Here is a 57671-nt window from a genome sequence, read left to right on the forward strand (position 1 = left end):
ATGGGCGCCAAGCGCCGCACAGAGATGAAGTGCACGGCGAACACGGCGGCCCACGCCAACCAGCCGACATTGGCAGCCGGGTGGAACCGGGCGTACAAGGCGTCGAGCAGCACGAGACCGCCCGCCGGTATCAGCGAGAGACAAAGCAAGCCCAGCGATGACCATTCAAGGCGCAACGCCAACCACGTCCACAACGCGAAGCTCGCTGCCGTGGCGGCCAGAAGCAAGCTCGCTTGCAGGTCCACCGGCGCAAACCGCAGGATTTCCAGCCCCCACGCCAAGGCCCACCAACCCGCGCCCCACACCAGCAACACCTGGGACAAACGCTGCAAGCTGAGCGAATCGAACGCCGAGGCATGGGTGCCAAGTTGCAAGCGCCAGGCGCCGATCAATGCCGCCAGACCCAAGACCAGTGGCGTCCAGAAACCGCCGTGGGCCAGGGGTCGCAGACCCTCGTTGGTCAACGCACCGAACAGCTGCGGACCCGACAGCAAAAACGCCGTGCCGCCGATCACCTGCAACAGCAGACCGAAGATAAAACTCACTCGCTGCGTCAGGTACAGGCTCAGCCAGATGATGAACAGCCCGCTGGCCGCCCACACGGCGCTCGCTGTTTGCCAAGGCAGAACGAACAGCACCGCCAGGTTGATCAGCACCAGACCCGCCAGCAACACCACCGACAAACCGCGCAACAGCCGCGGATCACTGCGCACCATTTCGTCCCTTGCCGCCAGCAACGTCCCGGCAATCAGCGCCAGGCCGATCAACGACGCGCTGAGCAAGCCGCTCCAACCGGCACTGAATACGGCGCCTGTCTCGCCACTCGAACCTTGCAGCCGCATCAGGAACAACGCACCGCCCAGCAACTGCACGGCAAATGCACTGAACAGGAAGGTGCGCGATTGCAGGCGCAGCCCGACGAACAAGGTGGCCAGACCGGCGAGCGCCCAACTGATCGTCGTGCCTTGTGTGAAGAAGAACAACGGCGCCAACAGATAGAGGAACGTCAAACCCAGGCACGCCAACACAGGCAGCCCTTTGCGTTCCCATTCCGAGGTCTGTTCCGGCGTCGCTTTGCGCAATTGGTAGAAGCTGAACAGCAGCGCCACGCCGAGCATCAATGCCCCGAGCGGTGCCCCATCGAGCAGGCTACTTTCGCCGCCGCGCAGCTCGCTGAGAAATGCCACTGCCGCGCCCAATTGCAGCAGCAAGGCAAAGGCACGAGCCAACGGTCGTTGTTGACGCAGGCCGAGCCAGAAGATGCCCGCACTTTCCACGGCCCAAGCGGCCGAGGTCCAGCGAGCGTCGAGTCCCAACGGAATTGCCAGGCTGGTAAAAATCACGCCGAGTGCCAGGCAGGTTTCCGCTAACAGCAACGCCCGACCACCACTCAGTAAACGCGCCAGCCCCATGTAGATCATGCCCAGCGCCAGAGCGCTGAACGCCGCCGCGAACTCCAGATGCTGGACCAGCGCGAACTGCAAACCGAAGCCCACCAGTGGCGGACCAAACAGCATCGTGCCGTCGACGTAATCACCCTTGCGCGCCGACCAGCGCAACAGCGCCTCGCGACTGTCGTCCTCGGGCGCGTCGCTCATCTCCAGCAGTTTGCGCCGGGCAAACAGCAAGCCGATGGCCAGGTACATCAGGAAGAACAGGACAAGAAACGGCTCGGTGCTCCACAGCAGTTCCGGCGTATAGGAGCGCAATCCCCAGGCGAAACCGATGCCGAAGGTGCCGACGAAGCCAATCAGGTTCAGCAGTCGCCAGGCCTTGAACCAGGCAATGCCGAGAATGCCGGCGTTGAGTAACGCGAAGTAGCTGAACAGGGCGACATGGTTACCTGCGCCAGTCGACGTCAGAATCGGCGCGGCGAAACCGCCGAGTGCCGCAACAGCAGCCAGGCCCAATGCATCCTGAGTGATGGCGAGGATCGCCGAGAACACCGTCACTGCCACCAGCAATCCCAATGCGGCACCAGGGTCGAGCAACGGGTGCAAGCGCATCGCGGCAAATACCGTCAGATACAACACCGCGATCCCGGTGCCTTGCAACATGAGCGCGTATTGCCTGTTGCGCGTGCGCAGCCACCAACCTAAACCCAGCAAGCCCAAGGCAGCGCCAGCTACCCCGGCATAACGCAGTTCGATCGGCACCACCATGCCTTCAGTGGCATAGCGCAGCAGAAACGCCAGCCCGAGAAACAACAGCACCACGCCAACGCGCAGCACGGTGTTGCCGCCGAACAACCAGGCTCGAGCACCGTTGATGGCGCGCTCGATGAAGTTGGGGCCGCGTGGGGCGGCAGGCTCCTGGGGTTCGCGGGAGACCGGTTCTGGCTTCCAGGCGTCCACAGGCAGGGGTCGACTGGCTTCAGTGGACGCGGCGGTGACGGGTTCGAGTTCGGGAGGTAGCTCCCAGATCAGCTCTGGAGACTCAACGGGGATTTCATCGAGAATGAATTCAGGCGCCGGTTCGCTGCGTTCAGGCGCTTTGACGCCAGACGTCTCCAGCCATGCCAGCCGCTGCTGAACCGAAGTCAACGTGGCCTGCGTTTGCTCGAGCAACAGATGCTGGGCGGCGGTTTGCGAATCCAGACGGTTGATACGGATGGCTTGACCCATACCCAGACCGAGCAACGCGCCCAGCAGCGCATCGCTGAACGACTCGTCGAGTATCCAGCCGAGCACCAGCCCTATCAGCATGAAAATCCATTGCATGGTCGATATCCCTAAGCGCATTGGCCAATCCGGGAAGATTAGCGCAGCCCGACACTAAAAGATCGCAGCCTTCGGCAGCTCCTACAAAGGCGTGGCAAGACACGATCCTGTAGAAGCTGCCGAAGGCTGCGATCTTTTCCGGCACGCCAGTATATCGAGCCAGGCGAAGACTTACTCCAGCGCCTTCCAGATTTCCGTGGCGTACTCGCGAATCGTCCGGTCGGAAGAGAACCAGCCCATCCGCGACGTGTTCAGCACTGCCGAACGCCACCATTCTTTGGAATCGTGCCAATGCGCTTCGACCCGCATCTGCGCGTCCCAGTAGGAATCGAAATCGGCGCAGACCAGGAAGCGGTCGTAGTCGATCAACGAATCAATCAAACCTGCATAACGGGACGGATCATCCGGCGAGAACACCCCGCCGCGAATCGCCTGCAGCACGTCGTTGAGTCGGTGAGACGCCGCAATGTCCGGTGTCGCATTGAACTCGTGGTTCTGTTTGCGCGCTTCCACCTGCTGGGCGCTTAGGCCGAAGATGAACATATGCTCGGCACCAATGCGCTCGCACATTTCCACGTTGGCGCCATCCAGAGTACCGATCGTCAACGCGCCGTTAAGGCCGAATTTCATGTTGCTGGTGCCCGACGCTTCGAAGCCGGCGGTGGAGATCTGCTCCGACAGATCCGCGGCCGGAATAATGCTCTCCGCCAGGCTGACGTTGTAGTTGGGCAGGAACACCACTTTGAGCAAGCCGCGCACGGTCGGGTCGTTGTTGACCACCCGGGCGATGTCGTTGGTCAATTTGATGATCAGCTTGGCCTGGTGATAACTGGCAGCCGCTTTGCCGGCGAAAATCTTCACACGCGGCACCCAGTCGATTTCCGGCTCCGCACGAATCGCCTGATAGAGCGCCACGGTGTGCAGCAGGTTGAGCAGCTGGCGTTTGTATTCGTGGATCCGTTTGACCTGCACGTCGAACATGGCGGCCGGGTTGACTGCCACTCCGAGTCGCTCATGAATGATGTACGCCAGGGCTTTTTTGCTGTGCAGGCGCTGCTCGGCGAAGGCCTTGAGGAACGCCGGCTTCTCGGAGAAAGGTTCCAGGTCGAGCAGGCGCTCTTCCGGGTTATCCAGCAAGTCGGGGCCCAATGCGTCGACCAGCATAGACGTGAGTTCCGAGTTGGCCTGGTAGAGCCAGCGGCGGAAGGTGATGCCGTTGGTCTTGTTGTTGATCCGCTCCGGGTAGAGCTTGTGCAGTTCGGAGAACACGGTTTTGCGCATCAGCTGGGTGTGCAGGCCCGACACGCCGTTGACGCTGTGTGAGCCCAGGAATGCGAGGTTGCCCATGCGTACACGGCGGCCGTTGTCTTCCTCGATCAGCGACACCGCGCGCAAGACGTCGAAGTCGTGAATGCCTTTGGCCCGAAGCGAGTCGATGTGCTGGGCGTTGATCAGGTAAATGATCTGCATGTGCCGTGGCAGCATGCGTTCCATCAGGCCGACCGGCCAGGTTTCCAGCGCTTCCGGCAGCAGCGTGTGGTTGGTGTACGAGAGCGTATCCACCGTGACTTGCCACGCCGCATCCCAGGCGACGTCATAGACGTCGACCAGTTGCCGCATCAGCTCGGCCACCGCAATCGAGGGGTGGGTATCGTTGAGCTGGATCGCCGCATGGTCGCCCAGGGTCAGCACCGAGGTGTGCATGTTGCGGTGGCGCCGCAGAAGATCCTGCAAGGACGCGGCGACGAAGAAATACTCCTGACGCAGGCGCAGCTCCTGACCGGCTTCAGTGCTGTCTGCGGGGTAGAGCACGCGGGAAATACTTTCCGCCCGGGCGACTTCGGCGACGGCGCCCAAGTGGTCACCGGCGTTGAAACGTTCCAGGTGCAAATCTTCCATGGCACGGGCACGCCACAGGCGCAGCGTGTTGACGCTCGCCCCGCGCCAGCCGACTACCGGTGTGTCGTACGCAATGGCGCGAACGGTTTCCACCGGCGTCCACACCTGCTTGGACTTGCCAGCCTCGTCGGTGACGGTCTCAACGCTGCCACCGAAGCCGATGGGGTACACCACTTCCGGCCGTTCGAACTCCCATGGGTTACCGAAATCCAGCCAGTGTTCGGTTTGCTCTTGTTGCCAGCCATCGACGATGGCCTGGCGGAACAAGCCGTGCTCGTAACGAATACCATAGCCATGTCCGGCAATGCCAAGGGTCGACATGCTTTCCATGAAGCACGCTGCCAGACGGCCCAGGCCACCGTTGCCCAGGGCTGCGTCGGGCTCCAGCAAACGAATGCGTTCAATGTCGACGCCGAGTTCGGTCATGGCTTCGCGGGCAACGTCGAGCAGGCCGAGGTTGCTCAGGCTGTCGTAGAGCAGACGGCCGATAAGAAATTCAAGGGAGAGGTAATAAACGCGCTTCTGACCTTTGCGGTAGATCTGCCGCGTGTGATCCATCCAGTGCTCGACCATGTGATCGCGCGCGGCCAGGGCAATGGCTTCGAACCAGTCGTGGTCGAAGGCGTGATCGGGGTCTTTGCCCACCGCGTAGGTGAGTTTGGTCAAGACGGCGTCGCGAAATGCGGCCACCTCTGCTTCGCGAACAAGTGGTTCTTGAGTCATCGATAGGACCTCGAGCGAGCGTGGAGTAGTTGAGCCTAGACGGTCTGACAGGTCGTTGGAACTCTGGTTCGGCAGTTTTTCCCGTTAGTGCGAGATAGGTCGACATTAAAGAGTCATGTGCTGGAAATAATGCAGGGCCCGTGCCGAAATATGGCGGTTGAGAAGCGATATGCGAAAAAATCTGGCGAAAGGTTGTTCAAAAATCCACCAGTCCCGGTATGATCGCGCGCCCTGATGCACACGCTGGTAACAACCGATGATGAAGTCCAATCTGATCGCCGCTGCTGAGATCGATCGCCTCGATACCTGGGCCAAGTACTCTGCGCCGATGTGCGGTTCGTGCATATCCAGCTGCTGCACCCTGCCGGTCGAGGTCAAGATCAAGGATCTGATCCGTATCGGCATCGTCGACGAGTTCGAGCGCGGCGAACCGGCGAAGAACATCGCCAAGCGTTTGCAGAAGGAAGGGATCGTCGAGCGCTACAACCAGAAGTCCGAGATCTTCACCCTCCAGCGCATGAGCAATAACGATTGCCTGTACCTGGATCGTAAGAGTCGTCTGTGCACTATTTATGAAAAGCGCCCGGATACTTGCCGCAATCACCCAAAAATCGGCCCGCGGCCGGGCTATTGCGCTTACAAGCCCAAAGAAGTGGCGCGTGAAACCAGCAACTCGCGCCGTACCCTCGAGAAGTTTTAAACCCTAAAAAATCGCAGCCTCGTTTCACTCGACAGCTCCTACAGGGTTATGCGCATGCCCGTAGGAGCTGTCGAGTGAAACGAGGCTGCGATCTTTTGATTTTGCTCCAGACAAACAAAAACGCCCCCGACCTTGCGGTCGGGGGCGTTTTTTTGTCAGCTAACTAAATGACTTAGTTACCGGACTTCTTGGCAGCGCGGGTACGCTCGCTTTCGCCCAGGATCTTCTTACGAAGACGGATGGACTTAGGAGTCACTTCGCACAATTCGTCTTCTTGAACGAATTCCAGAGCTTGTTCCAGGGTGAAACGGATAGGCGGAACCAGAGCGATGGTTTCGTCTTTACCCGAGGCACGCATGTTGTCGAGCTTCTTGCCTTTGGTTGGGTTAACGCCCAGGTCGTTGTCGCGGCTGTTGATGCCGACGATTTGACCTTCGTACACGTCTTCACCGTGACCCAGGAACAATTTGCCGCGAGCTTGCAGGGTTTCCAGCGAGTAAGTCAGAGCCTTACCGGTAGCAACCGAAACCAGCACGCCGTTCTGACGGCCGGACATGTCGCCGGACTTCATCACGTCGTAACGGTCGAAGATCGAGGTCAGGATGCCTGCACCGGAGGTCAGGGTCAGGAACTCGTTACGGAAACCGATCAAGCCACGAGCCGGGATGTTGTACTCAAGGCGCACACGGCCCTTGCCATCCGGAACCATGTTGGTCAGGTCGCCTTTACGGATACCGATCTGCTCCATGATCGAACCTTGCGATTCTTCTGGCAGGTCGATGGTCACGTTTTCGTACGGTTCGTGCTTGACGCCATCAACCATGCGGATGATCACTTCCGGACGACCAACACCCATTTCGAAGCCTTCGCGACGCATGGTTTCGATCAGTACCGAGAGGTGCAGCTCACCACGGCCGGAGACTTTGAACTTGTCGGCGGTGTCGCCTTCTTCAACGCGCAGGGCAACGTTGTAGAGCAGTTCTTTGTCCAGACGCTCTTTGATGTTACGGCTGGTGACGAACTTGCCTTCACGGCCGCAGAACGGCGAGTCGTTAACCTGGAAGGTCATCGAAACGGTTGGTTCGTCAACGGTCAGCGGCTTCATCGCTTCGACGTTCAGTGGGTCGCACAGAGTGTCGGAGATGAACAGCTGGTCGAAGCCGCTGATGCAGACGATATCGCCGGCAGCTGCTTCTTCAACGTCGATACGGTGCAGACCGTGGTGACCCATCAGCTTCAGGATACGACCGTTACGGCGCTTGCCGTCAGCATCGATCGCAACAACCTGGGTGTTCGGCTTGACGCGACCACGAGCGATACGGCCAACGCCGATGATGCCCAGGAAGCTGTTGTAGTCCAGTGCCGAGATTTGCATCTGGAACGGACCGTCACGGTCAACTTTCGGTGCTGGTACGTTGTCGACGATCGACTGGTACAGCGGGGTCATGTCTTCAGCCATGTCGGTGTGTTCCAGACCGGCAATGCCGTTCAGGGCCGAGGCGTAGACGACTTTGAAGTCCAGCTGTTCTTCGGTAGCACCGAGGTTGTCGAACAGGTCGAAGATCTGGTCCAGAACCCAGTCCGGACGTGCGCCTGGACGGTCAACCTTGTTGATGACCACGATTGGACGCAGGCCGGCTTCGAAAGCCTTCTTGGTCACGAAACGGGTTTGCGGCATAGGGCCGTCTTGAGCGTCAACCAGCAGCAGAACGGAGTCAACCATCGACATTACGCGTTCAACTTCGCCGCCGAAGTCGGCGTGGCCCGGGGTGTCCACGATGTTGATGTGGTAGCCGTTCCAGTTGATGGCGGTGTTTTTCGCCAGAATGGTAATACCGCGCTCTTTCTCCTGGTCGTTGGAGTCCATCACGCGCTCGTCGTTGAGCTCGTTGCGCTCCAGGGTGCCGGATTGACGCAAGAGTTTGTCTACCAGGGTGGTCTTACCATGGTCAACGTGAGCAATGATGGCGATGTTGCGTAGATTTTCGATCACTTGTGTATCTCGATCAGAGGATTCGGTGTGCTGACAAGTCTTGGCAGCGATTTACAGTAGAGTCAGGCCTTGCCGTTACAGCTTGACGGCAGAGTCGGGGGGCCGGTGACGCAGGCCACAGGCATACAGCCCCGGGCTCTTAGCTCGGTCGATAAACGCGCACATTGGCATGCCCCTCACTGAGCAAATGGTGGGCATGCAGGCGACTCATCACGCCTTTGTCGCAATACAGCAGGTACTGGCGAGTAGGGTCCAGTTCCTTGAAACGAGCGTTCAATGCATAAAACGGCATCGTCTGTACCTCAATGCCAGCAATTGCCATCGGGTCGTCTTCAGCGGCATCCGGGTGACGGATATCGATGATGATCTGGCCCGCCAGTGCTTCGCTGACTTCTTCGATCTGCAAATCCTGGCCCAATTCGTCGATTACGCGATCGATTGGTACCAGCTTGGCGTTCTCGAGCGCACGCTCAAGAACCGCCATGTCGAATTCTTTCTCTTCATGCTCCACGCGCGGACGCTTGGCGTGGGTCTTGGGGTTCACCGAGATGACCCCGCAGTATTCCGGCATGTGCTTGGCGAAATCGGCGGTACCGATTTCGTTGGCCAGATCAATGATGTCCTGCTTGTGACTGGCGATCAGCGGACGCAAGACCAGCTTGTCGGTCACACAGTCGATCACGGACAGGTTCGGCAGTGTCTGGCTCGACACCTGGGAAATCGCTTCGCCGGTAACCAGCGCCTCGATCTCCAGCCGATCAGCGATTCGGGATGCAGCGCGCAACATCATACGCTTCAAAACCACACCCATATGACTGTTATCGACTTTCCCGAGAATTTCTCCCAGTACTTCCTCGAACGGCACACTGACAAATAACACGCGTTGGGAGCTTCCGTACTTCTTCCAGATGAAGTGCGCGACTTCCATCACGCCCAGCTCATGGGCCCTTCCGCCCAGGTTGAAGAAGCAGAAATGGCTCATCAGCCCGCGGCGCATGATCTGGTACGCGGCCACGGTGGAGTCGAAGCCGCCGGACATCAGTACAAGCGTCTGCTCCAGGGCACCCAGCGGATAACCGCCGATGCTGTTGTGCTGGTTGTGGATCACGAACAACCGTTTGTCGCGAATTTCGATGCGAACTTCGATTTCCGGCTCTTTCAGCGAGATTCCGGCAGCGCCGCACTGACGACGCAGTTGGCTGCCGACGTATTTCTCGACGTCCATCGAGCTGAATTCATGCTTGCCGGCACGCTTGCAGCGCACCGAAAAAATCTTCCCTGCCAGCGCGTCACCGAAGTGCTGTTTGCACTTGGCAACGATGTCGTCGAAGTCGCCCAAAGGGTACTCGTCGACCTGCAGGAAATGCGCGATACCCGGCATGCAGCTCAGGCGCTCGGTCATCTCCTTCAGTACTTTGGGCTCGGCTACGCGGGTTTCAAGCTCGAGATTGTCCCACACACCGTTCACCACCACGGCCGGGTCCAAGTCGCGGAGCACGGTGCGGATGTTTTTGGCCAACTGGCGGATGAAACGCATCCGTACCGGGCGGCTCTTGATGGTGATCTCGGGGAAGACTTTTACGATTAGTTTCATGAAAACAGCGCGCGCTGGGCCAGCCGAAAAAGGGGGGCGCGGATTATAGCGGAAATTGCTCAAGGTTTAACCAGTTAATGTGCAGAAGGTTTTGCGCGCACCAAAACAGGTCATTTACTGAAAACAGCGCCACATTACAGGGCGATATTTTTCAGTAAACGTCTTATCAAGCCTTTATAAGCGTGAATTTGGGGCAAAAAACCCACGGTGGGGCACTGGCATGCAATTTGCTCCCTTGTGAGGCAGGTTGCCTTGGCAGAGTATTCGCGCCGGCATCACCCACATTCTAAGGGCATCCACTACTTAAGCCCGAAGCCACCCGGAGGACACTATGTCGAAGTCGGTTCAACTCATCAAAGATCATGACGTCAAGTGGATTGATCTGCGCTTCACGGACACCAAAGGCACTCAGCACCACGTGACCATGCCGGCTCGCGACGCGCTGGATGACGCTTTCTTCGAAGAAGGCAAAATGTTCGACGGTTCCTCCATCGCTGGCTGGAAAGGCATCGAAGCTTCCGACATGATCCTGCTGCCGGACGACAGCACTGCCGTTCTCGATCCGTTCACCGAAGACCCAACGCTGATCATCGTGTGCGACGTCATCGAGCCGTCGACCATGCAGGGCTACGACCGTGACCCACGTGCGATCGCCAAGCGTGCCGAGGAATACCTGAAGTCGACCGGTATCGGCGATACCGTTTTCGTTGGCCCGGAGCCAGAGTTCTTCATCTTCGACCAAGTGAAATTCAAGTCGGACATCTCCGGCTCGATGTTCAAAATCATCTCCGAACAAGGTTCGTGGATGTCTGACCAGGACGTCGAAGGCGGCAACCACGGCCACCGTCCAGGCATCAAAGGCGGCTACTTCCCGGTTCCACCGTTTGACCACGACCACGAAATCCGTACCTCCATGTGCAACGCCATGGAAGAAATGGGCCTGGTCATCGAAGTGCACCACCACGAAGTGGCAACTGCTGGCCAGAACGAAATCGGTGTGAAGTTCAACACCCTGGTCGCCAAGGCTGACGAAGTTCAGACCCTGAAGTATTGCGTACACAACGTGGCTGTTGCTTACGGCCGTACTGCTACCTTCATGCCTAAGCCTCTGTACGGCGATAACGGTTCGGGTATGCACGTTCACCTGTCCATCGCTAAAGAAGGCAAGAACACCTTCGCTGGCGAAGGCTATGCCGGCCTGTCCGACACCGCCCTGTTCTTCATCGGCGGCATCATCAAGCACGGTAAGGCACTGAACGGCTTCACCAACCCGTCGACCAACTCCTACAAGCGTCTGGTCCCAGGTTTCGAAGCGCCAGTGATGCTGGCCTACTCGGCTCGCAACCGTTCCGCTTCGATCCGTATTCCTTACGTGTCCAGCCCTCGCGCTCGCCGTATCGAAGCTCGCTTCCCGGATCCGGCAGCCAACCCGTACCTGGCCTTCGCTGCCCTGGTAATGGCTGGTCTGGACGGTATCCAGAACAAGATCCACCCTGGCGATGCAGCTGACAAAAACCTGTACGACCTGCCGCCTGAAGAGGCGAAAGAGATCCCACAAGTTTGCGGCAGCCTGAAAGAAGCCCTGGAAGAGCTGGACAAAGGTCGTGCGTTCCTGACCAAAGGCGGCGTTTTCAGCGACGACTTCATCGACGCTTACATCGCTCTGAAAAGCGAAGAAGAAATCAAGGTCCGTACCTTCGTACACCCACTGGAATACGAGCTGTACTACAGCTGCTGATCCGGTAGCGCCTGCGCAAGCGGCGTGACAAAGAGAGGCCTCCTTCGGGAGGCCTTTTTTGTGGGCAAAGTCAAAAGATCGCAGCCTTCGGCAGCTCCTACTTTGGAACGCGTACAACCTGTAGGAGCTGCCGAAGGCTGCGATCTTTTGATCTCGCTTTTATGCACCCGAATGTTAACAACTTGGGTCAACCGCCAGCCCTGACCTATGCTGCACCCCAACGCTTTCGTTTCTGGTCGATTTTATGGGTCGTGGTTTTCTATTGATGTTGCTGCTGATCGCCCTGCCTGCCGCAGCGCAGATCTATAAGTACACCGACGCCGCCGGCAATACCGCGTACAGTAATCAGCCGCCCGATGGCGTGCAGGCGCAACCTGTCGACTTGCCACCCCTGAACAGCGTCGAGCGACAGGCCCCTCCTGCACCAGCTGCCGAAGCCAGTAACCGTCAGCAGCCACTGAGCGCCTATGAGGTGCTTGAGCTGACCAACTTGCCCACCACCGAAGCCCTGCGCGCCAACAACGGCACGTTCACGGTCAATGTGCAGATCAAACCTCGCCTGCAAGGACCTCATCTGTTCAGGCTGTTGCTGGATGATCAACCTTACGGCCAGCCGAGCAACGTACCGATCCTGCAACTGGTCAACATTGATCGCGGTGAACACAGCCTCGCCGTTCAGGTCATCGATGGAGAAAGCATCATTCAGCAAAGCCCGACCATCACCTTCACTGTGCAACGGGTCCATAAACCGTGAGGGCGTGGCTGCTGCTGGCCTGCCTGATCGCGCTGCCCGTGGCGGCCGAGGTCTTCACCTATACCGACGCCCAGGGCAATCGGGTCTTTACCGATCAACCCGGCACGGGCAACGCCAAACGTGTGCCGATGGCGCCGAGCAATCGGATGTCCGCCAACCCGACCGGCGCAGTACCCGTCATTATCGGGAAGAAAACGGCAACACCACCGCCGTTTCATTACGACATGCTGAGAGTGCTGATACCGGAACCCGACGCCACGGTCCGCAGCAGCGCCGGTGAACTGATTGTCAGCGTCACCAGCGAACCGGGCCTGCAACGAGGTCACCGCTATCGCCTGCTGGTGGACGGCCAGCCCACGTCCGAACCCGGACGGAGCCCGGTGTTTGCCCTGAACAACCTCGACCGCGGCTCCCACAACCTGTCGGTGGAAATCATTGACGAGCAGGGCCGCACCGTCGAGCGCACTGCCAACCAGCCCTTCCACATGCTGCGTATTTCCCTCGCGCAAAAACGCCAGGTCAAACCCTGCGTGCTGACCGATTACGGTCAGCGACCCGAATGCCCGCTCAAAGAAAAACCCGAAGAAGAAAAAAATCCCTTCCTGCGCTTCTTTTAATTGTCACTTACGATTGCGCACTGTATTGGTGCGAATCGCGCCATCGTTCCCAACTTCCATCCCATTTTGGTTCGAAAGTACCCGTGATAGCTGGCAGAACGCCACGTAAATGAGCGTCAAACGCCCGTTTCAGGCCTTAAACGCTTCTTTTCGGAGCCTTGGTTTGGTTTTTGCATTTTCCCCGCATCAGCGCTTTATTCATGCGCGCGCCCTGCTCCAAAAGAGGTCCTGATGACCATTAGCGACGCACTGCATCGATTGCTACTCGACAACCTCACCACCGCCACCATCCTGCTCGACGCCGAACTGCGCCTCGAGTACATGAACCCGGCGGCTGAAATGCTGCTGGCCATCAGCGGCCAGCGTAGCCATGGGCAGTTCATCAGCGAGTTGTTCACCGAGTCCACCGAAGCACTGAATTCTCTGCGCCAGGCAGTCGAGCAGGCCCATCCGTTCACCAAGCGCGAAGCGATGCTTACTGCCCTCACCGGCCAGACGCTGACCGTCGACTACGCGGTGACACCGATCCTGGCCAACGGCGCCACCATGCTGCTGCTGGAAGTCCATCCCCGTGACCGCTTGCTGCGGATCACCAAGGAAGAGGCGCAGCTGTCGAAGCAGGAAACCAGCAAGATGCTGGTGCGCGGCCTCGCCCATGAAATCAAGAACCCGCTCGGCGGGATTCGTGGTGCCGCGCAATTGCTCGCCCGTGAACTGCCGGAAGAAAGCCTGCGCGATTACACCAATGTGATCATCGAAGAAGCCGATCGCCTGCGTAACCTCGTCGATCGCATGCTCGGCTCCAACAAGCTGCCGTCACTGGCCATGTGCAACATCCACGAAGTGCTGGAGCGCGTCTGCCATCTGGTCGAGGCCGAAAGCCAGGGCTGCATTACCTTGGTGCGCGATTACGACCCAAGCATTCCCGACGTCCTGATCGACCGCGAACAGATGATTCAGGCGGTGTTGAACATCGTGCGCAACGCGATGCAGGCCATCAGCAGCCAGAACGAGCTGCGCCTGGGCCGCATCAGCCTGCGTACCCGCGCCATGCGCCAGTTCACCATCGGCCATGTGCGCCATCGCCTCGTGACCAAGATCGAAATCATCGACAACGGTCCCGGCATTCCTGCGGAACTGCAGGAAACCATCTTCTTTCCCATGGTCAGCGGTCGTCCGGACGGTACCGGACTGGGCCTGGCCATTACCCAGAACATCATCAGCCAGCACCAGGGCCTGATCGAATGTGACAGCCATCCAGGCCACACAACCTTCTCGATCTTTCTGCCACTGGAACAAGGAGCCACATCGACATGAGCCGTAGTGAAACCGTGTGGATCGTCGATGACGACCGATCAATCCGTTGGGTTCTGGAAAAAGCCTTGCAGCAGGAAGGCATGACCACGCAAAGCTTCGACAGCGCCGATGGCGTGATGAGCCGCCTGGCGCGTCAGCAGCCGGACGTGATCATCTCCGACATCCGCATGCCGGGCGCCAGCGGTCTGGACCTCCTGGCGCGGATTCGCGAGCAACACCCACGGCTGCCGGTCATCATCATGACCGCGCACTCCGACCTGGACAGCGCTGTCGCGTCCTATCAGGGCGGCGCATTCGAATACCTGCCCAAGCCGTTCGACGTCGACGAAGCCGTGTCCCTGGTCAAGCGCGCCAACCAGCACGCTCAGGAACAGCAAGGCCTGGAAGTGCCGGTCGCCCTGACCCGCACCCCGGAAATCATCGGTGAAGCGCCGGCGATGCAGGAAGTGTTTCGCGCCATCGGGCGCTTGAGCCACTCCAACATCACCGTGTTGATCAATGGTGAATCCGGGACCGGCAAAGAGCTGGTGGCGCATGCCCTGCACCGCCACAGCCCTCGCGCGGCGTCGCCATTTATTGCGCTGAACATGGCGGCAATTCCGAAAGACTTGATGGAATCCGAGCTGTTCGGTCACGAGAAGGGCGCGTTTACCGGCGCAGCCAACCTTCGTCGCGGGCGTTTTGAACAGGCTGATGGCGGCACGTTGTTCCTCGACGAAATCGGCGACATGCCGGCAGATACGCAAACCCGCTTGCTGCGCGTGCTGGCGGACGGCGAGTTCTACCGCGTTGGCGGTCATACGCCGGTCAAGGTGGATGTGCGAATCATTGCCGCGACGCACCAGAACCTCGAAACCCTGGTGCACGCGGGGAAATTCCGTGAGGACTTGTTCCATCGCCTCAACGTGATCCGCATTCACATCCCGCGCCTGTCAGACCGTCGCGAAGACATCCCGACCCTCGCCAAACACTTCCTCAGCCGCGCCGCGCAAGAACTCGCGGTTGAGCCAAAGCTGCTGAAAAGTGAAACCGAGGAATACCTGAAAAACCTGCCGTGGGGCGGCAACGTGCGCCAGCTGGAGAATACCTGCCGCTGGATCACGGTGATGGCTTCCGGCCGTGAAGTGCACATCAGCGACTTGCCACCAGAGCTGCTGAACCTGCCGCAGGATTCGGCGCCGGTCACCAACTGGGAACAAGCATTGCGCCAGTGGGCAGACCAGGCGCTGGCTCGCGGTCAGTCGAGCTTGCTTGACAGCGCCGTGCCGGCCTTTGAGCGAATCATGATTGAAACCGCCCTGAAACACACCGCTGGCCGTCGCCGCGATGCTGCGGTTTTGTTGGGCTGGGGACGAAATACCCTGACTCGCAAGATCAAGGAACTGGGGATGAAAGTTGATGGTGGGGATGATGATGAAGGGGAAGAGGGCTAATTAGTCTGTAGATCTTCGCTGATCGTTAGATCCATTCGCGGGCAAGCCCGCTCCCACAGTGATCTTTGGTGCTTTCACAATTTTGTGTACACCGCTGAATACTGTGGGAGCGGGCTTGCCCGCGATGCTTTTGGGGGTTCGGTGCACCGACTGAAGGCACCGTGAACCGCAATCGCGCACAAACACTGCCTTCAAATCCCACCTTTTTTCGCAATCGAACGCCCACCGAAAAAACACGAAAGCCCCGCAATACGGGGCTTCCAGCATTCAACGACGACTTTCTGTTTCAACTTGTTAAAAGCTGGCACGCCCCCTGCAATAGTCCCTTCAGTGATTCGATTCACTACCCAGTTTCGGGGACCTTGGTACAGGCAGGCCGGGGATTCCCCTCTTTACACCGGGCTCATACCGCACTTGCGACGAGCCACGCAGTTTTGGGGCCCTTGATACAGGCAGGTCAGGGGTTCCTTCTTTACACCGGGTTCACGAGGCAACGCGTGATCCCTCCCGTTTTGGGGACCTTGGTACAGGCAGGCCGGGGATTCCCTCTTTTATTGCTCTCGGAGATGGATCTCCAGTCGCCAGCGGTCGTCGACCTCGCTACCAGCCCATTCGCCCTGAAGCGGTCGGGCCGCCACCACCGTCAGCAACAACCCCCCATCACTCAAACGTACACGCCAGTTCACGCCTTTGTCGTTGAGCTTGAGCTGACCGTTCTGCGCCTTGCCTTCGGCACTGAACAACAGCGCCACACTGCCGTCCACGATCTCGCCATGGACCTTGGGTTCGTTGTTGAACCACAGCACCAGGCCATCGCTCGTCACGTCGACCTGCTGCAAAGTGCTGGGATCCGGCGTGGTCAGGCGACCGATCATCAATCCCACCATAACCCCGACAATCGCCAGCGAACCCATCACCCGTGGGAATAGTTTCGAACGCTTGTCCGCTTGCGGCGTAGAATGCCGGTCATCTTTACCTTCGGAGCCGTGCATGTTTCACGTCATCCTTTTCCAACCAGAAATTCCGCCGAATACCGGCAACGTTATCAGGCTGTGCGCCAACAGTGGCTGCCACCTGCATTTGATCGAACCGCTGGGTTTCGAGATGGACGACAAGCGCCTGCGCAGGGCCGGCCTCGACTATCACGAATACGCCACCCTGCAACGCCACGCCGACCTTGCCAGTTGCCTGGAAAGCCTTGGCCACCCGCGCCTGTTCGCCTTTACCACCAAGGGCTCGCGGCCGTTCCACGATGCCAGCTTTGCAGAAGGCGATGCGTTCCTCTTCGGTCCGGAAAGCCGCGGCCTGCCCGCTGACGTACTGGACGCCCTGCCCGGCGAGCAACGCCTGCGGCTACCGATGCGCGAAGGCTGCCGCAGCCTGAACCTGTCGAACACCGTGGCGGTGGCCGTTTACGAAGCGTGGCGGCAAAACGGCTTCAAATAACCCGAAGATCTTTTTCGTCTGACAGAAACAATCGCGGGCAAGCCCGCTCCCACAGGTTTTGCACGATCCTGTGGGAGCGGGCTTGCCCGCGATTTTCAACAGCGCTGCTTATTGAACGGTCGGAGTTTCGCCAGTCGCCTGCATGCGTTGCAGTTCTTGTGCGTACAGCGCGTCGAAGTTCACTGGAGCCAGCATCAGAGCAGGGAACGAACCACGGGTAACCAGGCTATCCAGGGTTTCGCGAGCGTACGGGAACAGGATGTTCGGGCAGAACGCGCCCAGGGTGTGGCTCATCGAAGCGTCGTCCAGGTTCTTGATCAGGAAGATCCCGGCCTGTTGCACTTCAGCGATGAACGCCACTTCGCCGTTTTCGCCGTTCTTCACGGTCACCGACAGGGTCAGCACCACTTCGTGGAAGTCAGCTTCCAAAGCCTTTTGACGGGTATTCAGATCCAGACCAACGCTCGGTTCCCATTGCTGGCGGAAGATCGCTGGGCTTTTCGGGGCTTCGAAAGACAAGTCACGTACGTAGATGCGCTGCAAAGAGAATTGCGGCGAGGTGTCTTCTTCGCTAGCTGCTGTGTTCTGTTGGTCAGTCATCTCAGATCCTTTCTGATCTTGGGTCTTATAGGGAAGGAATTAGGCCTTGAGCATCGCATCGAGCTTGCCGGCGCGCTCCAGGGCAAACAAATCATCACAGCCACCAATGTGGCGCTCACCGATCCAGATCTGCGGCACGGACGTACGCCCGGCTTTCTGGGCCATGGCGGCACGCACCTGCGGCTTGCCATCGACCTTGATCTCTTCGAAGGCCACGCCTTTGTTCTCGAGCAGGTACTTGGCTCGCGAGCAGTAAGGGCAGTAATCGCTGGAATAGACGACGACGTTGCTCATATCACTTCACCAGCGGCAGGTTGTCGCCTTTCCAGCTGGAAATCCCGCCGGACAGCTTGGCCGCAGTGAAGCCCGATTTCATCAATTCGCGAGCGTGAGTGCCAGCGGTCTGGCCCATGGCGTCAACCAGGATGATGGTCTTGGACTTGTGCTTCTCCAACTCACCGACGCGAGCGGTCAGCTTGTCGTGAGGAATGTTCAACGCGCCAACAATGTGACCGGCGGCGAAGTCCTTGGTCGGACGAATATCGATCACCACGCCCTCGTCCTTGTTGACCAGCCCGGTCAGTTCACCGGTGCTCAGGCTACGGCCGCCGCCTTTCATCTCATGGGCGATCAGCAGAGCCAGCAGAACGGCGAAGATACCGACGAGCAGATAGTGGGTGGTGGCAAATGCAATCAGGTGATCAACCATTGAAGGAGGTTCCAGGGCGTTAAAATGTCGGCCAGTATACACAGCCCCTATGGTGGGCCAAACCCCGTCCGGCGGTGACGCAGCCGGAACTTAGCTTTAAACTCCTACTCCCTTTTCCATCGCCCTCTTTTAACTCAGCCACGAGTGGAATCCATGACTACCACGCCTAAACCTTTGGTCCTGATTATTCTCGACGGCTTCGGTCACAGCGACAGCCCTGAATCCAACGCCGTGTTCGCGGCCAAGAAGCCCGTACTGGACCGTTTGACTGCCACCGTGCCAAACGGCCTGATCTCGGGCAGCGGCATGGATGTCGGTCTGCCGGATGGCCAGATGGGCAATTCAGAAGTCGGCCACATGAACCTTGGTGCCGGCCGCGTGGTGTATCAGGATTTCACGCGCGTCACCAAATCGATCCGTGATGGCGAATTCTTCGAGAACCCGACCATTTGCGCCGCCGTGGATAAAGCAGTCGCTGCCGGCAAAGCCGTGCACTTCATGGGCCTGCTGTCCGATGGCGGCGTTCACAGCCACCAGGATCACCTGGTTGCCATGGCTGAACTGGCCTTCAAACGCGGCGCCGAAAAAATCTACCTCCACGCCTTCCTCGACGGTCGCGACACCCCGCCAAAAAGCGCTCAGTCGTCTATCGAACTGCTCGATGCAACGTTCGAGGCTCTCGGTAAAGGCCGGATCGCCAGCATTGTTGGCCGTTATTTCGCCATGGACCGCGATAATCGTTGGGACCGTGTATCGCAGGCTTACAACCTGATTGTCGACGGTAACGGTGAATTCAACGCTGCCACTGCTCAGGAAGGTCTGCAAGCAGCCTACGACCGTGGCGAGAGCGATGAATTCGTTAAAGCCACCTCCATCGGCGAGCCGGTCAAAGTCGAAGACGGCGATGCCGTCGTATTCATGAACTTCCGTGCCGACCGCGCCCGCGAACTGACTCGCGTGTTCGTCGAAGACGATTTCAAGGAATTCGAACGCGCCCGCCAGCCGAAACTGGCCGGCTTCGTAATGCTGACCCAATACGCCGCCAGCATTCCTGCCCCCTCGGCGTTTGCCGCCGGCAGCCTGGAAAACGTGTTGGGCGACTACCTGGCGAAAAACGGTAAAACCCAGCTGCGCATCGCTGAAACCGAGAAATACGCCCACGTCACCTTCTTCTTCTCCGGCGGTCGCGAAGAACCGTTCCCGGGCGAAGAACGTATCCTGATCCCGTCGCCAAAAGTCGCCACCTATGACTTGCAGCCCGAGATGAGCGCCCCGGAAGTGACCGATCGCATCGTCGACGCTATCGAAAACCAGCGTTACGACGTGATCGTGGTCAACTACGCCAACGGCGACATGGTCGGCCACAGCGGCGTGTTCGATGCGGCGGTCAAAGCCGTTGAATGCCTGGACCTGTGTGTCGGCCGTATCGTCGACGCGCTGGACAAGGTTGGCGGCGAAGCGCTGATCACGGCTGACCATGGCAACGTCGAGCAAATGGCCGACGAATCCACCGGCCAGGCTCACACCGCCCACACCACCGAGCCTGTGCCGTTCATTTATGTCGGCAAACGCGACTTCAAGGTGCGCAATGGCGGCGTGTTGGCGGATGTGGCGCCGACCATGCTGATGCTGCTGGGGATGGAAAAACCGGAAGAAATGACGGGCACTTCGATCCTCGTGTAACCCGCCGGTCAAATCACCACCAAGCCCTGTGGGAGCGGGCTCGCCAGCGATAGCAATCTGACAGCCAACATCACTGTTGAATGTTAAGACGCCATCGCGGGCAAGCCCGCTCCCACAGTGGTTTGTGGTGGTTTCAAAGATTAATCACACCCACTTGCCAGCCCGGTTATCACACAACCCCAATTGGGCGTTTTTTTTGCGGCGCTTGGCGGGCATACTAGGCCGTCCCTTTCCCTGGTGTCGCCCGCCTCTATGCTTCGCGTCCTGATAGCCCTTGCTCTGACTTGCCTGCTCCAACCGGCCTTCGCTGACGAGCGCGCGCAAACCCAACAACAGTTGGACGCCACGCGTCAGGACATTGCCGAGCTGAAGAAACTGCTGGGCAAGATTCAGGAAGAAAGGTCCGGTGTGCAAAAAGACCTGAAGGGCACCGAAACCGAGATGGGCAAACTCGAAAAGCAGGTCGATGCCCTGCAAAAAGAGTTGAAGAAAAGCGAATCCGAGCTGCAACGACTCGATGCGGAGAAAAAAAAACTCCAGAGCGCGCGCACTGAACAGCAACAACTGATCGCCATTCAGGCCCGTGCGGCCTATCAGAATGGTCGCCAGGAGTATCTGAAACTGCTGCTCAACCAGCAGAACCCGGAAAAATTCGCCCGCACCCTCACCTATTACGACTACCTGAGCCAGGCCCGCCTGGAACAGCTGAAGAACTTCAACGAAACTCTGCGCCAACTGGCCAATGTCGAAAAAGACATCGACATGCAGCAGGCGCAGTTACTCGTACAGAAAAGCAGCCTCGACAGTCAGCGTGACGAACTCGACAAGGTTCGCAAAGAGCGCCAGCAAGTCCTGGCCAAGCTCAATGAAGACGTAAAGGCTCGCGATCAAAAACTGGCGTCCCGCGAGCAGGATCAGGCAGACCTGTCTAAAGTCCTTAAAACCATTGAAGAAACCTTGGCCCGTCAGGCCCGTGAGGCAGAAGAAGCGCGGCAAAAAGCGCTGATCGCCCAGCAGGAAGCCGAAAAAAAGCGTTTACGTGAGGCCCAGGCAGCAGCAGACGCGGCCGATACGACCGACGCCCCACGCAAACCTGTCAAATCGACACCCGGCGCCCTTGTTTCAAGTTCAGGCGAGACCTTCGGTGGCGCGTTTGCTTCAACTCGGGGAAAACTTCCTTGGCCTGTTGATGGTCGACTGCTGGCGCGCTTTGGCGAATCCCGTGGCGACGACGCTCGTACCAAATGGGACGGCGTGATGATCAGTGCGTCCGCCGGCAGTCAGGTACATGCCGTTCACGGCGGCCGCGTGGTGTTTGCCGACTGGTTGCGTGGTGCCGGCCTGCTGGTGATTCTCGATCACGGCAACGGTTTCTTGAGTCTTTATGGTCACAACCAGACGCTGCTGAAGTCTGCGGGTGATGTGGTTAAAGCCGGTGAGTCCATCTCCACTGTCGGTAGCAGTGGCGGGCAGGACACACCAGCGCTGTATTTCGCAATTCGTCAGCAGGGTCACCCGAGTGATCCGGCACAATGGTGTCGCGCGCAAGGATAAGCGCCTTACCTAATTCAGGAGTTCGTTCGACATGCTGCATCTGTCCCGCCTTACCTCGCTGGCCCTGACGATCGCTCTGGTGATCGGCGCGCCTCTGGCGTTCGCCGCTCAACCTGCGCCAGCGGTTGCACCTGCGGGCACTGCTGCGACCACCAAGGCACCACTGCCTCTGGAAGAGTTGCGCACATTTGCCGAGGTCATGGACCGGATCAAAGCTGCTTATGTCGAACCGGTAGACGACAAGACCCTGCTGGAAAATGCCATCAAAGGCATGCTCAGCAACCTCGACCCGCACTCCGCCTACCTTGGCCCGGAAGATTTCGCAGAGTTGCAGGAAAGCACCAGCGGCGAGTTTGGTGGCCTGGGTATCGAAGTGGGCGCCGAAGACGGTTTCATCAAGGTGGTATCGCCAATCGATGACACCCCGGCGTCCAAGGCCGGCATTCAGGCGGGCGACTTCATCGTCAAGATCAACGGCCAACCGACTCGCGGCCAGAGCATGACTGAAGCCGTGGACAAGATGCGCGGCAAGATCGGTCAGAAAATCACCCTGACCCTGGTACGTGACGGCGGCACACCGTTTGACGTGACCCTCGCACGCGCCATCATCCAGGTGAAGAGCGTGAAGGCTCAGTTGCTCGAGTCGGGCTACGGCTATATCCGCATCACTCAGTTCCAGGTCAAGACCGGCGAAGAGGTCTCCAAGGCCCTGGCCAAGCTGCGCAAGGACAATGGCAAGAAACTCAAAGGTGTCATCCTTGACCTGCGCAACAATCCGGGCGGCGTGCTGCAAGCAGCGGTGGAAGTGGTCGACCACTTCATCACCAAGGGCTTGATCGTCTACACCAAGGGTCGCATCGCCAACTCCGAATTGCGCTTCTCGGCCACTGGAAAGGATGAAAGCGAAGCGGTGCCAATGGTCGTGTTGATCAACGGCGGCAGCGCCTCGGCCTCGGAAATTGTCGCCGGCGCCTTGCAGGATCAGAAACGCGCAGTGGTCATGGGCACCACAAGCTTCGGTAAGGGTTCGGTCCAAACCGTACTGCCGCTGAACAACGACCGCGCACTGAAGATCACCACTGCGCTGTATTACACGCCGAATGGCCGCTCGATCCAGGCCCAGGGCATCGTCCCGGACATCGAAGTGCGCAAGGCCAAGATCACCAGCGAGCAGGATGGCGAGTACTTCAAGGAAGCCGATCTGCAAGGGCACCTGGGTAATGGCAATGGCGGCGAAGACAAGCCGACCGGCTCGGGCGCCAAACCCAAGGTAATGCCGCAGGACGACGATTACCAATTGGCCCAGGCGCTGAGCCTGCTTAAAGGGCTGAGCATCACCTCCGGCCGCTGAGATGCGCCTGCGGTTAGCCCTCGGCCTGCTGTGCTGTCTGATGGGTGTTGCGCACGCAACGCCCGCCAAGCCGGCTCCGCAAAAGGCCTACCTGAGCCTGATCATCGATGACCTGGGGCAGAACCTGCCTCGGGATCGCCGCGTGCTCGCCCTGCCCGGCCCGGTCACGGCTGCGATCATGCCTGATACGCCCCACGCCACTGAATTCGCCCGCGAAGCCCATCGCGCCGGCAAGATAGTCATTCTGCACATGCCTATGGACCCGGCTACCGGCCCGTTCGCCTGGCACCCTGACTTACCCCTCGACGAGCTGGAAAAACGCCTGAACGCGGCATTCAAAATGGTCCCCTACACCGCAGGCATCAACAACCACATGGGCAGCCGCATGACCTCGCAACCGGCTGCAATGGCCTGGTTGATGGCGCACTTGCAGCGCAAGCACAAATTCTTCGTCGACAGCCGTACCAGCGCGCAAACAGTAGCGGCTGCCGAGGCGCAGAAGATTGGATTGGCAAGCGTATCCCGGGACGTTTTTCTGGATGACGAGCGCACTGAAGCGGCGATCTTCACCCAGTTACAGACGGCCATCAGCCTGGCGCGTAAACAGGGTTCGGCAGTGATGATCGGGCATCCATATCCGCAGACGCTGGCGGTACTGGAGCGTGAGTTGCCGAAACTCAAAGGACAGGGTATCGACTGGATTGATATCAAGCTGATGATAAGCGTGCGTGGAAACCGTGCGACAGCGGCTCATGGCAAAGACGGTATTTACCGGTAATACCCCCGCCGCACTCACCCATAAATAATTACCGCCGAACGCTTCGCCTAATTCCAGATAGTGACGTGAACCTTGTTGCGACTACGCCCAAGTCGCCTGTCAAACTATCAGGAACCATCATGCCCACCAATGAAACAGCCGCACCGGCCGCGAGGCCTTTGGCATCGATCCAGGTTGACAATCTGCTGATCAACTTCACGACGCAATTCAACCGGATCTGGGATAGCGCGGGCTCTGGTTCGAAAAAAGGGAGCTTTTGGCGCCCTTTACCTTCCGCAGATTTGTTGCCTGGATATTTCCCGCTGGGGGACGTCGTTTCGCCTGGCTTCGAGAACATAAACGAGAGCAATATCGTGGCAGTTGTCTGCGAAGGCGTTCCGGAGAATGGAGACACCTCGAAAGGCAAAGCCCTCGGCGTCCCGATCGACTTCGAACAAGTCTGGAAAGATTCAGGTTCCGGAGCCAAAGCTGACATTACTATCTGGCGCCCGATACCACCGGACGGTTATGTGGCGCTGGGCATGGTTTGCTCCAACGGCCGCGACAAGCCGTTGCGCAATACCGTCCGTTGCGTGCGCGCGGACCTGGTGATCGCTTCGCCCGCTAACCGCATGATCTGGGACGACCGCGGGAGTGGCGCCAAGAAAAACTTTTCAGCCTGGAGCACCTCCCCTCCAAGTGCGCCTGCTGGAGAAATCTGCTTTTCACCCGGCACTTTTGTTGGCATCAACAACCATACAAGACCGACAGGCGACGTCGCTTACTCACTACGCATGAAAATCGCCACGCGGACCCGTTCTTCGATCGTTGCGCCTGTTCTTACAGGCTATGAGCCCCCTGCCGCCGATGAGGCAACCACAGTCACGAAGATTGCTTACCTTCCATGGTTCACCGTTATAGACCCTGACCTGAATGCTGTGGAGCAATTGCGGACATCAGCATTTTACCGCCTGGAAAGATCTGACCAGTATGAGTTACTGGGGTACGGCCACAACACTGGCGCTATCAGCAAAACCTTCCAGTGGTCTGCGTCCAAGGTCCAAAGCGCTGAAATGCTGTCTGAGTTTACCGGCATCACCAGTATCAGAACCGAAACCGAATGGCCCTTGATTCATTTGGCACACGTGAGCACCGTAAATCACTTGTGGACCGCTTCAATCCAGTTTTCGGCGAGACTGGAAAAAAGCTTTACTCATACCGAGAAATCATCCGACGGTTGGAGCCGCGTGACACCGGTGGAAGTCGTCGCTATCGCACCAAAGCGCAAGCTGATCGTCGTTTATCGTCTGAAAAGTGTTTACAGGCTCTTTCGTGAAGACGGCACTCAAGTAGCGTCACCTATCAATTACTGCGATCTCGATAGCCTGTATGTGGCCGAGTTTCCGCCGGAACAAGGCGACAACATTTGCGCCGCGGAGAATCACAGTGATGCCCGAATAGTGGGCACCTCAATTTCATAACCAAGGAATGGACGTGAAATACCTTAAGTATCTTTACCTGTCAGTCATGATCAGCTTGATAGGCACTGCTTCCGTGCAAGCGCGCGACCTCGGAGAGGGTGCTGTTAATGGCTCAGATTCGAGAGCATTGCAAAACAGCGGACGCCTTTACGAAATCTGGAGTGGCATCGGGCAATTGACCCTGCAATCGGGAGAATCCTGTAGTGCCGTCCTGCTAAATACGCGAAACAGGCAAGGTAAGGCCACCGGACCTGGCTATCTGCTCACCAGTGGGCATTGCGTACTGTTCCAGTACGGTTCGGCACGGATCAATCTGCCGATGGAAGCGACGGTAACCTTCAAATACTTTTATGACACGCCCGAGCGGCACAGCCAATTTTCAGTTCGGACCGCCCGATGGACCAGTCTCTCCGGAACTGATCTTGCCGTACTTGAAGTAGACGCCACCCTGGACTCGTTAATTCAGGCCGGCATTAACCCGCTTAACCTGGCATCCCACCAAATCAATGAGAGCCACGACTCACTTAACGTTGGCGCGCCACAAGGCTTTAGCGAAAGCGGGCTTCGATTGAGCGCTTGCGACGAAGAAACTGCAGGTACATTCATCGATCACCCTGGGGTATTCCCTCTGGCAATGCGAAACCGATGCGACCTTCATGCCGGCAACTCTGGCAGTCCGATGCTCAACCGTCGAACAAATGAAATCACCGGCATCGTCAGTAAGATCGCTGACTCGCGCGCAATACCAGAGCCCGAAGGTTGCGAGGACTCCTCATCCTGCAAGGCCGCCCGTTTCAACTACAGCTACCCAGCCAACTTTCTGGCCGCATGCTTTATTGACGGTGTATTCACCAGCAATGGACCGGACTGTGCCTTGAAGCCTGTCGAATTGACCGTTACTGAGCCATGGAAACTCAAGACATACGTTGATAGATCGCGTAACACAGCCGGGCAGCTTGCACTGCCAACATGGGATTTCAGGTTCTCGTTAGACGCGCCGCTCTATCGCTTTAAAGCAGTCCGTGACGCCAAAGAATGCAAGGTGCCTCACAACTACAGCGCAGCCATTAGTACTGAAGATGCGCATATCAATACTGAAATAGGTCCATCAAATGGAGTGCACGCACTTTGCATTATTGGTGTTGACTCCGCGCAACAAAGACTGGCGGTGGCAACATTGAACAATGTGTTCACGAGCGCCGTGTATTTGAACCCGCCACCGCGGGTTCCGCCGCAAGCCCAGTAAGATAGCTGCTAGAGATACCGCGCCATGATCTCGTCGACCACGCCTTCCTTGCGTAACTGATCGAGCGCGGCTTGCAACTTGGCGACGGTCTCATCTGGCACTTCTTTGTTCAGTGCCAGATACAACTCTGCGCTGTTGAATCGCAACACCGTCTTGAGCCCGATCACGCCATCCTGGCGCGCCAGATAACGCCCGGCAGGGTCACCTGTGGCCCACAAATCGATCTGACCGCTTGTGAGTTTCTTCGCGTTGTCCTGATCCCGCAGCACGACAATCGGCTTCAACCCTTGCTTGGCTAATGTCTCGGCAATCGCATCGCCCTTGTACGCGCCGATCCTGTACTTGCGCGCATCATCCAGACTTTCCAGGTTGATCTTGCTGTCGGCCTTGGCCAGCATGATCCAGTCGTCCGGGCCGATCGGGCCGACCCACTTGAAGAGCTTTTCACGATCAGGCAACCGCGCCATCACGAACACGCCATAACCGGGTTTCTCGAGGGCGATCTTGTAGATCCGCTCCCAAGGGAAACGCAGCGTAAGGCTGTAAGTGATGTTGGCGCGTTTGAACATCTCGCGGACGATGTCCACGGCAATGCCATTGATGTTTTCGTCTTGAGCGAAATTCTTGCCGTTCCTCGCCATGTTGTATGGCGGGAAATTTTCCGTCAGCAACACCAGATCGGCGGCGGGGTTTTCTGCAGCCTGTGCTCCATTGATGAGCAATAAAGAAGCGCTGGCAAGGGCAAGTAGAAGGCGTTTAAGCATGTCTGGCTACCGAAATCCATGGCGTTCCCAAGAGTGCCCTGAGCCCGCCATGATGTCCACTGGCCTGTATCGGATTGTTCAGCGCATCACGATTCCGCGATGGGCCATGTAGGCTTTGGCTTCCTGCACGGTGTATTCACCGAAGTGGAAAATACTCGCTGCCAACACTGCACTGGCGTGGCCTTCGATGATGCCGTCGGCCAAGTGCTGCAGGTTGCCGACGCCGCCAGAGGCAATCACCGGGATACCCAAGGCATCGCTGATGGCGCGAGTGACGCCCAGATCGAAACCGTTTTTCATGCCGTCCTGATCCATGCTGGTCAGCAGGATTTCACCGGCACCCAGGCCTTCCATCTTCTTCGCCCACTCCACCGCGTCCAGGCCTGTCGGCTTGCGACCGCCGTGGGTGAAGATTTCCCAGCGAGGCGTTTCGCCCGGCCCGGAAACCTTCTTGGCGTCGATGGCGACGACGATGCATTGCGAACCGAAATGCTGCGCCGCTTCGCCGACAAATTCCGGATTGAACACGGCGGCGGTGTTGATCGACACCTTGTCCGCGCCCGCGTTGAGCAGGTTACGAATGTCCTGCACGGTGCGAACGCCACCGCCGACGGTCAGCGGAATGAACACCTGGCTGGCCATGCGCTCGACGGTATGCAGCGTGGTATCGCGGCCATCGACGCTGGCGGTGATGTCAAGAAAGGTAATCTCGTCAGCACCCTGCTCGTCGTAGCGACGAGCGATTTCCACCGGATCGCCGGCGTCGCGGATGTTTTCGAACTTCACACCCTTGACGACCCGACCGTTGTCCACGTCCAGGCAAGGGATGATGCGTTTGGCCAGCGCCATGGTCAGTCCTCAGCCTTTGTACGAATCGCAGAAAGCTTGCGCTTCAGCGACGTCGAGGGTGCCTTCATAGATCGCCCGGCCGGTGATCGCGCCGATGATGCCTGGCGCTCTGGCGTCGAGCAGCGACTTGATGTCACCCAGGTTGTGGATGCCGCCGGAGGCGATCACCGGGATCTTCGTGGCAGCGGCCAGTGCAGCGGTAAACGGAACGTTGCAGCCCTGCATCATGCCGTCTTTGGCGATGTCGGTATAAACGATCGCGGACACGCCGTCGGCTTCAAATTGCTTGGCCAGATCGATCACTTGAACGGTGCTGATTTCAGCCCAGCCGTCGGTGGCAACGAAGCCATCTTTGGCATCCAGACCGACGATCACCTTGCCCGGAAACGCGCGGCAGGCTTCAGCGACGAAGGCAGGATCTTTGACGGCTTTGGTGCCGATGATCACGTAGCTCACGCCGGCTTTCACGTAGTGCTCGATGGTTTCCAGGGAGCGGATACCGCCGCCAATCTGGATCGGCAGGTTCGGGTAACGCTTGGCGATGGCAGTGACGACTTCACCATTGACCGGCTGGCCTTCGAAAGCGCCGTTCAGATCGACCAGATGCAGACGACGGCAACCGCCCTCCACCCACTTGGCAGCCATGCTCACCGGGTCATCGGAGAACACTGTGGAATCTTCCATGCGGCCCTGGCGCAGACGAACACAGGCACCGTCTTTGAGATCGATAGCGGGAATAATCAGCATCTGGCAAACCTTCAAATTCGAGTATTCAGCTTCGCTCGGAAATCAGTTTTTCTCGAGCGCCCACAAGTCGCTTTCGATGCTTTCAAACCTCTCTTTGAGGTGCGTCTGCACATCGAAAATCGCCCTGTTGTAATAATGCGGAGCAATTTCACGGGTAAACAGCTCAAGGATTTCGGCCGCTTCGAACGAACCCAGGTCGAGTTCGAAGCGATCCTCCATGAAGCGTTTGATCTTCTGATTGGCCTCGTTCTCCTGCTCGGGAGTGAGGGTCAGGATCGGCGGCTTCTTTTTGGCAGCCATTTACCAGCGACCATCCCACGCGGCGAAGTTCTGCAGCAATTGCAGGCCATGGGTATGGCTCTTCTCCGGGTGAAACTGCACGGCGAAACGCGAGCCCTCGGCCAGCGCTGCGGCGAAATCGACACCGTAGTGACCGCCACCCACCACCTGGCGCGCGTTGGCGGCAGCGATGTAGTAGCTGTGCACGAAGTAAAAACGCGCGAGGTCCGGAATGTTGTGCCACAGCGGGTGCGTCACCGTCTGCTTCACTTCGTTCCAGCCCATGTGCGGGACTTTCAGGTGCTCGCCGTCTTCATGCAGGCCTTTGCCGAAGAACTTTACTTCGCCCGCAAACAAACCGATGCAGTCGACGCCGTCGTTCTCTTCACTGCTGTCGAGCAAGGCTTGCATGCCGACGCAGATGCCAAGGAACGGGCGATCCTGGCTGACTTCACGCACCAGCGAGTCAAAGCCCAGGCGACGGATCTCAGCCATGCAATCGCGAATCGCGCCGACGCCGGGGAAAACCACCCGGTCGGCTTCGCGAATGACGTTGGCATCACTGGTGATCAGGACCTTGCCGGCACCGACGTGCTCGAGGGCCTTGGCCACCGAGTGCAGGTTGCCCATGCCGTAATCGATAACCGCGACCGTCTGCATTACAGAACGCCTTTGGTCGACGGCATCTGGCCGGCCATGCGGTCATCGAGCTCTACAGCCATGCGCAGCGCGCGGCCGAAAGCCTTGAACACGGTTTCGATCTGGTGGTGGGTGTTGGTGCCACGCAGGTTGTCGATGTGCAGGCTGACGAGCGCATGGTTGACGAAGCCCTGGAAGAATTCCTGGAACAGGTCAACGTCGAAGCCGCCGACGGTGGCGCGGGTGTAGGGAACATGCATCTGCAAGCCAGGACGACCGGAAAAGTCGATCACGACACGCGACAGCGCTTCATCGAGCGGCACATAGGCGTGGCCGTAGCGACGGATGCCTTTCTTGTCGCCGATGGCTTTGGCGAAGGCCTGACCCAGGGTGATACCGACGTCTTCCACGGTGTGGTGGTCGTCGATATGCAGGTCGCCCTTGCTGACAATATCCAGGTCGATCAGCCCGTGACGGGCGATCTGGTCCAGCATGTGCTCAAGAAAAGGAACACCGATATCAAATCGGGCCTTTCCGGTGCCATCCAGGTTGATCGAGGCTTTGATCTGGGTTTCCAGAGTGTCGCGCTCGACTGACGCCTTACGTTCGGCCATCACCAGCTCCGCAAAATCATTGGGCGAAAAAGGCAGCCATTATAGGGGCGCGGGCGGGAAACAGAAACATGAGAGGTGATATCACTGACGGATAGAACCCCGTGCTGTCGGGGATAGACATGTCCATACAACTCATTTTGGAGACTCCAGAACAATTGCAGGAGTGAGCCTGCTCGCGATGGGACCCTCACATTCAACATTTCTGTCGACTGTCAGACCGCTATCGCGAGCAGGCTCACTCCTACAGGGGTACTGCGTTTACTTAATGAAACAGCACTGCCGTCTTCTGCAGCGTCACCCAGACACCCCACGCCAACGGAATACCCACCGCCAGCCACGCCGCGATCGCCAGAGGCTTGCTGCCCGGCGCCGCTTTCCACTCCAGCACGGTGCTGCTGTCAGCACCTTTGTCGTGGCCCAGCGCCTGTTCGGCGGCCAGCTCTGCGTCAGTCATGAAGTATTTGTCAGCCACCGGCCGTACCAGCAGGTTGCAGAGGAAACCCAGCACCAGCAGGCCCGCAAGGATATACAGCGTGATGTCATATGCCGCGGCGCGTTCTACGCCGATGCTCAGCTGATACTCACGCAGGTAATTCACCAATACCGGCCCCAGAACGCCAGCCGCTGCCCATGCAGTCAGCAGCCGACCGTGAATCGCGCCGACCATTTGCGTACCAAACAGATCCGCCAGGTAAGCCGGCACCGTCGCGAAACCACCGCCGTACATCGACAGAATGATGCAGAACGCCGCCACGAACAGCGCAACGTTGCCCAGGTGACCAAGGTTCGGGATAAGCGCGTACAGGGCAAAACCCAGTGCAAAGAACACGAAGTACGTGTTTTTGCGACCCAGATAGTCGGAGAACGAGGCCCAGAAGAAGCGCCCGCCGATGTTGAACAGGCTCAGCAAACCGGTAAAGCCGGCAGCAATGGCGGCGATGGAGGCCAGTTGACCAGCGTCCAGTTGACCAAATGGCAGGTCAACACCGATCAGCTTGCCGCCAAAAACCTCCTGCAACAGCGGCGACGCCATGCCCAGGATGCCGATACCCGCCGATACGTTCAGGCACAGCACCAGCCACACCAGGCAAAATTGCGGGGTTTTCCACGCCACGTTCACGTGAACGTGACGGTGCGTGATCATCGAGTTCGACGCTTTTTTCGCCGGCGCGGTCCAGCCTTCAGGCTTCCACCCGGTTGGCGGAACGCGATAAGACAATGCGCCGCCGATCATGAACACGAAGTAAATCGCAGCCATCACCAGGAAGCTCTGCCATACGCCAACGCCGGTTGGCGAACCGAAATGACCCATCAGAGCCGCCGCGAGCGGAGCCCCCACCATCGCGCCGCCGCCGAAACCCATGATCGCCATGCCGGTCGCCATGCCGCGCTTGTCCGGAAACCATTTGATCAGGGTCGAAACTGGTGAGATGTAGCCCAGGCCGAGGCCGATACCACCAATGACGCCGGAGCCCACCCACATCAGCCAGATCTGATGGGTATAAATACCCAACGCCGAAATCAGCAGACCACCGCACCAGCACAGCGCCGAGACAACGCCAGCCTTGCGTGGACCGGCATGTTCCAGCCAGCCGCCCCAGATCGCCGCAGAGCAACCCAGAAAGATGAAGAACAGGGTGTAGATCCAGCCGAGCATCGAGATCGGCCAGTCGCATTGGGACGAGAAGACTTGCGAAATGAAGCTCATGTCCGGCGCGCAAGCCACCGGAGCGGTCACGCCCAGGGCTTTGGAAAGCGGCAGCCAGAACACCGAAAAGCCGTAGGCCATGCCAATGCAAAGGTGGATGGCCAGCGCGGCCGGTGGTACCAGCCAGCGGTTGAAACCCGGCTTGGCGATGATGCGCTCCTTGGACAGGAACGCAGGCTGGTCGGCAATGCCGTCAGCCGTGATGCTCGTGGTCATTGTGTATCCCCCAATTATTAGTATGGTTCGCCAGCCACTCCTCACTCTCAGCCTTAATGCACGCAGGCATGACCGTTTTTTGAATGAAGCTCCATTTGATGCGACATCAAGTCGCAGAAGGACGAGCGAACGGGCAAAGGTTACCATTTGTGTGTAGCAGAAAAATCAAACTGATATCACCTTTCGGCAAGCCGTCTGATCTCGACCCCGTGAAGGCTGCCACAGGCCAATACCGTAACGAAATCATTGGCGCCGCCATGCCGTTCGTTTTCGTGCCAATGAACGGGCTCAGGCGCTGGCAGCCAAGCTCAAATTACCGCTGGACTGACTGGTGAGGTGATCGCTGACCGGTCATCCGTTTGGGAGCGCTATACTCCCCGGCTAAATTTCGAATTCGACTAACTACAAGGACTCGCCCATGAAAGCGTTCGGCAAAATCCTGGGTCTGGTACTTCTCGGGCTGTTGCTGATCATTGTGGCCTTGGGTTTTGCCCTGACCCACCTCTTTGATCCCAACGACTATAAAGAAGAGATTCGCCAGATTGCCCGCGACAAGGCTCATATCGAGCTGACGCTCAATGGCGATATCGGCTGGAGCCTGTTCCCCTGGCTAGGCCTGGAACTGCACGAAGCCAGTGTTGCGACCCTGGCCAAACCCACCGAACCGTTCGCTGACCTGCAGATGCTCGGCCTGTCCGTTCGCGTGTTGCCGCTGCTGCGCCGCGAAGTGCAGATGAGCGACGTGCGCGTCGAAGGCTTGAATTTGCGCTTGAACCGCGACAAGGACGGCCACGGCAACTGGGAAGATATCGGCAAGGTGCCGGTAGCGGCCAATTCGACTACTGCACCCGTCACCCCGGGCGAACCGGCGCCAGACACCCCGGTCCAGGTCGAGAAACCGGCCCAGCCGATCCGCCTGGATATCGACAGCCTGACCGTCAATAACGCCCGCGTTGAATACAACGACGAAAAAACCGGCAAGCAATTCAGCGCGGAAAGCATCCAGCTGAGCACCGGCGCCGTGCACGACTCGACCAATATCCCGGTCAAACTGACGGCGTTCCTGGGCACCAACCAGCCGGTCTTGCGTGTGCGCACCGAGCTCAACGGCGAGCTGCGTTTCGAACGCGCGCTGCAACGCTACAAATTCGAAGACATGAAACTCTCCGGCGAAGTGGCGGGTGATCCGCTACAAGGCAAGACGATGACTTTCGCCGCCCAGGGCCAGCTTCTGCTGGATAAAGCTGCGAACGTCGCCGAATGGACCGGCATCAAGATTTCTGCCAACCAACTGCGTGCGCTGGGCGAACTCAAGGTCAACGACCTCGACAAGACTCCGCAAATCAACGGCGCCCTGTCGATCGCCCAGTTTGACCTGGCGAAATTCATCGACAGCATTGGCCAAACCCTTCCAGCCATGGCTGAAGGCAGTCTGAGCAAAGTCGAACTGGTCACCCGCCTTGCCGGTACGCCGAGCAGCGTTTCGTTCGACAACATCAATCTGAAAATCGATGACAGCAGCTTCAACGGTCGCATCGCGGTCGAGGATTTCGCCAAGCAGTCGCTGCGTGCCGTGCTGAAGGCTGACACCTTCAACGTCGACCGATACCTGAAGCCGAAATCGGCTGAAGCCAACAGCGCGACTCAAGTGCGTCAGGCCGAGGTGGCCAGCACCGAAGCCAATGCCATGGCGGGCGCGGGCAGCACTCCGCTGCCAGATGCGCCGACCAAAACAGCATGGAGCTCCGATCGCCTGCTGCCGGTCGAGCGCCTGAGCAAACTCGACGTCGACGCCGACCTGACCTTCGGCCAGCTGACACTCGACAAACTGCCCATCCAGAATGCCGCGCTCAAGGCCACTGGCCAAGGCGGCCTGCTGACCCTGGAAAACCTGCGAGGCGACCTGTACGACGGCAGCTTCGAGGCCAAAGGTACCCTCGACGTGCGCCAACAGGTGCCGGCGCTGAACATGCAGACGCAGCTCAACAAAGTCCCGGTTGAGAAAATCCTCGAAAGCCAGGGCAAGAATCCACCGGTCAAAGGTCTGGTCACACTCAACAGCAACCTGACAGGCAGCGGCAATAGCCAGAAAGCGCTGATCGACAGCCTCAACGGCAACGCCGGTTTCGTGATCAACAACGGCGTGCTGCTCAACGCCAACCTCGAACAGCAACTGTGCAAGGGCATTGCCACCCTCAACCGCAAAACCCTCAGCGGCGAACCACGAGGCAAGGACACGCCATTCCAGGAACTCAAGGGCAACCTCACCTTCCGTAACGGCGTGGCCAGCAACCCTGACCTGAAAGTGCGCATCCCGGGCATGACCATCAACGGTGACGGCGACGTCGACCTGCGAGTGCTGGGGATGGATTATCGCGTCGGCATCATCGTCGAAGGCGACAAGAGCGACATGCCTGACCCGGCTTGCCAGGTCGGCGAGAAGTTTGTCGGCATCGAGTGGCCACTGCGCTGCCGCGGCCCGCTGGAACTCGGCGCCAAAGCCTGCCGCCTGGACAATGAGCGCATGGGCCAGGTCGCGAGCAAGCTGGCGGGCGACAAACTCAGCGAAAAAATCGACGAGAAGCTTGGCGACAAGGTCAGTCCTGAATTGAAAAACGCACTGAAGGGTTTGTTCAAGCGATGAGATCCGAGCAATTTTCATCGGCAGTACTGGACTGGTACGACCGCCACGGCCGCCACGATTTGCCTTGGCAACAGGGCATCACCCCGTATCGGGTGTGGGTCTCGGAGATCATGCTGCAGCAGACCCAGGTCAGCACCGTGCTGAACTACTTCGATCGCTTCATGGCGTCGCTGCCAACGGTCGAAGCCTTGGCCTCTGCACCGGAAGACGAAGTGCTGCACTTGTGGACAGGCCTTGGTTACTACACCCGCGCGCGCAATTTGCAGAAAACCGCAAAGATCGTCGTGGCGGAGTACGGCGGCGAGTTTCCGCGCGACGTTGAGAAACTGGTGGAGCTGCCAGGTATCGGATTATCCACAGCCGGGGCCATTGCCAGCCTGAGCATGGGCCTGCGAGCGCCGATCCTTGATGGCAACGTCAAACGGGTCCTGGCGCGCTTTACTGCACAAGAGGGCTATCCAGGCGAGCCGAAGGTCGCCAAACAGCTGTGGGCGAACGCTGAGCGCTTCACACCGCATGATCGGGTCAACGCCTACACCCAGGCGATGATGGATCTGGGTGCCACGTTATGCACTCGCAGCAAACCGAGCTGCCTTCTGTGCCCGCTGGAAAAAAGCTGTGAAGCGCACATGCTTGGCCTGGAAACCCGCTACCCGATCCCCAAACCGCGTAAAGCCGTGCCCCAGAAGCGTACGCTGATGCCGATGCTCGCCAACGGCGAAGGCGCGATCCTGCTTTACCGTCGCCCTTCCACGGGCTTGTGGGGCGGACTCTGGAGCCTGCCGGAACTCGACGACCTCGACGACCTGCAGCATCTGGCGGCCCAGCACTCGCTGGAACTGGGCACTCAGCAAGCCTTGCCAAGCCTTGTTCACACCTTCAGCCACTTTCAGTTGTCCATCGAACCCTGGCTGGTTCAGGTCCAGGAGGCCGGCCATCACGTGGCCGAGGCCGACTGGCTCTGGTATAACCTCGCCACCCCGCCGCGCCTGGGCCTTGCCGCCCCGGTCAAAACCTTGCTCGAACGCGCGGCCGCCGTATTGAACGCAGGAGAGTCGTCATGACCCGCACCATCATGTGCCGCAAGTACAAAGAAGAATTGCCCGCCCTGGAGCGCGCTCCGTTCCCGGGCGCTAAAGGCCAGGACATTTTTGACCACGTCTCGGCGAAGGCCTGGGCGGACTGGCAGAAACACCAGACCCTGCTGATCAACGAAAAACGCCTGAACATGATGAACGCCGAAGACCGCAAATATCTTCAGGGCGAGATGGACAAGTACTTCTCCGGCGAGGAATACGCCAAGGCTGACGGCTACGTTCCGCCGGCTGAATAATCCCGTTTTCTCGGGGGTCGGTACGTAAGCGACGGTAATAATTAAATATTTTTTGAAAACTTGCTTGACGACCCCCTGAAAAACCAGTTTAATGCGCCCCGTTGCCCAGATAGCTCAGTCGGTAGAGCAGGGGATTGAAAATCCCCGTGTCGGCGGTTCGATTCCGTCTCTGGGCACCAAATACCGAAAACCCTGAATCGCAAGATTCAGGGTTTTTTTATGCCTGGGATTTGGCAAGACGCTGTTTCAGCCTCCATCGAGGCGTTAAACCAGACATAGCCTCCGTCACGGATCTGTAGGAGCGCTCCGTCTGCTTTACCGGAAAGGGACGACATACACTGATTTGCGGATTGGGCAGAATCGGGAAAGGAGCTTCCGCATAACCGGGAGCAGATACACGACAGGGATGTAAACAATGACTGACGCCATCAGTCCAGACGTCGAAGCCGCTGGATTTTTTACCGAACAAGAAATCAGAACGTTCAATTTTGATAGGCAGCAATCAACAGCGCTTCACTGCTGCGCCGAGGAACTGGCCGCCCTCGGCGGCCCGCAGGCTCAAGGAGCCCGATTCAAAGCGGCACTGGCGGCCACTGAATTAAAGCGTTCGTTTTCCAAGGATCAATGCGAACTGCTGGACGCCTACTCCGATGGACTGGTGTGCGTTCTGATCTTTGAAGGTCTGCAAAAAATCACTTCTGTCAGCCCTCCAAATGAACTGCCGGACCTGACATGCCTGAAGAATAATCACGACGTCCTTTGCATGGCTGCCCGTAATCAGATCTTGTTGAAAATGGTCGATAACAGCGCCTTCGCCTACGACATGGACAATGAAGGACAGCTGGTTCGATTGGTGGCCAACTTCAAGGGCGGCGGACTCACAAAAATCAATGCCGAGCCGGAAACCAAAGAACTGAGTTCGCATTCCGGCCTCGCCCTGGGCCCTCATACCGAGGCGCCTTACTGGTGCGCCGTGAATGCAAAAGACGGACATTCGCCCTCCCCCTCCTCACTCATACTCTCAGCCTTGTGGAATCCCGCCGAGGAACCTACGCGAGTCATTCCACTGACTTCCATACTCGAAAAAATCGGCTTCACCCACTGCCTTGCACTGACCTCCGGCAACTTCCATTTCACTCGTAGCGACTCCTTTGTCAGTGGCAAAGGGGAGGACGGTCATAACGTTTCGATTTTGGAGTTCGACGACAAGGCTGGCTTCGCAGCGCGCTTTAACGCCTACCGCTTTTCGGTCAATGACACCGCCTCGCCTTTTGTAAAAGCGGCTTACAGCGCCCTCTGCAAAGGCGTGAGCGAAGCAGCTCCCTGCGAATACACACTGACCCAGGAATCCGCCATGGTCATCAATAACACCCGGACCCTGCACTGCCGCGATGTCATCAGAGACAACCGACGAGTCCTGGTACGCCTCTTCGGTCTTTCAAAATTTTCTTCCCCAATCGTTCTGTCAGAGGACCCGTTGCTCTTGCAGGGCTGATTTATTCATCCGCTTGAACGACCCGTCGCGTGAGCACTGGGCCAATAACTACATAGAGGGAATCGAATGTCTTGGGATGTCATTGGCATATTGGCGCTCGTCGCATTTTGCGCAGGTTTTTTCGACGCGATAGCAGGTGGCGGCGGCCTGATTACGTTGCCCGCATTGGTTCTGGCCGGTCTGGACCCGATCAGCGCGATCGCAACGAACAAATTTCAGGCCGCCTCGGCAACTGTTTCAGCAACTGCAACCTTTGCTCGCAAAGGAATGATCGAATGGCGCGAAGGCCGTTATCTGATTATCTGCGGATTTTTGGGCGGTGCCGGCGGTGCGCTGCTGGTCAGTTACATTGATAAGCACTATCTGGAAGTGTGCGTGCCGATCATGCTGATTCTGGTGGCCATGTATTTTGCGTTCTCTCCCAAGCTGGCCAATCAGGATCGACGCAAGAGGATAGGCATTCTGCTGTTTTCGTTTACCGTCGCGCCGATCCTGGGTTTTTACGACGGTATATTCGGCCCCGGGGTCGGCTCTTTCTTCATCGTCGGATTTGTCTTGCTCTGCGGCTTGGGCATGATGCGAGCCATGAGCTTTACCAAACTCGCCAACGCCTCGTGCAATCTGGGGTCTCTGTCTGTTTTCATCACCAAAGGCGTGATTGTCTGGCCGATTGCTATAGCCATGGCGTTGGCGGCGTTCATCGGTGCTCAGTTGGGTGCACGAGCGGCTGTCCATGTCGGACCGCGGTTAATCAAACCCATGCTGATCGTGGTCTGTTGCGCCTTGGCCATTAAGCTGTTGAGCATGGAAACCAACCCTCTGCGCATTGCAATCATCGATTCCCTGGCGTCGTTATGATTGCCGCTCCCTACTCACCGTCATTCCAGTGAAAAACCAGGTTGCGCGCAGCACCGCTGCCAACATCAGTGGTGTCACGTCGCTCTTCACCATTTCTCGTCGCAGCCACCGTGTACTTGCCAGGTGGCAGCTGGACATAAACCAGCGGACCGGCCTGCGTCAGGGTCAACACGGTTTGCCCCTGAGCGTTATGAATAACCACATCAACGTCCGGGACGTACTTGTTCTCCACGCCGATAGAAAATGTCATGTGCAGGTTGTAGCCAGTGGCTTGCTGGATCGCCTTAGCCTCGTCCTCGCCAATACCGCCAGACAAATAGGCAACGCCATTCTGGTCCTGCCGCTGAACTTGCACACCTGAGCTGTCGACAGGTTCCAGACTGGCAGCCTGCAGCGCCACCGGGAACATCGATAGGCAGACGAGCACAAGAATCAATGAGTATCCGTGTTTCATGATGGCAACTCCCGAGCTCCGTAGAGCTCAATCATTACCCTTGTTAGATTTGTCGCTAAACGTTCAAGTTTCAGATTGATTAGTGCTTGGGCTCACTGCGAATTGGACTACAAGTCGAATTCCGAAACTGTGCCAAGTCGTCGGATCGATCCTGCAACCCCCTCAGTCCCTTCGTTCACATTTACCAGCCGCGCCCGGCATCGGTCTCTGCTCCTGCCCTGCGATTCTTTTACGCCCGCTCATCAGCCTCGGAAGAATCCATGAAAGCGCCCCGTCAGGACATGATTCAAGACCCAAATGTAACCTCCCTCCTGAGCAATCTCGGCGAAGTGATTCGGGAGGCACGCCAGAAGGTCCTGCGAACGGTTGACACGGTTCAGGTACAAACCTGCTGGCAGATCGGGCGGCATATTGTCGAGTTCGAGCAAGGCGGCGCTCAACGAGCCGCCTATGGCAAACACCTACTGGCATCGCTGGCAAAGGTGCTGACGGCAGAGTTCGGGAAGGGCTTTGATGAGACAAACTTGCGGAAAATGCGGCTTTTTTACCAGGCCTTTCCAATTCGAGACGCACTGCGTCTCGAATTGAGCTGGACGCACTACCGCAGACTCTTGAGGGTCGACAGTGAACACGCCCGGCAGTGGTACATGAAAGAGTCCGCCGCACAAAACTGGTCATCGCGAGCATTGGAACGCCAGATCAATACGCTCTACTACGAACGCTTGTTGGCGAGCCGGGATCGCGCTGCCGTCATGCAGGAAGCCGCCTCGAACATCCAGCAGTTGAACACCAGTCCTCGAGACTTCATCAGGGATCCAGTGGTATTGGAGTTCCTCGGCCTGCCTGATGCAGGTCTGGTGATGGAAAGCGAGCTCGAGCAAGCGCTGATCAATCAACTGCAATCGTTTCTGCTGGAGCTCGGAAAAGGCTTTGCCTTCATCGCTCGCCAACAACGCATCAGCACCGACAGCAAAGATTTCTATATCGATCTGGTGTTCTACAACTACTTGCTTAAATGCTTTGTCATCTTTGATTTGAAACGCGGAGAACTGACCCACCAGGACGTCGGGCAGATGGACATGTATGTACGCATGTACGATGACCTCAGACGCGGCCCGGAGGATGGCCCGACTGTCGGCATCATCCTTTGTGCGCAAAAAGACGAGTCCGTGGTGCGTTATTCGGTATTGGAAGGCAACGACCACCTGTTCGCCACTAAGTACAGGCTAGTGCTGCCAAGCGAAGAAGAACTTCGAGCCGAACTGGACCGCGAGCGCGCGTTGCTTGAGGAGCGGTTGCTTCATGTTCAACCACCGAATAGCTGACGGATTGTCCATCCGCTGCGCGAAGACTATCGTTGGTTGCTTCTCGCCAAGGTCCGATACCGATGAATCTGCAACAGGACATGCCCCCGGCCTCCACCCAAATCGAGCGGCCTCCAACTGCGGCCCAACAGTTCAAGGAGGCCGCCGCAGACGGCTATATCCTCGGCGGATTCATCTGGCGGCATGCTATTCCTGACGCGATGCGCCCTGTCGTCATCATCAATGCCGCCACTTCCGTCCGCTGCCGCCATTACTCGCGCTTCGCCGACTACCTCTGCGCCCATGGCTTCGACGTCATGACCTTCGATTACCGCGGCATCGGTGAATCACGACCCGAGTCACTGAAAGGACTGAAGGCGTCATGGTCCGACTGGGGCGCATTGGACTTTGAGGCGATGCTCAAGCGCGCTCAGCGTGAATTCCCCGGCCAGCCCATCGACGTCGTTGCCCACAGCTTTGGAGGCTGTGCAGCGGGCCTGGGAGCGTCCGGGCATCTCATTCGACGCCTGGTGACGGTCGGGGCGCAATTCGCCTACTGGCGTGACTATGCGCCCACACATCGCTGGCGGATGTTCGGCAAGTGGCATCTGGTCATGCCGTTAGTGACGATGCTGTGCGGATATTTCCCCGGTAAACGGCTTGGCTGGCTGGAAGACACGCCGGCCGGCGTCGTCCGCGACTGGAGCACGCCCACCGCTCGTTACGAGAAGCGCCCCAGCGGCCAGGACTGCCACGTCAGGGCCTTTGGCCGCGTCACCGCAAAAACACTGGCCATCAGCATCACAGACGATCCCTATGGCACGATCCCGGCTATCGAACGACTGCTGGGCTACTTCACCCAAAGCACAAACACCCACCTGCGAATCGCCCCCGAAGACATCGGCCAGACAGAAGTCGGACATTTCGCCTTTTTTCGCAGCGCATACCAAGCCACACTATGGCCCATTGCATTGTCCTGGCTGCAAATCGGCGAACTGGCCGCTGACACTCCGGGACGGCTAGTGCCCCGCCACTGACCAATGCGCCCCTTCAACGAAATACGGAACGACGCCCATGGCCTCCGCCAACAAGCAGCAAAAACGCGCCACCCGCGCCAAAGCCAAGGCCAAGCAGAACCGCACCCAACGGGCGGTCGCGCCGGTCGAACTGGATCCGAATGACGATAGAATCGACTTCGAATCGGTAGACCTGACCGAACTGTTCAAAGAAATGATCGACGCCCAGAAGATCAGCCAGCAAGCCATGTGCACCGTGTTCCTGGAACACCCGTTGCTCGCGCTGGTGCTGGAGCAGGAAGGCGAAGAAACCGCGACAGACTTCATCATCGCCGCGCTGATCGAGTATCGCCAATGGTCCACCGAAGTGGACGAAGCCGGTGCCTTGGCGTGGATCGAATCCCCGGATTTCCAGATTGACTACGTGGCGGCATCCGAAGCCATCGCGGCCCAAAACCCACAGACACCGAACTGAGTTCCCATGGCCTCCCTGAACAAGCAACAAAAACGCGCCAAGCGCGCCAAGATCAAAGCCAAGCAAATCAATATCCACGGACGAAAACCCGCCGCGCTGGACGACGACCTGGACAATGACCTGGACGAACCGGGCGAGCCGATCCCGGAATACACCCTGGCCATGTTCAGCAAAATGCGCGACGCAGAAGCCGTCAGCCGCAACGATATGCTGCTGGCCCTGCTGACCGACCTCGCCGGCATCATCACCGACCATCCCGACCTGCTCGACATGGAAAACGCCGACAACGAAGCCATGGCTGCCACCCACCTGGCCGCCGACATGCTGATCGACTATCGCATGTGGGCTGACGGCATGGACCACGATGCCGCCCAGGCCTGGCTGACGGACCCGCAGTTCATCACAGACTTCGGCACAGCACTGGACAGCTATCGCCAGTCGCTGGATGCAGAGGAAGAAAAGGGCGAATAATTCACCCTTTTCAAAAATCAAAAACGGCCGCTCGTCATCACTGACAGCGGCCGTTTTAGGTTACGCGGCGCGAATCAGGTCAACACCACTGCACCAAGCTTCTGCAGCTTGCGACGGCGAGCCACAAACAAACCGGCCGCTACCACCAACAGGCTCAGGAAACCGGTGGCGAGAATCTCCACGCGATGCGCTTCCTGGAACAGCATGATGGTCAGGGCCACCACGATGAAGATGATCACCGCGTAAGTCAGGCCCGGGAACAGCCACATGCTGAAGGCAATTTTCTCGCCGCGAGCCATACGCTGCTTGCGCATGCGCAGTTGCGAAAAGGCGATCACCAGGTACACCAGCAGCGCGATGGCGCCGGAGCTGGCCAACAGGAATTCGAACACGGCAGCCGGGGCCACGTAGTTGGCGAACACCGCCAGGAAAGCTGCAGCAGTGGACAGGATAACGGCCCAATACGGAGTGCCGCTTTTGTTGGTGCGCTGGGAAATGGCCGGTGCATCACCGCGCTTGCCCAACGAGAACATCATGCGCGAGGCGGTGTACAACGCCGAGTTCAGGCAGCTGGTCACAGCAACCAGGACCACGATGTCGACGATCAGCTTGGCATTCGGGATGCCCATGCGCTCAAGCACTGTCTGGTACGAACCTACCGCTGCCAGCACCGGGTCATTCCAAGGCACCAGGGCCACGACGATGAAGATCGATACGAGATAGAACAAACCGATCCGCCAGATCACCGAATTGGTGGCCTTGGAAATCTGTTGACCTGGGTTCTTCGATTCCGCGGCCGCAATGGTCACGATCTCGGTACCCATGAAGGAGAACATCGTTGTCAGAATCGCGCCCAACACCGCACCCATGCCATTCGGCAGGAAGCCCTGAGTGTCGAACAGGTGTGAAACGCCGCTGACCTGGCTATTCGGCAAAAAGCCAAAAATCGCCGCAACACCAAGGGCAATGAAACCGATGATTGCCAAGACTTTAACCAGGGCAAACCAGAATTCGAATTCACCGTAATTTTTCACGCTGAACAGGTTAGTCACTGTCAGCAGCAGGGTGATGACCAGCGTAAACGCCCAGATCGCCACATTCGGGAACCAGGCATGCAGGATCGTCGCGGCAGCGTTCGCTTCCAGCGGAATCACCAACACCCAGAACCACCAATACAGCCAGCCGATAGTGAAACCGGCCCAGTGACCGATCGCGCGATCGGCATAAGTAGAGAAGGAGCCCGTGTCTGGCGAAGCAACAGCCATCTCACCGAGCATGCGCATCACCAGCACCACCAGGGTACCGGCGGCGGCGTAGGCCAGAAGCACAGCAGGGCCGGCGGCAGCAATGGCGTGGCCGGAACCGACGAACAGCCCGGCGCCGATAACCCCGGCGATCGACAGCATGGTCACATGACGCGGTTTGAGCCCCTGTTCGAGGCCATTGGAGCTTGGGGTACTGCTCATTGAAACTACCTTTTGTAAGGAGAAGCGATTACGTCCACCCCGCCGCGGCATTCTTTCTCGTAAAAAGAAACCAACAGGGCGTTCCGTATTCTGCACGCAATAATTGCGCCAAAATGTAACAAAGTCCTCAATCACGGGCCCTGTGGGAAGACCGGACAGTCATCGCAAGTTATTGAGATTAATGGCAATTCGCCAGAACGTTACCCACCGACTCACTTTAGAAACGAATCAGCGCACCAGAAACACACTAAAAAAATGTTGGACGCACGATAAAAGTGCGGATCCGGAACGTTTGTCCGATCAATGCTTCCAACACCCCGTCAAAGCTGGCAACATCGCGCCCTTTTTTGGGACAGCTGCCGCGTTTTTTATCGACAGGCCGGGTTCAAACGGCTGTTCGGTTGATAGCAGCGCGACAGTCTGCTGTACCGATGCGACAACCTGCCACACGACATCCGTTTACCGCCCGTAGCGCTGTTGGCTGCCATTCAGACGCTATGCTAGCTTGGCCGCCTCGCCAGGAAGGCCGCCAACAGCAGGAGCAACACACTATGAGGAACGCACATGGCTGAGGCCGCGCCCGCGCTTGAAATCCGCAACTTGCACAAACGCTACGGTTCGCTGGAGGTGCTCAAAGGTATCTCGCTGACCGCCCGCGACGGCGATGTGATCTCGATCCTCGGTTCCTCCGGTTCCGGCAAGTCCACGTTCCTGCGTTGCATCAACCTGCTGGAAAACCCGCATCAGGGACAGATCCTGGTGGCCGGCGAAGAACTCAAGCTCAAAGCCGCCAAGAACGGCGAACTGGTTGCCGCTGACGGCAAGCAGATCAACCGCCTGCGCAGCGAGATTGGTTTTGTGTTTCAAAACTTTAATCTCTGGCCGCACATGAGCGTGCTCGACAACATCATCGAAGCCCCGCGCCGCGTGCTCGGCCAGAGTAAAGCCGAGGCCATCGAAGTCGCCGAAGCCTTGCTGGCCAAGGTCGGCATTGCCGAAAAGCGCCACGCCTATCCGGCAGAACTGTCCGGCGGCCAGCAGCAACGCGCGGCAATTGCCCGCACGCTGGCGATGCAACCCAAGGTGATTCTGTTCGACGAACCCACCTCCGCCCTTGACCCGGAAATGGTCCAGGAAGTACTTAATGTCATCCGCGCATTGGCCGAGGAAGGCCGCACCATGTTGCTGGTTACCCACGAAATGGGCTTCGCCCGTCAGGTGTCCAGCGAAGTGGTGTTCCTTCACCAGGGCCTGGTAGAAGAGCAAGGATCGCCACAGCAGGTGTTCGAAAACCCGCTTTCGGCGCGCTGCAAACAATTCATGTCCAGCAACCGCTAACGGAGCTACCCGCATGCAGAACTACAAAAAAGTCTTCCTGGCTGCCGCCGTCACCCTGGCGTTCAGCGCCGGTGCCATGGCCGAAACCCTGAAGATGGGCATCGAAGCGGCCTACCCGCCGTTCAACAACAAAGATGCCAGCGGCAACGTTGTCGGCTTCGACAAGGAAATCGGCGACGCCCTGTGCGCCAAGATGAAAGTCGATTGCACGGTGGTCACGTCCGATTGGGACGGCATCATCCCGGCCCTGAACGCCAAGAAGTTCGACTTCCTGATCTCCTCGATGTCGATCACCGACGAACGCAAGCAAGCCGTCGACTTCACCGACCCGTACTACTCCAACAAGCTGCAGTTCATCGCACCTAAAGACAAAGAGTTCAAGACCGACAAGGCTTCCCTGCAAGGCAAAGTGATCGGCGCACAACGTGCGACCCTCGCCGGCACCTGGATGGAAGACAACATGGAAGGCGTCGAAGTCAAACTCTACGACACTCAGGAAAACGCTTACCTGGACCTGACCTCCGGTCGTCTGGACGGCATCCTGGCTGACAAATACGTCAACTACGAATGGCTGAAAAGCGACGCCGGCCGCAGTTACGAGTTCAAAGGCGACCCGGTGGAAGAAAGCGACAAGATCGGTATCGCAGTGCGTAAAAACGATCCGATTCGCGAGAAGCTGAACGTCGCACTAAAAGAAATCGTGGCTGACGGCACCTACAAGAAGATCAACGACAAGTACTTCCCGTTCAGCATCTATTGATCCTGACCTGCCGGACCGACGCCGCCCTCTGACGGCGCCGGTCCCCGGCCTTGCCTGCCGCGATTTGAAAAGAAATCCATGATTATCGACCTCTACGGATTCGGCCCGGCGCTCGCCGCTGGCGCGCTGATGACTGTGAAACTGGCACTCTCGGCCCTGTGCCTGGGGCTGGTACTCGGTCTGCTCGGCGCCTTGGCCAAGACTTCCCCGTACAAGCCGTTGCAATGGCTTGGCGGTACTTATTCGACCCTGGTGCGCGGCATCCCGGAATTGCTCTGGGTGCTGTTGATCTACTTCGGTACGGTCAACCTGATGCGCGCCCTGGGCGAGTTCTTCGGCAATCCCGACCTTGAACTCAACGCATTCGCCGCCGGTGTGATTGCCCTTGGGCTGTGCTTCGGCGCCTACGCCACGGAAGTATTTCGCGGCGCGATCCTCGCTATCCCCAAAGGTCACCGCGAAGCTGGCGTAGCCCTGGGCCTGTCGAAATGGCGCATCTTCACCAAGCTGATCATGCCGCAGATGTGGCGCATCGCCCTGCCGGGCCTTGGCAACCTGTTCATGATCCTGATGAAAGACACCGCCCTGGTCTCGGTCATCGGCCTGGAAGAAATCATGCGTCACGCGCAAATCGGCGTGACCGTGTCCAAGCAACCGTTCACCTTCTATATGGTGGCTGCGTTCATGTACCTGGGCCTGACGATTCTCGCCATGACCGGCATGCACTTTATGGAACGACGCGCCAGTCGCGGCTTCGCAAGGAGCACCCAATGAACTGGGAAGTCATCATCAAGTGGCTGCCGAAGCTGGCCCAAGGCGCCACCCTGACCCTGGAACTGGTCGCCATTGCCGTCATTGCCGGTTTGTTGCTGGCGATTCCGCTGGGCATCGCGCGCTCGTCGCGCCACTGGTACGTGCGCGCATTTCCCTACGCCTACATCTTCTTTTTCCGCGGCACGCCGTTGCTGGTTCAACTGTTCCTGGTCTACTACGGGCTGGCGCAGTTCGATGCCGTACGCAACAGCTCGATGTGGCCGTACCTGCGAGATCCATTCTGGTGCGCCACCGCCACCATGACCCTGCACACGGCGGCGTACATCGCCGAGATCCTGCGCGGCTCGATTCAGGCGATTCCAAAGGGTGAGATCGAAGCTGCCCGGGCGCTGGGCATGTCCCGCGCCAAAGCGATGTTCTACATCATTCTGCCCCGTGCCGCGCGCATCGGCCTACCGGCCTACAGCAACGAAGTGATCCTGATGCTCAAGGCCAGCGCCCTGGCCAGCACCGTGACCCTGCTGGAACTGACCGGCATGGCGCGCACCATCATTGCCCGGACGTACTTGCCGGTGGAGATCTTCTTCGCCGCAGGCATGTTCTATCTGCTGATGGCTTACGTGCTGGTTCGCGGCTTCAAGCTGCTGGAGCGCTGGCTGCGCGTCGATGCCTGCCAAGGACGCTGATCGCGAAGTGCTGACGGGCGAGGACCTACTCGCCCGTTTCACGGCGCTGGATGCTTTTCTGATCGAGCATCAAGCGCTATGGAAGCCCAGACCGTTTACCCATCTTGAGCTTCCTTGGGAAACTTCCTACCCGGAACTCGCGCATAGGCTACGCGAGCGATCCCTGGACGAAGCGGAACACGCACACAACCACCCTGCTTTTCTCGATGCCCCCGAGCCGTTCGCCTCCCTGGCCGCGAAGTCACTGGAACTGAGCGCCGTGGCCGAATTGCCGGCTCGAGCATTGGCAGAGGCCGGGCATCGGCTGAACGTCGATGTACCGGGGCGTAAATGGCAGCAAATCGAGGCGTTCGCCAGTCGATTAACGTTCGCGCAAACGCCCACACATTGGCTGGACTGGTGCTCAGGCAAAGGGCATCTGGGACGACGCCTGCTGCAAGCCGGGCAACAACTCACCTGCCTGGAATACGACCCGGCACTGGTCATCAGCGGCCAGGCACTCAGCCAGCGTCATCAACTGCATGCGCTGCACGTTGAACGCGATGTACTCGACCCTGATACCGCGTCTCTACTTGATCGGTCCCACACACCCGTTGCGCTACACGCCTGCGGCGATCTGCACGTCAGGCTGATCCAGCTCGCCAGCGCGGTGGGCTGCAAACAAGTGGCCGTTGCACCGTGCTGCTATAACCGGATCAACCTTCCGACTTACAAGGCAATGTCCTCGGCGGCCAGCCAATCCAGCCTGCGGCTCTCCCTCGACGACCTGTCACTGCCCGCCAGCGAAACCGTTACCGCCGGCGCGCGCGTGCGCCGCCAGCGCGACACATCCATGGCCCGCCGTCTGGCCTTCGACCTGCTGCAACGGCAACTGCGCGGCATTGATGAATACCTGCCCACTCCCTCGCTGCCTGCTGCATGGCTGGATAAATCCTTCCCTGAGTATTGCCATCATTTGGCCGCCTTAAAGGAGTTATCCACAATCGGCGATCAGGACTGGTCCGCTTTGGAGGCCACCGGATGGCAGCGCCTCTCTCACGTGCGCAACCTGGAGCTGTTGCGCGGACTTTTCCGACGGCCACTGGAGCTTTGGCTGGTGCTCGACCGGGCACTTTTCCTTTTCGAGCAGGGCTACTCCGTCAGGCTCGGAACCTTCTGCGAAAGCCCCGTCACACCACGTAATCTCCTGCTGCTCGGTGAACGCGCCTAATCCGCCGAGCCTGTGGATAACTCTGTTGATGAAATAATCGTGGATCCAATATCTACGGCTGTTTCGGGCCTGAAACACCACTGTTCAATTTTCGTACACATGAATAAAAAACCCGAAAAACAGGCATTTGCGATCAAATGAGAACGGGTCCACAGAAACAGTAATGAGCACCGGCGCGGGACAAGCCAGTTGTGCATAAGCAATTGGTGAAAAGGACATAACCGCCGAAAACAGGACCTCATCAACAGGAAATTGCGCCTACCCGCTCCCCTTGCTATACAAGCAACCAGGCGCCGACATCGCAGCCAAAAAACAAGAAAACCAACTGGCAGGAGGCGACAGTGACGTTTATTTCCTACGCACAGAATTTCGAAGACGTACGCCTATGGCGCGCGCTCAACAACATAGAAAACGGCTTCTACATCGACATCGGCGCCAACGACCCTGTCCACGACTCCGTCACCAAAGCCTTCTACGACAATGGCTGGACCGGCATCAATGTCGAGCCAATGCCCAACTACTACCAAGCCTTCAGCGAGCAGCGCCCCAAAGACGTCAACCTGCAATGCGTCGCCGGTGAAAACGCACAAGACCTGACCTTCTACGGCATCGCCGGCACCGGCCTCTCAACCCTGGAACCGGCCATGGCGCAGCTGCACAAAGATGCCGGCATGGACGTACGAACCCAAACGGTAAAATCCCGCACGTTGTCGTCCATTTGCGAAGAACACGCAAACGGCCGGCCCATCCACTTCCTGAAAATAGACGTCGAAGGCCACGAAGAAACCGTCCTGCGCGGCATGGACTTCACCCAATGGCGGCCGTGGATCATCCTCATCGAAACGCCCTGGGAGCGAAACCAGACCTGGGAAACCCTCGTCACCGACGCCGGCTACCACTCCATCCTGTTCGACGGCATCAACACCTACTACCTGGCCGACGAACACCTGAACCTCAAACCCGCTTTCGATATCCCGCCCTGCAACCTGGACAACTTCCAGTTATGCCGCGGCCACAAGTTCAGCCACCCCGTCAGCGACGCCGAACAACACCTCGCCGCCGCTCTGGCACGCGCCGAACAGGCCGAAGAGCAGCTGCACGCCATCCAAAACAGCCGCACCTGGAAAGCCCTGCATAAACTCAAGAAAGCACTGCGCCGAGCCTGACACGAAGCATGTGCAAAAATAGTCTGAATTCAGGGGTTTACAGAACCAATCCAATCGCTATAATCGTCGCCCAACACGCCGGTATAGCTCAGTTGGTAGAGCAACTGACTTGTAATCAGTAGGTCCCGGGTTCGACTCCTGGTGCCGGCACCATCCAAGGTTCCAGAGAAGGCTTTCAAAATCTCTGGAACCCCCGAAAAACCCGCCTTCTGGCGGGTTTTTTCGTTTTGGCGTTCCGTCGGATTCCGCCAAAATCTTATGGATACCAGCCGTTTTAAGGATAAAGATAGGGGTAAGGTCATTCGATAAAGGGAGGAGTACCCTTATGTCGCGCACCACTGCCCCACTCTCCGATTCGGCTTGCCGTTCAGCCAAGCCCACCGACCGCGCCTACAAGCTTTTCGACGGCGACGGCCTCTACCTTTTAGTCCAACCCAATGGCCGCAAAGGCTGGCGTTTCAGGTATGTAAAACCCGATGGTCGTGAAGGACTGACCTCGTTCGGCAACTACCCCGTGGTCGGCCTCGCCGATGCGCGCAAGAAGCGCCTAGAGGTCAAGCGGATGCTGGCGGAAGGGATCGACCCCATCGAGTCCAAACACCAAGCCAAGACGCAAGCCACAATCCAAGGCCGAACCTTTGAGAGTGCGGCCTTGGACTGGCACAAAACGATGTCTGCCAAATGGGCTCCGGGCCATGCCAAGACAGTCCTGAGCCGTCTCAAAACCCATGTTTTTCCACTAATCGGTGATCGCGCTATCGTCGACCTAGACACTCACGACTTGATGCAACCTCTGGAAGCAATCCAGAAGCGTGGCACGATTGACGTCGCGTTAAGGGTACAAAACTACCTGCAAAGCATCATGCGCGAGGCGAAACGTGCTCGACAGATCGCGGCAAACCCTGCCTCCGACCTTGAAGGCTTGATCAAAGCACCGAGGGTAGTTCACCGCCCAGCTTTACCCTTATCGCGTCTGCCTGAATTGCAGGAGCGCATCGACACCTACAAAGGACGAACGCTGACTCGGCTGACAGTCATGCTCTCGCTACATGTGTTTGTCCGCTCCAGCGAACTTCGCTTCGCCCGCTGGAGCGAGTTCGACCTCAAGCGCGGCACCTGGGAGATACCGGACACTCGACCCGCGCTGGACGGAGTACCCTTTTCAACAAGAGGTACGAAGATGGCCGGTGACATCCATCTTGTACCCTTATCGCCGCAAGCCGTGACCCTGCTTGAACAGATCCGCACCCTCACCGGCGAATTCGATCTGGTGTTTGCAGGCGATGCCAACCCGTCGAAACCGATGTCTGAAAACACGGTGAACAGCGCGCTTCGAAATATGGGTTACGACACCAAAACCGAAATCTGTGGCCATGGCTTCCGCTCGATGGCCTGTAGCGCACTGATTGAGTCAGGACTGTGGTCCGAGACCGCTATTGAAAGACAGATGAGCCACAAAGAACGCAACAACGTCCGCGCCGCTTACATCCACAAGGCCGAATTCATTGAGGAGCGCAGATTGATCATGAACTGGTGGAGCCGGTACCTTGAGACGAATCGACAGGAGCATGTCACCCCCCACGAATTGGCGAACCAGACCGGACCGAACGTCACTCGCTTAAAAGCAAAACGTGGCGCAACTGAGTAAGCGCTCGGTCTTCATATCTCAGTGATCCGCTTGTCCATGCGGGCCCATCCAAACAGGGCTGCAAAGCCGCCCTGTTTGGATGGACCTCACTTAAAAAATCTAAAGCCCACGCAACTGTCTGTGGAAAACCACGGATTTCCACCGGTGGATAATTTCATCCACAGCCGCAGAACTCCCGAAAATTGGAGTCTTGACCCGAATTATCCACAGGCGTAGAAAAGATCGGGCAAAGCGCTGTCGTTGACAGCAACCCAGGTAGCCAGAACCTTTAAGGCTACGCCACACCGTGGTGGTTCTCCAAAGTGCGATTAGCGTCCGGCGGCTCGCACGGTCACAGCGATGTGATGGATGCCTACTTTACCAGCGTGCCCACTGCGGCAACTCATCCCCTTTCATAGCTGCCCTGCAGCAACCTATCCGCTTGGCCATTTCACTGCGCCAACCTGCGCCCGTCTCTTTCTTCTGGAAAGAGACGGGCGCTCCTACCGCTGCTGCAGCCCAACTCGTACAAGGCTTTGCGGCATTCCCTCTCGTGACAATCGGCGTGACAAACACCGAAGTCACCAGCAACAGCGATGCAGATGATGGTGCCGCAGCCGATGGACAGGCTGCACCTGACTGACAGTCAGGCATGCCCCGGTCATCGCATCACTGCCTTCACCTGACTCAAGATCTCGCGGCGTCGGTCTCGTCAGCCAGCGCAGCCTCCACCCGCCCACTTCCTCGGAAGTGCTCAGGAGGCCAGATCATGAGATGCCCAAGCTCCCGGTCGTAAAGAGCCGCCAGTCCCGCGTTAGTGGACAACCCTCACAGGTCGCAGGGGCCTTGATCCCTGATAACACTCAGCATTCTTGGCGGGATGACGTGGGGAAAGTTTTAAAAGTTTTGGCTTCGAGAGGAGTTTGCTCATGGCAATGGCCCGCAAGGTGTGCCGGGCGCAATTTTGGCTATGGTCGGCAGCTGAGCTATGCGGGGCCACAAGCATTACGTGATCTTTTTGGCGGCGGGCATTACGGCACGGTCAAAGCGCACAGTGATCGGTGGCAGGCATTTGTGCGGTGGTGTCGGTCGAAGGATGGGCCAGGGTTTAACGATGCGCGGCAGATAGATCGGCAGACCTTGCTGGACTACGCCGGACATCTGCGTCAGCAAGTTGAACAAGGCGCTATAGGCATCATAGGCATCGCCACCGCGCAAAACCGGTTGTCCAGCGTGAACCGGACCCTGGCTGCGCTTCGCGGTGATCAGTATATGAGAGCGCCAAGTCCAAGTAAGGCGCTGGGAATGCAGCGCTCCGGTATCCGCAGTGAAGTACCTCAAGGCCAAGACCGCGCACAAGTGAAACGGATCGTTGAAGTGCTATGTGGACATCAGCAGCCACGAGTCGCTGCCATCGTGCAGTTGGCACGCGAAACCGGGATGCGTTTACGTGAGGCCATTTTAGCAAACCTGCCCCGGCTGCAACGTGAGGCCAAACAACTCGGCAGGATCAACATCCAGGACGGCACCAAAGGCGGTCGTTCGGGCGCATCAGCCTCTCGCTGGATTACGGTAAGCAATAAGATCCGCGAGGCACTGGCATTCGCCCATCAAGTTTTGCCAAAAGGTAGCCGCAACCTATTGGCCCCGAACGAAAGCTACCTAGACTTCCTAACGAGCACCGTCCGTCCCGCTCGAGACCTCCTCCACACGCATGAACTCAGAGGCTTTCATGAGCTGCGGGCGGCTGATGCGTGCGAACGCTACGAGGAAATCACTGATCACCTCGCGCCCATCAACGGTGGTAATTGCTACCAACTCAACCAACACCTCGATCAGTTGGCCCGAGTACAAATCAGCTACGAACTTGGTCACGGTCGTATCGACGTGGTTTCGGCTTACATTGGTGGTCGAGCATGAGCAAAACATTTGATATGGAACTGTTCCTGGCGAGCGTACTGACTGGATCGTATACCACACGTCAACGTCACCTTCGGCAGGCAAAGATAATCCAAACGACAATTGTTAATCGCTGGAACCTGGAAAACCCGTGGATATGGCAACGAAAGCACCTTATATGGTTCCTAAACAACAGCGCGAATAATAAGTCAACCTCCACCCATTATTATTACGTACTGACCGCTCGTTTGATCGTATCTCGGTTAAAAAAAGGGTGGCGGTTACCGAAATAACCATACGAAATTTCTTGGGACGATGCTTACTCTGGAGAAGTCATGCTAAGCTCTGATGCACCAATTAAAAGCGAAAAACTCAACAACAAATTACAACCGGCCAGCAATCAACATTACTCCTTTAAAAGTCACCATGAACAAAAAAGTTATTTTATGTGCCTGGATCTGCGCAACATCTATAATTCAGATTTTTTTGGATAAAGTTATTTTCCCAGAAAATGACAAAATACAATATAGAGAGATGGAACTCTACAGACCACGAGCGGACTTCGAATACAAATTAACTGAACTGTTAAAAAGTATACGCACCAACCAGTATTATGAGAAGTTAAACATTGAAAATACAAAACGAACAATTGACACAGCCTATATACATACACTTCTTGAGTATCATCGAGAGATCGTTCAGCTCTACGACGTAGCGGGATCAAAAGAAATTCTATTAGCGCTTCAAGAAATGGGTACCGATATTGTACGAATGTCTAAGAGCATTGGATATAATACTTGCGTTCCCAGCGATCAGTTTTCCAACTTCAATACTTCTGCAAAAGAGATAGCTCCGCTAATAGATAAATTAAGTTCCATCAAAGAAAACATATTAAACTTTGACGAAAAAATTCGTAAAGCTAAACCTGATTATCTCGAAAACGGAAAGTTTGATACTGAAGCAGCGGCAGAAAAGGTCAGGCTATTGATCGAGCTTATGAAAGATCCATATCTATATGTTAGATTCAACAACAAAGACCCAATTTCTGATTTCCAAAAATACATAAATGACTTCGACACCATACATGAGACATATAGAACCTGCGCTGCCAACTATGCAGAGAGAAACGAACACAACAACCACATTAAATTGTTTTATCAAATTATGACCTTCTTAATTCTCACCATACTTATGTATAGAAAAGACTTGTTATAAATATTCAAATATTCAAATATTCAAATATTCAAATATTCAAATATTCAAATATTCAAATATTCAAATATTCAAATATTCAAGAAATATCATCCACGTTGATTAGTAATGCTTTACATAGCCATGACTCATCAACACACCGTTCGCCTTTGGTCGAGTAGAGAGAGAGCGCTTACATTCCATGCAAACTTAAACCCATTGAACTGCCTAAAACATACCAAATATCTTGTCACTTTACTTTTACCAAGTCGGTACAGTTCGGGGGAGATTATTGGCCACCCTGGATACTTAAATTGATTTCTCCATTGCTAAAGTAAAATTAATAGAGAGATTAAGGCATATCGCTTTTTGGCATAGCATTGAGCGAACTGTCACTTGTAGCCCATGGTTTTACAGTAGTCACAGATTTACGATTCGGCTTAATTTTTTGTTTCCGCACCGACCCCCATTGATAAATAAGTTCTTGTTCGTACGCCTCTACATCCTTGAATGCAGCTTCTCCGACATGTGCAATGTAGAGTGAAAAATCAGATCGTAACATTCCAGCAATCAAGTGCATATATCCACTGTTATACCTAGCAGAAGCTGTATAACCAGAACTTTGACTTGTACCGAAACTCTTAGCTTTACCTATATAAAAAGGCCTATCTCCATCTTGAGGATGGTGGAATACGTACAAACAGAAGCACTGACGCTTAGCATCTTCGAGTGTATCGTATGTAAACTTTTCCCAAACCAGTTGCATTGGTTTACCCCGACATCAAACTACAATCATTATAAAAACAGTGCGGCAAAACTTCAGATTTGTTTTCGAGTAAATCTTACCATGCTATAAATAACTAACTCCCCTTAGGTACTACAAGAGTCACAAAACCAAACTTGCCCTCACTGAACCTCTCAATCAATGAGTACCACTCACAAAAAAGCCCCTAGGAAACAAACACCTTGAATGCCACATCATTATTTGCCGAAGTTGCTGTCCATGAGTCTAGCAACTGGAATGCCTGAAGACTTTCATGTATGCATTCATTACCGCGACTCACTTGATTAGAAAAATGAGTCCGAGAAAAAGCGTTTCCGATCACAATCCAAATTTCTTTTTCCACCCGTAAAGAATTTCTTCGTTCAGTAAACACGCGCCACGCTTCATCAACCACAGTCTCATAACCCACTCCTAATCTCGCCATATAAGCGTCGGGGGCTTCCTTATGAATCAGCCGCACTCGCTTTAGGAGGTCTGGGTGAGTTAGATCTAATCGCCACGGAGCGCCTAGCAATCGATGATTCCCAAACTTAAGATCCTTATTAGGACTTATCAAAACCTCCATATTTTTTATTGCTTGCCCACCTACTTCTGCAATTGCACCCGCTGAGGATCGCGGCTGCAAAGTATCTCCACACTTAACATGTATAAATACCAACTTTGTTTCAGAACTGGCAATAAAATCTGCAGGCTCTGTATTTAAATCAGTGCAGAGCAAATAATCAATATCAGGTATATGCGAGAAAAATGGACCATATTCAGCCACACGCATATTAGAGTCATTTACATTTCGAATTTTGTCTATTAAAAAAAACACGGAATTAGGTAGAAAAGCGTTTTGTACCAACCCAGCGGAACCTCCTTTTTCATCCATTCCGGGCGAAAGTAACTCGTTTACCTTTATAATTGAGCGACCTATGGCGGATTTATCTAAGTCGAATCCTGCCTCAAGTGGTAGTCTAAATTTATAATATCGTCCTTGGTAGAACGCTGATGAATTTATATACAGAATCCTCTGCAATCCAGCAGTAAACACTTCCGTCATCGACTGCCCAGAGAAAAACTCCTGCCCGGAATCAGATATCTGTTGATTAAGAAGCCTGTAGTTACTATCTAAAACAAGTCTAGGTGCGTGTGTATTTATGTCATATGACAAATAGATATGCACATCCCCTAGTTCCGTCCGATAAACAAAACTATTAGAGTCAGACACATACTCTAGATAAATAATATCATTAATTAAATTAAACTCCTGCCCATTTAACGCAAACATCAGAGGATCGGAAAAATCACAAAAATCAAGAATGATGCTTGCAGGCTCACACTCCGGAGGGTTAGCAACGGGCTTCGCGAAAGAATTTATTAAATTACTTTCGACGACCCTTCCGCTATTTATCACATCTACAACATCATCTATCCACGCAGCTAATCCGCGCAGACTTAGGTTCCTATTCTTCTGATCAGAAATTCGTCCAGATCCTACACCGAGGTAATAGCTACTTTGTGCAACACCATTCTGCGATAGATTATCAACCATAAGTGTTGACAGTGCATAGGAGGCGTTGGACTGCGCCGAGTGAATATCTTCGAGATTACGTCCTCGCCATGAGACTCCTTCTGGACGCCGCCTAGCTTCGCCTATGGCCATACTTGTGGCCGACTTGGTTCTAATGCGGTCAGTTCTTGCTCCGAGGGATAGAATTTCCTCCAGTGAAATTACACCGCCAAGACCAATTTCAGCTTCACTCGAATAGTTAACGCCTCTACTATCATAAACAACGAATAGGTCACCAAGCTCTCTACAAATTACAACTTGAAGCGCCGGCTCAAAAAATAAAGAATCCTTTAAAAACCTTGAATTACTAAAACTTATGCTTAGAGCAATTGAAAAACCTAGAGACTCTCGAATTATGACAAGCTCACCAGCCATAGTGAGCTTCCAATATAAGGCATCTATAAATTTAGCCATCGTAAAAGCAGGCGTCTTCTTTATAAAACAGAGAGATGCCAGAGGAATAGTTAAGCTTTGTTCCACATCGAAATTATCAATATCAAATTTCTTCCTAAAGCCTGAGTCAAAATAACTTACATCAGGGAAGGCATCAAGATACCTCTTTAGGAGCATTGATGTATCAAGTGACTTTAAGAACGAAACACAATTATCGCGAACACTAATATACTCATCAAAATCTAGGAAATTTCTCCACAAGCTCGAGTTGGAGTTCGAGTTTATTTCCAACGTAAACGCATCATAATTCCGATGTGCCCGAACAACCCGCCCGACTGTTTGCACAAGTTCTCGACCACTACGGACGGCATATGTCAGAACCAGAATTTTTGCTTGTGGAATATCTATACCTTCATCAAGTTTTCTCTGATGAATAATCACATCATAACTGGAGCTTTTAAGTGACCTAGGAACTGTAGATTTAAAGTTCTCTCTTGCATCGCCTGAAAACTGTTGGTGGACAGCCAATACAGAAAACTCCGGAGAAAATAATTCGGCGTATAACTCTATAGCTTCAACATTTTCGCATTTTACAATACACTTGGTATTAGGCTGTTGCTCTAAAAGTTCTTTTACACGCG

General features: G+C 56.7%; 50 protein-coding genes and 2 tRNA genes (1 of these 52 running past the window's edge). 33 read left to right on the top strand and 19 right to left on the bottom strand.

What is annotated here, in order from left to right; genetic code table 11:
• On the bottom strand, positions 1 to 2720 hold a 2720-nt coding region (locus GBC55_RS08025), incomplete at its 3' end, for a DUF2339 domain-containing protein (RefSeq protein ID WP_247266880.1).
• Positions 2721 to 2891: 171 nt separating this feature from the next.
• Positions 2892 to 5342, bottom strand: coding sequence for a glycogen/starch/alpha-glucan phosphorylase (locus GBC55_RS08030; RefSeq protein WP_162436956.1), 2451 nt, complete (start codon positions 5340 to 5342; stop codon positions 2892 to 2894).
• 259 nt (positions 5343 to 5601) lie between these two features.
• On the opposite strand from GBC55_RS08030, the gene GBC55_RS08035 reads away from it, so the two are divergent.
• Entirely contained in the window at positions 5602 to 6042 is a 441-nt protein-coding gene (locus tag GBC55_RS08035; RefSeq protein WP_178114283.1) for a YkgJ family cysteine cluster protein, read from the top strand.
• A gap of 172 nt (positions 6043 to 6214) precedes the next feature.
• On the opposite strand, the gene typA is transcribed toward GBC55_RS08035, so the two are convergent.
• Positions 6215 to 8035 carry a translational GTPase TypA gene (typA, locus tag GBC55_RS08040; protein ID WP_162436958.1) on the bottom strand — a complete coding sequence of 607 codons (1821 nt, stop codon included), beginning with the start codon at positions 8033 to 8035 and terminating at the stop codon, positions 6215 to 6217.
• A 139-nt stretch (positions 8036 to 8174) separates the two neighbouring features.
• A complete protein-coding gene (thiI, locus tag GBC55_RS08045) occupies positions 8175 to 9629 on the bottom strand; it encodes a tRNA uracil 4-sulfurtransferase ThiI (RefSeq protein ID WP_162436959.1) in 1455 nt (484 codons plus the stop codon).
• A 331-nt stretch (positions 9630 to 9960) separates the two neighbouring features.
• Between thiI and glnA the strand changes: the two genes are divergently transcribed.
• The 5 genes from glnA to ntrC all read left to right on the top strand — a co-directional run bounded on the left by glnA (position 9961) and on the right by ntrC (position 15488).
• A complete protein-coding gene (gene glnA / locus GBC55_RS08050; RefSeq protein WP_162436960.1) occupies positions 9961 to 11367 on the top strand; it encodes a type I glutamate--ammonia ligase in 1407 nt (468 codons plus the stop codon).
• A gap of 244 nt (positions 11368 to 11611) precedes the next feature.
• Positions 11612 to 12121, top strand: coding sequence for a DUF4124 domain-containing protein (locus tag GBC55_RS08055; protein WP_162436961.1), 510 nt, complete (start codon positions 11612 to 11614; stop codon positions 12119 to 12121).
• The gene (locus tag GBC55_RS08060) at positions 12118 to 12738 is read left to right on the top strand and encodes a DUF4124 domain-containing protein (protein WP_162436962.1); all 621 of its coding nucleotides are present in this window, start codon (positions 12118 to 12120) and stop codon (positions 12736 to 12738) included. Before GBC55_RS08055 ends, GBC55_RS08060 begins: the two co-directional genes overlap by 4 nt.
• Before the next feature lie 231 nt (positions 12739 to 12969).
• A complete protein-coding gene (glnL, locus tag GBC55_RS08065) occupies positions 12970 to 14055 on the top strand; it encodes a nitrogen regulation protein NR(II) (protein WP_162436963.1) in 1086 nt (361 codons plus the stop codon).
• Positions 14052 to 15488: a nitrogen regulation protein NR(I) gene (ntrC, locus tag GBC55_RS08070; RefSeq protein WP_054055303.1), complete on the top strand. Its 1437-nt coding sequence runs from the start codon at positions 14052 to 14054 to the stop codon at positions 15486 to 15488. Before glnL ends, ntrC begins: the two co-directional genes overlap by 4 nt.
• A gap of 551 nt (positions 15489 to 16039) precedes the next feature.
• Here the strand turns inward: ntrC and GBC55_RS08075 are convergent.
• Positions 16040 to 16480: a hypothetical protein gene (locus tag GBC55_RS08075; protein WP_162436964.1), complete on the bottom strand. Its 441-nt coding sequence runs from the start codon at positions 16478 to 16480 to the stop codon at positions 16040 to 16042.
• On the opposite strand from GBC55_RS08075, the gene trmL reads away from it, so the two are divergent.
• Positions 16479 to 16934: a tRNA (uridine(34)/cytosine(34)/5-carboxymethylaminomethyluridine(34)-2'-O)-methyltransferase TrmL gene (trmL, locus tag GBC55_RS08080; protein ID WP_162436965.1), complete on the top strand. Its 456-nt coding sequence runs from the start codon at positions 16479 to 16481 to the stop codon at positions 16932 to 16934. The two genes, GBC55_RS08075 and trmL, sit on opposite strands and share 2 nt — an antisense overlap.
• Before the next feature lie 108 nt (positions 16935 to 17042).
• On the opposite strand, the gene secB is transcribed toward trmL, so the two are convergent.
• From secB to GBC55_RS08095, 3 genes are read right to left on the bottom strand one after another with little or no spacing between them, the layout of a single operon-like run.
• Positions 17043 to 17534, bottom strand: coding sequence for a protein-export chaperone SecB (gene secB / locus GBC55_RS08085; RefSeq protein ID WP_162436966.1), 492 nt, complete (start codon positions 17532 to 17534; stop codon positions 17043 to 17045).
• 39 nt (positions 17535 to 17573) lie between these two features.
• On the bottom strand, positions 17574 to 17828 hold the full coding sequence (gene grxC / locus GBC55_RS08090) for a glutaredoxin 3 (protein ID WP_010464569.1): 255 nt from the start codon (positions 17826 to 17828) through the stop codon (positions 17574 to 17576).
• Position 17829: 1 nt separating this feature from the next.
• Positions 17830 to 18243, bottom strand: a complete 414-nt coding sequence (locus GBC55_RS08095; RefSeq protein ID WP_162436967.1) for a rhodanese-like domain-containing protein — start codon at positions 18241 to 18243, stop codon at positions 17830 to 17832.
• Between the two features lie 153 nt (positions 18244 to 18396).
• On the opposite strand from GBC55_RS08095, the gene gpmI reads away from it, so the two are divergent.
• The 6 genes from gpmI (at position 18397) to GBC55_RS08125 (ending at position 26315) form a co-directional block, all read left to right on the top strand.
• Positions 18397 to 19926: a 2,3-bisphosphoglycerate-independent phosphoglycerate mutase gene (gpmI, locus tag GBC55_RS08100; protein WP_162436968.1), complete on the top strand. Its 1530-nt coding sequence runs from the start codon at positions 18397 to 18399 to the stop codon at positions 19924 to 19926.
• A 252-nt stretch (positions 19927 to 20178) separates the two neighbouring features.
• Positions 20179 to 21480, top strand: coding sequence for a murein hydrolase activator EnvC (locus GBC55_RS08105; protein ID WP_162436969.1), 1302 nt, complete (start codon positions 20179 to 20181; stop codon positions 21478 to 21480).
• A gap of 31 nt (positions 21481 to 21511) precedes the next feature.
• The gene (locus GBC55_RS08110; RefSeq protein WP_162436970.1) at positions 21512 to 22831 is read left to right on the top strand and encodes a S41 family peptidase; all 1320 of its coding nucleotides are present in this window, start codon (positions 21512 to 21514) and stop codon (positions 22829 to 22831) included.
• Between the two features lies 1 nt (position 22832).
• Complete coding sequence (locus tag GBC55_RS08115) at positions 22833 to 23609, top strand: divergent polysaccharide deacetylase family protein (protein ID WP_162436971.1); 777 nt, start codon at positions 22833 to 22835, stop codon at positions 23607 to 23609.
• A gap of 119 nt (positions 23610 to 23728) precedes the next feature.
• Positions 23729 to 25069: a Vps62-related protein gene (locus GBC55_RS08120; RefSeq protein WP_162436972.1), complete on the top strand. Its 1341-nt coding sequence runs from the start codon at positions 23729 to 23731 to the stop codon at positions 25067 to 25069.
• A 13-nt stretch (positions 25070 to 25082) separates the two neighbouring features.
• Positions 25083 to 26315, top strand: a complete 1233-nt coding sequence (locus tag GBC55_RS08125; protein ID WP_162436973.1) for a trypsin-like peptidase domain-containing protein — start codon at positions 25083 to 25085, stop codon at positions 26313 to 26315.
• A gap of 8 nt (positions 26316 to 26323) precedes the next feature.
• Here GBC55_RS08125 and GBC55_RS08130 read toward each other — a convergent pair whose 3' ends face one another.
• The 7 genes from GBC55_RS08130 to GBC55_RS08160 form a co-directional block, all read right to left on the bottom strand.
• A complete protein-coding gene (locus tag GBC55_RS08130; protein ID WP_162436974.1) occupies positions 26324 to 27079 on the bottom strand; it encodes an ABC transporter substrate-binding protein in 756 nt (251 codons plus the stop codon).
• Between the two features lie 78 nt (positions 27080 to 27157).
• Positions 27158 to 27928 carry an imidazole glycerol phosphate synthase subunit HisF gene (gene hisF, locus GBC55_RS08135; RefSeq protein ID WP_007972752.1) on the bottom strand — a complete coding sequence of 257 codons (771 nt, stop codon included), beginning with the start codon at positions 27926 to 27928 and terminating at the stop codon, positions 27158 to 27160.
• Positions 27929 to 27937: 9 nt separating this feature from the next.
• Entirely contained in the window at positions 27938 to 28675 is a 738-nt protein-coding gene (gene hisA, locus GBC55_RS08140) for a 1-(5-phosphoribosyl)-5-[(5-phosphoribosylamino)methylideneamino]imidazole-4-carboxamide isomerase (protein ID WP_162436975.1), read from the bottom strand.
• Between the two features lie 42 nt (positions 28676 to 28717).
• Positions 28718 to 28975 (bottom strand): DUF2164 domain-containing protein, encoded by a 258-nt coding sequence (locus GBC55_RS08145; protein WP_157711279.1) that lies wholly within the window; start codon positions 28973 to 28975, stop codon positions 28718 to 28720.
• Entirely contained in the window at positions 28976 to 29614 is a 639-nt protein-coding gene (hisH, locus tag GBC55_RS08150; protein ID WP_162436976.1) for an imidazole glycerol phosphate synthase subunit HisH, read from the bottom strand.
• A complete protein-coding gene (gene hisB / locus GBC55_RS08155) occupies positions 29614 to 30207 on the bottom strand; it encodes an imidazoleglycerol-phosphate dehydratase HisB (RefSeq protein WP_003218037.1) in 594 nt (197 codons plus the stop codon). Before hisB ends, hisH begins: the two co-directional genes overlap by 1 nt.
• Before the next feature lie 262 nt (positions 30208 to 30469).
• On the bottom strand, positions 30470 to 32131 hold the full coding sequence (locus GBC55_RS08160) for an OFA family MFS transporter (protein WP_162436977.1): 1662 nt from the start codon (positions 32129 to 32131) through the stop codon (positions 30470 to 30472).
• A gap of 418 nt (positions 32132 to 32549) precedes the next feature.
• On the opposite strand from GBC55_RS08160, the gene GBC55_RS08165 reads away from it, so the two are divergent.
• From GBC55_RS08165 to GBC55_RS08190, 6 genes are all read left to right on the top strand, one after another.
• Positions 32550 to 34775, top strand: a complete 2226-nt coding sequence (locus GBC55_RS08165; RefSeq protein WP_162436978.1) for an AsmA family protein — start codon at positions 32550 to 32552, stop codon at positions 34773 to 34775.
• Positions 34772 to 35839 (top strand): A/G-specific adenine glycosylase, encoded by a 1068-nt coding sequence (mutY, locus tag GBC55_RS08170; RefSeq protein ID WP_162436979.1) that lies wholly within the window; start codon positions 34772 to 34774, stop codon positions 35837 to 35839. Before GBC55_RS08165 ends, mutY begins: the two co-directional genes overlap by 4 nt.
• A complete protein-coding gene (locus tag GBC55_RS08175) occupies positions 35836 to 36108 on the top strand; it encodes an oxidative damage protection protein (RefSeq protein WP_010464608.1) in 273 nt (90 codons plus the stop codon). Before mutY ends, GBC55_RS08175 begins: the two co-directional genes overlap by 4 nt.
• A gap of 103 nt (positions 36109 to 36211) precedes the next feature.
• Positions 36212 to 36287, top strand: a tRNA-Phe gene (locus GBC55_RS08180).
• Positions 36288 to 36523: 236 nt separating this feature from the next.
• Entirely contained in the window at positions 36524 to 37603 is a 1080-nt protein-coding gene (locus tag GBC55_RS08185; RefSeq protein WP_162436980.1) for a hypothetical protein, read from the top strand.
• A gap of 66 nt (positions 37604 to 37669) precedes the next feature.
• Positions 37670 to 38461, top strand: coding sequence for a TSUP family transporter (locus GBC55_RS08190; RefSeq protein WP_162436981.1), 792 nt, complete (start codon positions 37670 to 37672; stop codon positions 38459 to 38461).
• 10 nt (positions 38462 to 38471) lie between these two features.
• On the opposite strand, the gene GBC55_RS08195 is transcribed toward GBC55_RS08190, so the two are convergent.
• Positions 38472 to 38915, bottom strand: coding sequence for a carboxypeptidase regulatory-like domain-containing protein (locus GBC55_RS08195; RefSeq protein WP_162436982.1), 444 nt, complete (start codon positions 38913 to 38915; stop codon positions 38472 to 38474).
• Between the two features lie 260 nt (positions 38916 to 39175).
• Here GBC55_RS08195 and GBC55_RS08200 point away from each other — a divergent pair, with 260 nt between their 5' ends.
• From GBC55_RS08200 to GBC55_RS08215, 4 genes are all read left to right on the top strand, one after another.
• Entirely contained in the window at positions 39176 to 40240 is a 1065-nt protein-coding gene (locus GBC55_RS08200; RefSeq protein WP_162437064.1) for a PDDEXK nuclease domain-containing protein, read from the top strand.
• Positions 40241 to 40302: 62 nt separating this feature from the next.
• Positions 40303 to 41256 carry an alpha/beta fold hydrolase gene (locus GBC55_RS08205; protein WP_162436983.1) on the top strand — a complete coding sequence of 318 codons (954 nt, stop codon included), beginning with the start codon at positions 40303 to 40305 and terminating at the stop codon, positions 41254 to 41256.
• A 37-nt stretch (positions 41257 to 41293) separates the two neighbouring features.
• The gene (locus GBC55_RS08210) at positions 41294 to 41710 is read left to right on the top strand and encodes a hypothetical protein (protein WP_162436984.1); all 417 of its coding nucleotides are present in this window, start codon (positions 41294 to 41296) and stop codon (positions 41708 to 41710) included.
• A gap of 6 nt (positions 41711 to 41716) precedes the next feature.
• On the top strand, positions 41717 to 42181 hold the full coding sequence (locus GBC55_RS08215) for a hypothetical protein (protein WP_162436985.1): 465 nt from the start codon (positions 41717 to 41719) through the stop codon (positions 42179 to 42181).
• Between the two features lie 74 nt (positions 42182 to 42255).
• Here GBC55_RS08215 and gabP read toward each other — a convergent pair whose 3' ends face one another.
• A complete protein-coding gene (gabP, locus tag GBC55_RS08220; RefSeq protein ID WP_162436986.1) occupies positions 42256 to 43647 on the bottom strand; it encodes a GABA permease in 1392 nt (463 codons plus the stop codon).
• A gap of 564 nt (positions 43648 to 44211) precedes the next feature.
• Here gabP and GBC55_RS08225 point away from each other — a divergent pair.
• The 10 genes from GBC55_RS08225 (at position 44212) to GBC55_RS08275 (ending at position 54322) form a co-directional block, all read left to right on the top strand.
• A complete protein-coding gene (locus tag GBC55_RS08225; protein ID WP_162436987.1) occupies positions 44212 to 44985 on the top strand; it encodes an ABC transporter ATP-binding protein in 774 nt (257 codons plus the stop codon).
• 13 nt (positions 44986 to 44998) lie between these two features.
• Complete coding sequence (locus tag GBC55_RS08230) at positions 44999 to 45745, top strand: ABC transporter substrate-binding protein (RefSeq protein WP_162436988.1); 747 nt, start codon at positions 44999 to 45001, stop codon at positions 45743 to 45745.
• Between the two features lie 78 nt (positions 45746 to 45823).
• The gene (locus tag GBC55_RS08235; protein WP_162436989.1) at positions 45824 to 46519 is read left to right on the top strand and encodes an ABC transporter permease; all 696 of its coding nucleotides are present in this window, start codon (positions 45824 to 45826) and stop codon (positions 46517 to 46519) included.
• On the top strand, positions 46516 to 47205 hold the full coding sequence (locus GBC55_RS08240) for an ABC transporter permease (RefSeq protein WP_162436990.1): 690 nt from the start codon (positions 46516 to 46518) through the stop codon (positions 47203 to 47205). The genes GBC55_RS08235 and GBC55_RS08240 overlap by 4 nt, the downstream gene beginning before the upstream one ends.
• Positions 47186 to 48415 (top strand): methyltransferase, encoded by a 1230-nt coding sequence (locus tag GBC55_RS08245; protein WP_162436991.1) that lies wholly within the window; start codon positions 47186 to 47188, stop codon positions 48413 to 48415. Before GBC55_RS08240 ends, GBC55_RS08245 begins: the two co-directional genes overlap by 20 nt.
• Before the next feature lie 341 nt (positions 48416 to 48756).
• Positions 48757 to 49581 (top strand): FkbM family methyltransferase, encoded by an 825-nt coding sequence (locus GBC55_RS08250; RefSeq protein ID WP_162436992.1) that lies wholly within the window; start codon positions 48757 to 48759, stop codon positions 49579 to 49581.
• Positions 49582 to 49658: 77 nt separating this feature from the next.
• Positions 49659 to 49734: transfer RNA gene (locus GBC55_RS08255), tRNA-Thr, on the top strand.
• A gap of 172 nt (positions 49735 to 49906) precedes the next feature.
• The gene (locus tag GBC55_RS08260; RefSeq protein WP_162436993.1) at positions 49907 to 51229 is read left to right on the top strand and encodes an integrase arm-type DNA-binding domain-containing protein; all 1323 of its coding nucleotides are present in this window, start codon (positions 49907 to 49909) and stop codon (positions 51227 to 51229) included.
• 825 nt (positions 51230 to 52054) lie between these two features.
• Positions 52055 to 53128: an integrase domain-containing protein gene (locus GBC55_RS08265; RefSeq protein WP_247266881.1), complete on the top strand. Its 1074-nt coding sequence runs from the start codon at positions 52055 to 52057 to the stop codon at positions 53126 to 53128.
• A 327-nt stretch (positions 53129 to 53455) separates the two neighbouring features.
• Positions 53456 to 54322 (top strand): hypothetical protein, encoded by an 867-nt coding sequence (locus GBC55_RS08275; protein WP_162436995.1) that lies wholly within the window; start codon positions 53456 to 53458, stop codon positions 54320 to 54322.
• Positions 54323 to 54650: 328 nt separating this feature from the next.
• On the opposite strand, the gene GBC55_RS08280 is transcribed toward GBC55_RS08275, so the two are convergent.
• Positions 54651 to 55064 (bottom strand): hypothetical protein, encoded by a 414-nt coding sequence (locus GBC55_RS08280; protein WP_162436996.1) that lies wholly within the window; start codon positions 55062 to 55064, stop codon positions 54651 to 54653.
• Between the two features lie 184 nt (positions 55065 to 55248).
• Positions 55249 to 57671, bottom strand: partial view of a DEAD/DEAH box helicase family protein gene (locus tag GBC55_RS08285; RefSeq protein WP_162436997.1) — the 3' portion only. The gene runs 643 nt beyond the window's last position; only the last 2423 of its 3066 coding nucleotides appear in the window; its start codon lies off the right edge, out of view; its stop codon occupies positions 55249 to 55251.

Origin of the sequence: Pseudomonas sp. TNT3 (assembly GCF_010095445.2) — a bacterium.
In the GTDB taxonomy this organism is placed as follows: domain Bacteria; phylum Pseudomonadota; class Gammaproteobacteria; order Pseudomonadales; family Pseudomonadaceae; genus Aquipseudomonas.

Excerpts from the sequence above, each read along its gene's own strand:
- GBC55_RS08030 (WP_162436956.1), bottom strand. The coding sequence starts at position 5,342 with ATGACTCAAGAACCACTTGTTCGCGAAGCAGAGGTGGCCGCATTTCGC.
- GBC55_RS08035 (WP_178114283.1), top strand. The coding sequence starts at position 5,602 with ATGAAGTCCAATCTGATCGCCGCTGCTGAGATCGATCGCCTCGATACC.
- thiI (WP_162436959.1), bottom strand. The coding sequence starts at position 9,629 with ATGAAACTAATCGTAAAAGTCTTCCCCGAGATCACCATCAAGAGCCGC.
- glnA (WP_162436960.1), top strand. The coding sequence starts at position 9,961 with ATGTCGAAGTCGGTTCAACTCATCAAAGATCATGACGTCAAGTGGATT.
- GBC55_RS08055 (WP_162436961.1), top strand. The coding sequence starts at position 11,612 with ATGGGTCGTGGTTTTCTATTGATGTTGCTGCTGATCGCCCTGCCTGCC.
- glnL (WP_162436963.1), top strand. The coding sequence starts at position 12,970 with ATGACCATTAGCGACGCACTGCATCGATTGCTACTCGACAACCTCACC.
- ntrC (WP_054055303.1), top strand. The coding sequence starts at position 14,052 with ATGAGCCGTAGTGAAACCGTGTGGATCGTCGATGACGACCGATCAATC.
- trmL (WP_162436965.1), top strand. The coding sequence starts at position 16,479 with ATGTTTCACGTCATCCTTTTCCAACCAGAAATTCCGCCGAATACCGGC.
- GBC55_RS08075 (WP_162436964.1), bottom strand. The coding sequence starts at position 16,480 with ATGCACGGCTCCGAAGGTAAAGATGACCGGCATTCTACGCCGCAAGCG.
- secB (WP_162436966.1), bottom strand. The coding sequence starts at position 17,534 with ATGACTGACCAACAGAACACAGCAGCTAGCGAAGAAGACACCTCGCCG.
- grxC (WP_010464569.1), bottom strand. The coding sequence starts at position 17,828 with ATGAGCAACGTCGTCGTCTATTCCAGCGATTACTGCCCTTACTGCTCG.
- GBC55_RS08095 (WP_162436967.1), bottom strand. The coding sequence starts at position 18,243 with ATGGTTGATCACCTGATTGCATTTGCCACCACCCACTATCTGCTCGTC.
- gpmI (WP_162436968.1), top strand. The coding sequence starts at position 18,397 with ATGACTACCACGCCTAAACCTTTGGTCCTGATTATTCTCGACGGCTTC.
- GBC55_RS08105 (WP_162436969.1), top strand. The coding sequence starts at position 20,179 with ATGCTTCGCGTCCTGATAGCCCTTGCTCTGACTTGCCTGCTCCAACCG.
- GBC55_RS08110 (WP_162436970.1), top strand. The coding sequence starts at position 21,512 with ATGCTGCATCTGTCCCGCCTTACCTCGCTGGCCCTGACGATCGCTCTG.
- GBC55_RS08115 (WP_162436971.1), top strand. The coding sequence starts at position 22,833 with ATGCGCCTGCGGTTAGCCCTCGGCCTGCTGTGCTGTCTGATGGGTGTT.
- GBC55_RS08120 (WP_162436972.1), top strand. The coding sequence starts at position 23,729 with ATGCCCACCAATGAAACAGCCGCACCGGCCGCGAGGCCTTTGGCATCG.
- GBC55_RS08130 (WP_162436974.1), bottom strand. The coding sequence starts at position 27,079 with ATGCTTAAACGCCTTCTACTTGCCCTTGCCAGCGCTTCTTTATTGCTC.
- hisF (WP_007972752.1), bottom strand. The coding sequence starts at position 27,928 with ATGGCGCTGGCCAAACGCATCATCCCTTGCCTGGACGTGGACAACGGT.
- hisA (WP_162436975.1), bottom strand. The coding sequence starts at position 28,675 with ATGCTGATTATTCCCGCTATCGATCTCAAAGACGGTGCCTGTGTTCGT.
- GBC55_RS08145 (WP_157711279.1), bottom strand. The coding sequence starts at position 28,975 with ATGGCTGCCAAAAAGAAGCCGCCGATCCTGACCCTCACTCCCGAGCAG.
- hisH (WP_162436976.1), bottom strand. The coding sequence starts at position 29,614 with ATGCAGACGGTCGCGGTTATCGATTACGGCATGGGCAACCTGCACTCG.
- hisB (WP_003218037.1), bottom strand. The coding sequence starts at position 30,207 with ATGGCCGAACGTAAGGCGTCAGTCGAGCGCGACACTCTGGAAACCCAG.
- GBC55_RS08160 (WP_162436977.1), bottom strand. The coding sequence starts at position 32,131 with ATGACCACGAGCATCACGGCTGACGGCATTGCCGACCAGCCTGCGTTC.
- GBC55_RS08165 (WP_162436978.1), top strand. The coding sequence starts at position 32,550 with ATGAAAGCGTTCGGCAAAATCCTGGGTCTGGTACTTCTCGGGCTGTTG.
- mutY (WP_162436979.1), top strand. The coding sequence starts at position 34,772 with ATGAGATCCGAGCAATTTTCATCGGCAGTACTGGACTGGTACGACCGC.
- GBC55_RS08175 (WP_010464608.1), top strand. The coding sequence starts at position 35,836 with ATGACCCGCACCATCATGTGCCGCAAGTACAAAGAAGAATTGCCCGCC.
- GBC55_RS08185 (WP_162436980.1), top strand. The coding sequence starts at position 36,524 with ATGACTGACGCCATCAGTCCAGACGTCGAAGCCGCTGGATTTTTTACC.
- GBC55_RS08190 (WP_162436981.1), top strand. The coding sequence starts at position 37,670 with ATGTCTTGGGATGTCATTGGCATATTGGCGCTCGTCGCATTTTGCGCA.
- GBC55_RS08195 (WP_162436982.1), bottom strand. The coding sequence starts at position 38,915 with ATGAAACACGGATACTCATTGATTCTTGTGCTCGTCTGCCTATCGATG.
- GBC55_RS08200 (WP_162437064.1), top strand. The coding sequence starts at position 39,176 with ATGAAAGCGCCCCGTCAGGACATGATTCAAGACCCAAATGTAACCTCC.
- GBC55_RS08205 (WP_162436983.1), top strand. The coding sequence starts at position 40,303 with ATGAATCTGCAACAGGACATGCCCCCGGCCTCCACCCAAATCGAGCGG.
- GBC55_RS08210 (WP_162436984.1), top strand. The coding sequence starts at position 41,294 with ATGGCCTCCGCCAACAAGCAGCAAAAACGCGCCACCCGCGCCAAAGCC.
- GBC55_RS08215 (WP_162436985.1), top strand. The coding sequence starts at position 41,717 with ATGGCCTCCCTGAACAAGCAACAAAAACGCGCCAAGCGCGCCAAGATC.
- gabP (WP_162436986.1), bottom strand. The coding sequence starts at position 43,647 with ATGAGCAGTACCCCAAGCTCCAATGGCCTCGAACAGGGGCTCAAACCG.
- GBC55_RS08225 (WP_162436987.1), top strand. The coding sequence starts at position 44,212 with ATGGCTGAGGCCGCGCCCGCGCTTGAAATCCGCAACTTGCACAAACGC.
- GBC55_RS08230 (WP_162436988.1), top strand. The coding sequence starts at position 44,999 with ATGCAGAACTACAAAAAAGTCTTCCTGGCTGCCGCCGTCACCCTGGCG.
- GBC55_RS08235 (WP_162436989.1), top strand. The coding sequence starts at position 45,824 with ATGATTATCGACCTCTACGGATTCGGCCCGGCGCTCGCCGCTGGCGCG.
- GBC55_RS08240 (WP_162436990.1), top strand. The coding sequence starts at position 46,516 with ATGAACTGGGAAGTCATCATCAAGTGGCTGCCGAAGCTGGCCCAAGGC.
- GBC55_RS08245 (WP_162436991.1), top strand. The coding sequence starts at position 47,186 with ATGCCTGCCAAGGACGCTGATCGCGAAGTGCTGACGGGCGAGGACCTA.
- GBC55_RS08260 (WP_162436993.1), top strand. The coding sequence starts at position 49,907 with ATGTCGCGCACCACTGCCCCACTCTCCGATTCGGCTTGCCGTTCAGCC.
- GBC55_RS08275 (WP_162436995.1), top strand. The coding sequence starts at position 53,456 with ATGCACCAATTAAAAGCGAAAAACTCAACAACAAATTACAACCGGCCA.
- GBC55_RS08280 (WP_162436996.1), bottom strand. The coding sequence starts at position 55,064 with ATGCAACTGGTTTGGGAAAAGTTTACATACGATACACTCGAAGATGCT.